Here is a 57,671-nt window from a genome sequence, read left to right as displayed (position 1 = left end):
ACTCATCAAACCCTAGCCGGATGCGGGCTTGCTCCACCTCCTGTATGGAATTTGGAAAGTGGATCTGGGCAATCGCCTGATTCAATGGGAGCACTTTGGCCGATTCCTGCAACGCTGCGGGGAGATGATCCTGGAGATGAGGTACACTCACATCCACCAGATATTTGACGATCTTCCGTACACTGTGGTCAGGTAATCCCTTGGTGAGCCAGTGTACCGGCACCAAGCGCCCGGTGTGGATGAGCGCATCATGATCGGGGCGGTAATACTCCCAGGATGGCCCACTCATCTGGCGTACCCCGCCGTAGATACCCACCTTACCGCTCAACACGATCTGATCCCCTACCCTGATCTTCTTGGTCAACCAGCGCTGGTTAAAGAAGACCGCCTTGATGATGCCGCTCTCGTCACCCAGAGTAATCTCAACCCGCACCCGTGGTTGCTCTACCAGGCGGCTCTCCTCGACTATGCCCATCACGGTCTCGTTCGCGCCGACGACGAGATCGGCGATAGATTTTTGTGAGCTATAGTCATCATAACGGTGCGGAAAGTGGTAGAGGAGATCCTCAACCGTAAGCAGTTTCAGCCGCTTAAAGGCCAGTAGGTTTTTGCGCTCTATCCCCGGAACAGCACTGAGTTTTTCGTGTGGGCTAATCTGGTATTGCGCTTCCACCACCGGCGCACTCGGTTCTGGTGGAGTCTCTATTTCGGGTTCAGGCCGAAATAACCGCCGCAGCATCTTGAGCGCCTCCTCCATGCGTTTCTTACGCTTAGGAATCGGCATGTCCCGGTAGCCATTGAGCTGTGCGAGGCTCATCTTGACAAACGGGTGTTCTAGATCTTCACCTGCACCGGCTTGCCATTGCGTGAGGTAGGCATCAAGCCCCTCAGGCAGGCTGCGATCCCCGCAACCTGCCCTCTCCTCGGCGGCTAAGGTCTTCCCCAATGCGATGATGTGCTCAGGATGCTGCATGACTCGTTATCTACTCGTCAAACCCCTCAAATACCACGACCCCCATCGCCCCCGATCCGAGGTGTGCGGCGATGCTGGGGCCAAAACGGGCGATCTGTACCTTCTCACGCGGGAAGATTGGCTCGACCTTCTCCAACAACTTCTCGACATCTTCGGGGGTGGTCGCAAAGAGCACGATCACCTCCTGCACCCGTGGGAAGTCCTCGATAAAGGTAAAGAGCCCTTCAATTGCCTTGGCCCGTGTGCGTGTGCGCTCGTAGGGCACAATCTCACCCTCGTCGAGGATCATCAGCGGCTTGATGCGCTGCATCGAACCCAAGACTGACCCGGTAATAGTTAACCGTCCAGCGGCCTCCAAATGTTCCATCGTATCCACAAAGAAGCAGGCATGGGTGTGGCGTACCATCGCCCCGATCAGATTTCCTACCTCCTCTGGGGATGCACCATCATGTGTTGCCTGCGCCGCCGCCAAGACGACCGAGCCTAGTCCGGCTGAGGCCGACTTACTATCAACCAGTTCGATGCGGGTGTTGGATGCCGGGAGCTTACTGCGCGCCTGGAGCGCATTGCCGTAGATGTTGCCCAGGTGGTTGCTGAGATGGATTGAGTAGACATAATCATATTCGCCCACCATGCGCCGGTAGAGTTGCTCAAAGACCGCCATCGAGGGCGAGGCAACCTTAAAGCGCGGATGGTTCGACATCAGCATATCGTAGAGGTGATCATCGGAGATATCTACCCCAACCCGATAGATCTTATCTTCGGTGTGGATGAGCAGCGGTACAACCTCAATGCCGAGGTCGCGGGCGAGCTCGGGTGGAATGTCAGCGGTTCCATCGGTTACGATCTTGATCTTCGCCATGTGTTACTACCTATATATGATTGTATATATTATGATGGGCGGGCGGGGGCGGCGAAGTAGAGGCGGAGCATCGCCCGCCAACCTCGTTCGGGTTCCCCTGCTCCATGGAGGACGCTGCTTTGTCCTACTTCGTAACTGTTCACAGTTCTCCTAGCATTCCGGTTTTGACGCAAAGACGCCAAGGCGCAAAGCCTTCAACAAAACCTTTGCGTCTTTGCGCCTTTGCGTCAATCAGAAGCTTCCTTTATCCCAAGTGTGAACAGTTACCCTACTTCCAACGTTTGCCAAAGCTGATACGGTATGGTATATTCTCGCAGATACGCGAAAAATTCAGCGTTTATTGCGATACCATCTGGAGTACCACCGAAATGGCCAAGTGTAAGATGTGCGGCAAGTCTCCCTCGTTCGGCCACAACGTCAGCTTCTCCAAGCGCCGCACCAACCGTATGTGGCGCCCAAACTTGCAGAAGACGACGGTGTTGGATGCTGAGGGGAAGTCGCAGCAGATCCGGGTATGCACCCAGTGTATGCGGACGATGTACAAAGCCCGCTAGTCTCTGCCGCAACCCACGCATTAGATGAAGCCAGTCTCCTTTCAGGGAGGCTGGCTTTGTCATATAACCTGCCTCTATCGGGGAGGATTGTAGCCTCCCCGGTATGGATTATATCATGCAGCATCATTCGGCATACTCAAGCCAGCCGTGGGTATCGGCCTGCTCGCCTCCGACAATGCGGAAGAAGGTGGATTGTACCTGCTCGGTGATTGGGCCGCGTCGCCCCGCGCCCACCGTAATGCGATCCACCGAACGGATCGGGGTGATCTCGGCTGCCGTGCCGGTGAAGAAGAGTTCGTCGGCGATGTAGAGCATTTCGCGTGGGATGACCTGCTCACGCACCTCGATGCCTAGATCTCTCAACAAGGTGATCACGCTCTCACGGGTGATCCCGGTCAGGATGGATGATCCAGCCGGTGGGGTGTAGACGATCCCATGGCGTACCACAAACAGGTTCTCGCCACTGCCCTCGCTCACGTGGCCGTTGGTGTCCAGGGCAATTCCCTCGGAGTAGCCGTTGGCCAGCGCTTCCATTTTGATCAACTGCGAGTTCATGTAGTTGCCGCCCGCCTTCGACATGGACGGCATGGTGTTCGGGGCAAAGCGGTTCCACGACGAGACGCAGACATCTACCCCCTGCTCCATCGCCTCGGCCCCCAGGTACTTACCCCACTCAATCGTGGCAATCGCCACCTCAACCGGGTTGCCCAATGGGTTGACGCCAATTTCACTGTAGCCCCGGTAGACTACCGGGCGAATGTAGCCTGCCCGCAGCCGGTTGGCGCTCACCGTCGCCTTCACCGCGCTGATTAACTCCTCAAGCGAATAGGGGATCTTGGTGCGGTAGATGTGCGCCGAGTCGATCAGCCGCTGCATATGCGGGGTGAGCCGGAAGATCGCTGGCCCTTGTGGGGTCTCGTAGCAGCGTAATCCCTCAAAGAAGCTCGATCCATAGTGAACCACATGCGACATCACATGGATCGTTGCTTTGTCCCATTCGACTAGTTCGCCATTAAACCAGATGTAATCCATTTTTGCAATCGGCATTGATGTTTGGCTCCTGTGCAATCGCTACCACCATTGTTCGAGGATCGTCCGTGCCGCCCGCGCTGCTTCGGCGCGGTGGCTGATCTGGTTCTTGCGCTCGGCTGTGACCTCCGCCAGCGTCTTGTCGTCATCAAGCAAGTAGAAGAGCGGATCGTACCCGAAGCCGCCACTTCCGCGTGGTTCCATCTCGATTACCCCGGCTAGGCTGCCCTCGACAAACGCGGTTGGCGCTCCAGGGCGTGCTAACGCGATCACACATACGAAGCGTGCTAACCGTTGGTGCCAGGGAATATCGCGCATCTGCTCCAGCAGATACGCTAGTTGCGCCGCTCCCTGTACCCCACCGTAGCGCGCCGAATAGACCCCCGGCGCTCCATGGAGTGCCGCAACCTCCAGCCCACTATCATCGGCCAAGGTCGGTAGGCCACTGAGTGCCAGATAGCCCTCGGCCTTTAGCTGTGCATTCTCGGCAAAGGTCGTCCCCGTCTCCTCAATCTCCGTACTGATCCCCAGGTCGTCCAATGTGCGCAGCGTGATCCCGAGTCCGTCGAAGATCGCGGCAAATTCGCGCCGTTTACCGGGGTTGTGGGTGGCAATTAGCAATTCATGCATAGTGCTAGAATCTACGTCCCTCCGCCCGCCCTGTCAAGAGGCAATTTGCATCGCCGTGATGCCTCAGGTACAATCACTCGGTATGACACTGCCGATCTCCAAACAGGTCAAGGACTCATGAGCCATTTTTCTACCACGGCGGCCCAGGCCGCCAACCCACCCAATATGTTTGCTGAACTCCTACGCGCCATGCGCCCGCGCCAGTGGGTCAAGAATGTCTTTGTCTTTGCTGCGCTGGCCTTCTCCGAAGAGCGCCTCTGGCAGTTCTGGAATGATCCTTGGCCTCTCCTCAAGACGATTGGGGCCTTTGTGATCTTCTGTATGGCCGCCAGTGGTATCTATCTGGTCAATGATCTAGTTGATATCGAGAAGGATCGCGCCCACCCTAAGAAGCGTAACCGCCCCTTCGCCTCCGGGCGCCTCAGCCCGATGGTTGGGGTGATCGCGTCGGTTGTGTTGTTTCTCGTTGCACTGCCGATGGCCTTTCTGCTCGACCGATCCTTCAATTTTCTGATCGTTATCGGTCTCTATATCTTCATCCAGGGCTTTCTCTATAGTTACTGGTTGAAGCATGTTGTCCTGCTCGATATTCTGATCTTGGCGGCGGGGTTTGTCCTGCGCGCTATCGGTGGTGCAGCGGTGCTGAATATTCTCATCACTCCCTGGCTGCTGCTCTGTATGTTGCTCCTCGCCCTCTTCCTCGGTATCGGCAAGCGTCGCCACGAACTGATGCTGCTCGATGCTCATGCCGGTGAACATCGCCGTATCCTTGAGGAGTATTCCTTACCTATGCTCGACCAGATGATGTCTATTGTCACCGCGAGCATCATTATGGCCTATAGTGTGACGGCGTTTCTGGCCCCGGCTGCACCTCAGGAACCCTATCCGATGTTGATGGCGACGATCCCCTTTGTTATCTATGCGATCTTTCGCTACCTTTATCTGATCTATATTCGTAACGAGGGTGGTTCGCCCGATGAGTTGCTGCTCAAGGATATTCCTCTGGCGGGGAGTGTGTTGCTCTGGGGGATTTCGGTGCTGACTGTGCTCTTGCTCTTCCCCAACTAGTCATATGTAGGTGGTGTCATGTATACCTTTATCAAATTGGGTGGCTCGGTGATTACCGATAAGACGGGCCGCGAGGCGGCTGATCTGCCGCTGATTACCCGTCTGGCTACCGAGATTGCCCAAGCCCGCGCCGCTAATCCCGCCCTGCGTCTGATTATTAGCCATGGCAGTGGCTCTTTCGGCCACCACTACGCTGCGAAGTATGGGGTTCATCGTGGCCTTACTCCCACCGATGACTGGATGGGCTTTGCGCTCACCGCCGGGGCTGCACTGCGCCTCAACCGCATCGTGGTGGATGCCTTGCTTGAGGCAGGGCTGCCTGCACTCCAACTCCAGCCCTCTGCTGCCCTCGTGAGTGCTGCTGGCCAGATCTCCGCCTGGGATACCCGCAACTTAGCACTGGCGCTCTCCTATGGTCTCTGCCCGGTCATTCATGGCGATGTGGCCTTCGATACCACCCAGGCGAGCGCGATCATTTCGACTGAGCAACTCTTGGTCTATCTGGCTACCGCCAGTGATCTGCGCCCCTCACGGATCATTTTGGTCGGTGAGGATGCGGTCTATACCGCTGATCCATGTATCGATCTGAATGCTGAGCGTATCCCTCGGATTGATGCCACGAATATCGCGGAGGTGCTCGATAGCGCCGCCGGTTCGCACGCGATTGATGTTACTGGTGGTATGCGCAGTAAGCTCGATCTGATGTGGCGGCTCATCCAAACCGTGCCCGGTCTCCAGGTGCGCCTGATTGGCCCCCAACCGGGGGTGCTGGCGGCTGCTTTTGCTGATGCTTCCTTGGATGTTGGTACGCTGATGCTCGATTCTTAAACCTATGCGCGCCGAGGATTTTATTCAGCATAAGCGCCCGCAATGGGAGCGGCTCGATGCCCTGCTCACCCGTAGTGCTGCGGGCCTCTTCACCCTCTCCGCTGATGAAATCCACGAGCTTGGTCGCCTCTACCGTCAGGCCAGTTCCGATCTGGCGCTGGCCCGCCGCGACTTCCCGCGCCACCCGGTGAGTACCTACCTCAATACGCTGGTGGCACGTGGTTACGCCGCAATCTACCGCGAGGATGTGGGTGGCTTATCTACGTTTTTGGCCTTCTTTAGCCATACTTTCCCGCGTACATTTCGTGAGACTTGGCGCTTTAGTCTTGCCTCGTTCCTGATGTTCTTTCTGCCCGCGCTGATGGCCTTTGTGCTCACTTTCCGCGATCCTAGTATTGGCCCTGCGCTCATGCCGGGGGCTGAGTATGTGATCGCACAGATCCAGGCCGGAACTGAGTGGTGGCAGACGATCAATACCGATGGCCGTAGCCTGAGTTCTGCCGAGATTATGACCAATAATATCGGGGTGGCTTTCCGCGCCTTCGCCGGTGGGGTCACCTTCGGGATCTACACCCTGATGGTGCTGGTCAGTAACGGACTGATGCTCGGTGTGGTGGCTGGGGCCGCTCAGCGTTTCGATTTTGCCGCGAACTTGTGGGGCTTTATTGCGGCTCACGGTGTGATCGAACTGAGTGTGATCTTTATCGCCGGTGGTGCCGGGCTCCAGTTGGGCTGGGCGCTCATTCGTCCCGGCCTCTTCACCCGCCGCGCTGCGCTGGTGCTCGCCGCCCGTCGTGCGCTGCGCCTCATTCTTGGTTGTGTGCCGCTCCTCATTATCGCCGGGCTGATCGAGGCGTTTATCTCGCCCTCGTTCTTGCCGCTCGTCTTCAAGTTGCTGGTCGCGCTGGGTTCAGGGGTGGCGCTAGGGGTCTACCTCGTGGGGATCGGGCGTGATGCTCACCCCCTCCACCCAGATCACGCCGCCGTCCCCCACCTCAACCGGATCGAGCCGTAGCCCGCCGATCATCCCCGACCAACCCGGCAGTTTGCCGACCTCCAGGCGGTAGGTGTGGAGTGCCTCATCGTCGGCGAGGCGCCAGCGGATGGATCGCTCTTCGCTGGCCTGCCCCTGCGCATCGAGCAAGAAGAGTTGTGCCTCACGGTTGGCGGTGCTGGCCGCCATTCGCACTTCGATCATGCTGATCCGCTGCGGATCAAGCTGCATCGGGGGGCTGCGCAACCCCGCATCTATGCCGGGGTGGAGTTGCCATCCCTGGCCCACTACATGCTGCCCCGCCCCCTGACTGAAGCGCCAGCCCCAGCCACCCTGCCGGAAGTCCCAGCCGTTCGCGTCGGCTAGTTCTTGTACGGCAGCGATGCGCTGGTATCTCGGCAATCCCGCCCCCAGATCCACCTCCGCCAGCATTGCCCGGAGTGGCGCATAACATGCATCCACCTGATCTGAGGTCAGCCCGAAGCGCTCCATCATACTGGGTGGCTCGCCGGGTGGTGCCGGTCGCGGCTGGATTGCCTCTTCAGCCAGCAGCACCGCATAGCCACTCGCCAGCGTCAATTCCACCCGCGCCTGGATCTGTTGGCACGCCAACGCCCAATCACCACCGCTCTGGTTCATCGCCTGGGTCAACCCACTCAGGTTCTCGCGCTGGGCGTAGTAGGGCAGATAGAGTTCCAGCAGCCCATCCGGCACTACCAACAGGTCGCCTGGCCCTGTGTGGGACTCTAACGCCGTCGTAATTTGCCGCTGCAAGTCGTTGCGCGAATCGCCCCGCGCTTCAATCGCGGCCCAGTTCAGCCCCAACATCGTCAGTGCCAGGGCTATGCCCATGCCCAGGCGCACCCGATCCTTCAGGCTTAGCACCAGCAACAGGTAGAAGACCGGCAGGCTGGCGATCCAGAACTCGATATTCTCTGGCTCCCACCAGAGGAAGAAGGCTCCATAACTGGTGAGCCATAGCAGTGCCAGCGTTATCAGCCCCGCATGCGATTGGCGCAGCCCGCGCAGGTTGCTCAGCAGTAACCCACCCAGCCCGATCCCCAGCAATACCCCGCTGGGTGGCTCGGCGAGAGTGGCACTCAAGCCACGCCCCAAGCCCACCAACTTGTTGCTATCAACCGCCCCGCCCCACCACCCCGTGTGCGCATAGTCGGTCATCCAGGTGTAGAGTTGCGTCCAACTGCGGAAGCCACTTACCCCCACGCCGACCCCTAGGTAGGCTCCGGCCACGATCAGCCCCAATGGAATTGTGTAGGCGAGGAGCAGCGTTGGCTTCGACACACTCAGCCAACGCTGGCCTGCCTCATCCCTACTGCGCCACACCACCCACAGTGCCGGAATACTCAGCAACACGTTGGTCTGGTGGAAGAGCACCGCCAGCCCCTGCACCAGCCCCAACCCCAGCGCCAAGCCGATGCTGGGCTGCTCAAGCAGGCGCAACAAGATCCACAGCGCCAGAATCAGGAACAGCGCCGCGATGGTATAGACCTCTACCTCGACCGCATAGTACCAGAAGGCGTAGCTCGAACCGAGCAACACGGCGGCGAGCGCCGCATGGCGGTTGCTTCCACTCGTTTGGCGCACTAGCGCAAAGAAGAGTGTAACTCCAGCCGCCCCGGCAAGCGCATTCGCTGCCTGAATCAGCCACGCCGCGCTGCCCTGCCACCCCAACGCGAGGGCGAGGCGGCGTATACTCGCACCGAGCGGCCCATAGGCGAGGTGGTGCGGGTGGAAGAGCTCGGCCCAAGGCTTGCGGTCAACATCGAGAACATAGGAGATCGCATCGTAGGTGTGGACATCGGTGAGCGTCAGCAGGTAGAGACCGAGACAAGCGCCGAAGACCAAGAGCAGCGCTCCAGCCGTTTGCCAGCGTAACTGTTCACACTTCTCCTCGCATCCCGATTTTGACGCCAAGACGCCAAGGCGCAAAGTCTTCAAGATAGCCCCCAATCAAACCCTTTGCGTCTTGGTGCCTTGGCGTCAACATGAGGCTTCTGTTTACCCCAAGTGTGAACAGTTACGCATCGTCTAGTTCTAACTGATCGCCCACGGCGGTATGCGAGGCTGCAATGATCCCGGCGGGTAGTTCGATCACTGCCCGTGCGCCACGTGCCCCCGCATACGGGCGACCGGGCGGCATGGCATGGTGCAACCCCACTACTTGGCGTGCCCGATTGATAAAGACCACATCAATCGGAAAGCGCATAAAGAAGGTATGGATGCTGGAACACGGCTCGATCAACATCCCACCTCTCGGTGCAAGCTCGGTGCGCCCCATCAGCCCGCGCCCACGTGCCACAAAGTTGCGCGCCTGCTCACACTCCTCGGCCAGCGTGGTATGCCGCGTGCGGTTTGTAATTCGTAGCTTCGTCATGTGCCGCCAAAACTCTCCATGATACGTGGCACTGCTGGCCCCAGAATCACCACAAAGAGCGCCGGGAAGATCAAAAAGACCATCGGAAAGAGCATCTTGATCGGTGCTTGTTGGGCCGACTCTTCTGCCCGTTGCCGCCGTCGTTGACGCATCTGATCGGACTGCAAGCGCAGAATCTTGGACATCGAAACACCAAGTTGGTCGGCCTGAATCACTGCTGCGGTGAAGGTCTGCACATCTTCAACCCCACTACGTACCGCAAGATCCTTGAGTGCCTCACGCCGCGTTCGCCCAAGCCGAATGTCCGAGAGCACCTTCTTAAACTCGCGTGATAGTTCATCGTCCCATTTTTGGGTCACCCGTTGCAGCGCGAGGTCGAAGGCCAACCCGGCTTCGACACTAATACACAGCAGATCGAGCGCATCCGGAAGAGCCTTTGTAATGGACTTCTTGCGCTTTTTGATCTGTTGGCCAAGCCAAGTAACCGGCAGCATATAGCCCAACACAAAGCCGATCATACTATAGATCAGAGCTTGAGCTAACTCCATCGAGCGCAGGGTGATGATCGTGATCAGTCCCCCAAGCACCAGGGCTAAGCCCACGCGCAGACCAACAAACATCGCTGGGGTAATACCACCCGGATTTCCCGCTTGTTGCAGATTGGTACGTAGGCGCTCGGCGCTCTGTTTGGCCCCATACTTACCGAGTTTGGCTAGAATGTCTTTAGCAACCGGAATGAAGATGCGATCCATGATCGGCTGCTGCAATTCCAGTTCTTCCAGGGTCAATTCACGTTCAGTGAACGTGTTGAGCCGCTCGCTGATCTCATCTGGCTTGCGCATGCGCAACACCAAAAAGACCAACACACCGATCAAGAAGATGCCGACGATGCCCATGATTAACATGGTAGGCATAGTACGACCTCCGATTCCATTCGTCCCGTGTACTGTAGAAAGCCCACGGTCATACCTCGATATCCATGATCTTCATAATTGCGAAGTAGCCGATAGCGATCATTGCCAATGAGGTGAGAGGTAGACAGCACCAGTGCTTAGGTGGCATACCGAACGAGAAGATCGGCATCATATACTCAGGATTGATCATCGTGATCAGAATTGCCAAACCAATCGGGAGGCCGGTGATTACCCAGCCAGAGATACGTCCCTGCGCCGTTAATGTCTGAATCTCACCCTTAATGCGCACCCGTTCGCGGATGGTATGCCCGATGGTATCTAGGATCTGGGCCAGATTACCACCGACCTCCATTTGGATATTCACTGCGGTAATCAAGAGATCTAGGTCTTCGGAGGGCATGCGCCGCAAGAGGCTCTGCAATGCCTCTTCCGTCGTGCGGCCCAGACCAACCTCTTGCACCACGCGGCGGAACTCAGCCGACATGGGGGCTGGTGCATCACGCGCCACCATGTCCAATGTTTGGAGGAAGCTAAAGCCACCTCGGAGTGCGTTCGCCATCATCGTAATCGTATCGCCTAGTTGGTCATTGAATGACTTGATGCGCTTCTTGGCCCGCATGTTGAGGTAGATGTTGGGCGCAAACGAAAGGATGACTGCACCGACCAGACCAGCGGCAAACATCGCGGACTGGTTCGCACGTCCGACATACATCCCAACGAGCAACCCCACAAATGCCGCAATCAGCTTGATCCCCATGAACTCAGCCACGGTCAGTTTCAGGTCGGCACGAGCGAGGTCACGGGTAATATCACCACCTTGTTTACTCTTCGAGACGACCTTATCAATCTGCTCGACCATTTGACGTGCGACGGGGCCGCTATTTTCATTGATCTGATCGGGTCGTTTGGAGAGATCCGAAAGGCGCTTCGAGACATCAGGCTCATCCGATTGGCGCATTACGATGAAGACCACCGCAATGAGCAAAATGAGCAACAGGCCCAAACCGGCCAGTGTGATCGGCATCATACCAGGTGAGAGCAGCCTATCCATAGCCCCCCGCAGCTATCATGCGACCTTCCGGGGCGGTTCACACCGCCCCAGCCCGCGATGATGATTACATCCCAAAGCGATCACCACCTGCCCCGAAGATGTGCGAGGGCAGGAAGATATTCAACGACTCGAACTTCTCGATAAACTTTGGCCGTACCCCGGTTGCCCGGAGCTGGCCGACGATCTTGCCCCGCTCGTCCAGTCCTGTCTGTTCAAAGACGAAGATGTCCTGAAGCACCACTACATCACCCTCCATCCCGCTCACCTCGGTGATCTGGGTCACACGGCGCGAACCATCTTGGAGGCGCGACTGCTGGACAAAGATCTGCACCGCCGACACGACTTGTTCACGAATAGCGCGTGCCGGTAGATCCATACCGGCCATCAGACACATCGTCTCGATACGTCCGATGCCGTCACGCGGCGTATTGGCGTGGATGGTGGTCATTGATCCGTCGTGGCCGGTATTCATGGCCTGGAGCATGTCGAGAGTCTCACCGCCGCGACACTCACCGACCACAATGCGCTCCGGGCGCATACGCAGGCAGTTGATCACCAGATCGCGGATGCTTACTTCACCACGGCCCTCCACATTGGGCGGGCGCGACTCGAGCGTCACCACATGATCCTGAATGAGCTGCAACTCGGCGGCATTCTCCACCGTGATGATGCGCTCATCTTCAGGAATAAACGACGAGAGCACATTCAGCAGCGTCGTCTTGCCTGAACCCGTACCTCCCGCCACCACAATATTCAACCGGGCCTTCACACACGCTTCGAGAAAGTCGGCCATTTCGCGGCTCATCGAACCGAAACGAACCAGGTCATCAATCGAGAGCGGGTTCTTGCGGAACTTACGAATGGTCAGGGTTGGCCCATTAAGGGCTAGTGGCCGAATAACCGCATTCACACGCGATCCATCTTGCAGACGAGCATCCACCATTGGCGACGACTCATCAATACGTCGCCCTAGCGGGGCAACGATACGGTCAATGATGCGCAAGACATGGTCATCGTTCACAAAGGTAATATCAGTACGGATCAACTTGCCCTTTCGCTCGATATAGATGCGCTTGGGGCCATTGACCATAATCTCACTAATATCATCATCACTCAGGAGTTGTTCGAGCGGCCCAAGGCCAATAATATCAGCCTCAATACTCTCGAAGAGCTTGGCCCGTTCAGCGCGCGACATCACGATGCTCTCACTATCGAGGATGGAGTTAAACGCCTCCTCAACCTGTTTGCGCACCTTGGCCTTATCGCGCAGGTCAACCTTTGGATCAAGTTCGCCAATCAAGCGGTTCTGTACCCGCGCCTTAATCTCATTAAAGGTCTCTTCATCGCGGCCCGCTGTTGATCGCATCGGTGCATCAGGGCGGCTCGCACTGCTGCTGTTCGGTATTTCAGCCGGTGCCGTTCCGCCAATTCGTTTCAGCAGAGACATAGATCTTTACCTCCGCTCCCTAAAGGTAGCACCGGCTAAAAACCGGTGAGGCTTTCCTCATAGAGCTTCCGGGTGGCTTCAAGCTTCCCGGAAGCTGCTTGGAGGCTACCGTTTTGTGATCAGTCGTGAGAAGAGCCCGCCACTCTTCTGTTCAGGCGGTGCGGCCGTACTTGCCGAGGAACCCGCTTCGGCTGGTTTGGTGCCACCCGCGAGATCCTTGGCCAAGGCGATGATGTCGCGTGCGACCTGATGAGTGGGTTTGCCGATCACCAAGGGCACTCCCTGATTGATCGCGTAGGTAATCTCGGCTCCAGCATCCCCGATTTGATGGACTAATTTACGCTGGATGTTCTTCTCTACATCTTCAGCCTTGATTCCGGTACGGTTCGAGGCTTTGTTTAGTACCAGCATCACTTTTTCGTGGGGGTACTCTAAGAGATCCGCAACCTCTAAGAAGAGCCGAATGTTACGGATGCAGTGCATCTCCAATGTCATCAGGGTGACGATACGGTTGGCCATGTCGAGCATCGCTAATGTGCGATCCTGGAATGATGCCGGTGTATCCACGACGATAAAATCGAACTCTTGGCGCATTAGATCCAGAATCGCCCGAATGTGATCGGCTGTTACCAACTCGCCTCGCTGTGGGTCGGAGGGTGCGAGCAGTACCTTCACCTGCGAGGTGTGGGTCGCCATGACATCATTGAGCAAATCGCCATCTATGTCATCAATTCGGGAGGCAATGTCAATGATCGTCTTGTCTGAGCGCAGGTTGAGGATGACGCTCAGATCGCCAAAGATCACATTGCCATCAAGCAGCGCCACTTTTTTATTCGTGAGTTGGCGTAGCGCCACCGCGAGGTTAGCGGCAATCGAAGAACTGCCTACACCTCCTTTGGGGCTAAAGACGGCGATGATCTGGCCTTGGGTGCCACTCGACTTGGTATCACTCTTCGTATCATTGGACTGCATCGTCACCTTGGGGCGCGAGGCCGCCAGACGATGGACATGCCGGATTGACTTGTAGAGATCGTCGGCACTGATTGGTTTGGTGAGAAATTCGCGCGCTCCGGCCAACATCGCCCGCCGTAGGTAGTCCGTCTCACCCTGGACGCTCATGATGATCACCTGGATCGTGGGATCCTGGCTCATGATCGCTTCAGTCGCGGCGATACCGTCCATATCGGGCATGTTGATGTCCATCAGGACGACATCGGGATGATACTCCTTGGCCATCACAACCGCCTCACGGCCATTACTGGCCTTGGCGATGACCTCAATATCCTTCTCAAAGAAGAGTAATTTTTCCAACTGATCGCGTGTATCGACAATGTCGTCCACGATCATGACGCGAATCTTTTCGCCTTCACTCATGGCTCGGCTCCTCAGGGCGATCTGCTGGTCGCATATCAACACACTGACTATAAGTAGATGCTCTCTTCATTATCGTACCACTATTTTACCCAATCTGCCGCTTGGGGGTTTGGGGGATGCGGGTAGGGGCGAAGCATCGCTCGCCAATTCAGTTGGTATTCTCCATACCACATGGCAGGCGATGCTTCGCCCCTACAAGATCTGGTTACGGTATCCGTGTTGTGGCCGGGGTGCGGGTCGGGTCGGCGGTGAAGACATCGTCAGGATCGAGTACATGTGGCGGTAGTTGTTGCGGCATGGGTACGCCAAACTCCGCCGTCAGCAGATCGTAGGTGACGCCAATCGTCTCCTCAAATTCGGTGTCGCCCGCTCCGCGCAGCACCAGCACGATGCGTGAATTGGTTCTGAGTGCAAATTCGATCAGTTCGACCTCCTGTGCATTCACCGACAGGATGAGCGTCCATGCGCCCTGGGAGATCGAGCCGGTTGTATCGCCTGGGCTCTCCGGGGTAATCGGTTGGCCTGATGCATCCACTTGCGGCAGGCTGCTTGAGTTGACGGGGGCATCCGATCCGGGTACTGGGGTCTCATCGGGGAGTGCCACCTGCGGACGCATGATCTTCAATACCTGCGCACGCTGCACGATGGTCTTGGTTGTGTAGTAGATCTCATCCTTCAGCTCGCGCTCGATCATCGGTATCATCTGTCCCCCAACCTCCTGGTAGGTCAGCCCGGTGGGGTAAGATTGACGCCGTGGAATCTGGAAGGTGACCACCACATCCACAAAATCGCCCGGTTTGATCTGATCCGAGACCCCCGAAAGGTTGTTGACGACCAAGGGGTAGGCTTTGTTCGATGCTCGTTCTGCCTCGGCAGTTGGAATCTGCTGCGACAATCCCGGCTCGATCAAGTTCTTGGTGTTGATCGGCTGCTCTGCGGTGATCTTGCTCGTGGTGAGTTTGCCCACCACATCCATTAGGTTCGAACTTTGGGTGTCGGGATTGAAGTCGGTCTGCTTCACCTTGATCAGTTCGACATCGGTATCTTTGATGACGGTGTTGGCTTCGATGTCAATCTTCGACTGGACGACATCAACCAATGGGATCGCCGTTGGTTCGCTGGTGATCGCGGCTTCCGGTCCGCTACCAATGATCGGATTGCTGGGATCTTGGAGGAAGAAGAAAGCCAAGACACCACCAACGACGAGGATGAGAACGATCAAGATTATGAGTACACCACCACGCCTCATAGGGGGCTTCCTTCCTTATCAGGCAGCGCACAGGTACCACGAGTTTCTGAGAGTACAGTATAGCATACGCCGCTAGGGCAGTGGAGACGACCCACCGGGCCGTCTAGGGCATGGGTAAAGTTACCTCCGGTGGGGGTTCGGGGGCGGCTTCGCCGCCCCCGAAGATCTTTTTTGTTGTTTTTTGGCGGTGTAGCCGCCAAAAAACAACAAAAATTGGGGTTTGGGGCTTCAGCCCCAAGGACTTTGCCCATGCCCTACCGGGCCGTCTCTACCGAACCACCACCGGTAAATAGACCTTGTTGAGGTTCCTGACGGTGAATTGGATCAGGGGCGTAAATCGGGTGCTCTGGTTGTCGGTACTTTCGCCTAACGCCGGTTGGCTCGCATCCTCCTCTGGAATGAGGTTGCTCGTGTCTAACAGTAGCCCTATTGTGTAGTATCCATCTTCCTTGAAGGCGCTCTTGATGAGATCAGGTACATTTGGGTAGTTGACGCCATCATTCGCGTACCAGTAGGATTTCCCACTGAAGGGATCGGTGGACATCAGATTGAGAGGCTCTGCTTCCATTGCGGTTGCGGTCTGGATGTCGGCATAGTAGGGACAGAGATCTCTGAAGTTCGCCGGTACCAGCGGATCAAAACTGACCTCATTCGGGTTAGGTAGAGTGAGAGTTGGGTAGACGGGATCGCCCTCGACCAGATCGTTACGCGCAATACACAGGTGGACATAGAAGGAGCCGGTGCCAACCCCACTGATCGCTTCCAGGGCTTGGTTGAGGGTGATGGTTTCCGAGGTTTGGCCGTTGACGAGATTCTGAATCTTGATCGCCATGGAGGCAACCTGATTATCATTGGTGGTCACCGCGAAGCCATTCTCTGGGACGATCAGGTTCACCCCACCGACGATCTCGCGAGTCACATAGACGCTCAACAGTTTGGGGCTGGTACTCCGACTACCACTACCCTGGATCAGTTTGGCGCGGTACTGCACGCAGTTACCGACGAGGTAGGCATCCGTAAAGTTGGCTTCGAGGTTGTATTCGTTATATACCTTGAGATTGACTGGATGTTGTGAGTAAAGCGCATTGCCTGCATAACCATCGAGCGGTCCTTGCCATGCATCACTGCTGGTGAAGGTATCCGTCCCACACTGACCACTGGCGGTCTGTTTGGCGCGGAAGTAGATCTGGATGTCGGCATTTTCGTTGCTGCCGCGCTCAAAGTACGAGGCCCAGTGGAACTTGAGCAGCCGTGCCTGGATGTACTTGATCCACTGCCCCTCGCCAAAGACGTAGGAGGTCTGGAAGACGGGTGAGTAGTACCAGCCATCACGGGCACGGATATCATTAAGGGCGTCGTCGCCACCCACTTGGCCCCGGAAGATGGTGCCTGTTACGTCACCTTGATTATCTTGGCCACCAATCACATAAATCCAACCCGGAATCTCGTTGGTGCCATCCAAGAGCCCTTCGATCATCGCCACGCCACTATTGTAGCGCCCATCGGTATCGCCAACCGCCAGCACTTTGTCATCGGTACCGATGATGAAGTTAGTGTCATCCACCTTGATCAGATCGCCATTTTCATCGTAGAAGGCGGTCGGGACGCTGTTTTCGATGCCTGAGGGGGGATTGGTAGTGTTCCCGGCGATGAAGTAGAGCTTGCCGTTGGAGGCTACTAGTCCCATACCTCGCCGCCCAACCATACCAACCTCATCGGGGCCAACCGTCTGGGTGCGATCTGTACCGCCCCAGTTGAGGGTACCATTCGTACCCAGATCAGCGCGGTAGACGAAGTTGTTGAAGGTGGGGGATGCCGCGATGTTTAACTGGCCCCCCGCCAAGTAGATCATAGACTTCATCAGGGTGCCATCCAGAATCGTGGTACCGCTGATCCCCGCGCCCCAGAGTCCTTGGTTCTGGGTTGGTGCATTACGCAGTTGGATGTCGCTGTCGCGCACCCAAACGCTGCTCGTGCTGCCACTCACCGGGTGCTTGAAGTTGCCAGTGTCCAGATCAATCTCGGTGTAGTAGACGCTGGCCAGGGCGCGATCCTTGGGTTCACCCCGTAAAACTATATAGGGTACTGCATATTCACCTTCAATAAACCGACTCTTGCCTCCCACCACATAGAGGAAGTAGCGCATGGTATTGCCATCGCGGTAGGGCACCACCGTGGTGGAGATTGAGTCGGCACCTAGCAGGCGTGAGGCTGTGCTGCTTCCATTATCAGGAAATTCTGGGCTAGGCAGCGATACCGAACTGCTGAAGGTTGTCCATGTTAACGCACCCGTCGTCTTATTGACCGTGGCGCGCTGGATGACGGCGGTTGAGTACTCGGTACTACAATCAGCGCCTTTGAAGACCCCGCCGATAACATAGATATAACCAGTGGTGCTATCTTTGTCCAAACTGGCTACACCCACATCGCTACGGGCGGCGAGATTGGCGGTGCTGGCCCTACACTCTGCAAGACTAATAACCTCATTAAAGGTAGGTGATGAATCGATAATCAACTGGGTTGCTGGCATAGGCGTTGCTTGCCAATCGCCGACGAGATTCCCATTGGTAGGATCTGCTTTGGCCCAATAGACCTGATCGCTGCGTCCGCCTTCACCGGCATAGATACCGCCGATGACATAAATGTAGTTGCCCATGGCGGTGACACCGGCATTGGTCAGTGCATACGGCAAGGGTGGGTTAAACTCTGTCCATGGCTTGAGCACCCCGGCGGGAGCGAGTTGCACCATACCAGGGGCATCATTGATCTCATTTTGGCCGTAGGCGAAACTGACGAGATCAGCTAGATCCTGCGGGCCAAGTGCAGTCCGTTGGAAGACACCCGTAGCGAAGTTGCCCTGGGTATTATCGAGTGGTACCGATTTCGAGGCATTCGCGGCAAGGCTGGGTCGCCCGGCCATGATCGTTGTCAGGGTGAGAACAATCAGTAACAGACCCGTATTGCGCATCAAACGACGATCCAAAACCTTGGGTACCATGGGGCACCTCCTAAAGAGTGCGATTGCCAGACTATTGTGTGTGGGTTGGATGAGCGCACGCTACGCCGATTGAGGTGTTCCCGCATGCCGCATTCCTATAGGCGAAACGTCCAGGGAGGATTGGGGAGCGAGCGCGTGCCGAGAAGAGTGTTGCAAGATGCCTCATACCAACGGGTTGGTTAGTGGCAGTGTATCATGGGGGTTGTACCAGAGCGATAGGGGGGCGGGGGCGGTTTCACCGCCCCCGAAGATCTTTTTTGGGTGGTGTTGGGCGGCGAAGCCGCCCAACACCACCCAATACAGCTAATTTGCCGGACAGACATTGCCGGTCAGTTTGAGCGTTAGTGGCAACTCGATGCGGTTCGAGGTCGTGACTGCGTCTGGCGTGACATAGACCGTCATATCCTGCGCACTTGCGCCACCGCTGAAGAGGTTGCCATACATACGTGCCGAGACCCCTTCGGGATCGAGCGGGTGGCGGTAGTACATGAATGCCTGCAAGCGATAGGTTCCCTGCGGGATGGCCGTGAAGTGGTAGCGCAGCGCACCATTATCACCGGCCAGAATGGGTGACGTGTAGCTGTTGGTCTCGTTCGAGATCGTCACCAGACCCACCTGCGGGTAGCTGAAGCCACTCGGATTGCTGCCAAACTCAGATTCCGTAATGATGCTACTGGTGCTTCCGCTTGCGCCAACCACACACTCGTTAGTCTCGACCTTGGTGTTGATCGTATCAATGATCTGATCAACATTGGTCGTTCCATCCGCAGCCACCTGGAGGCTGGGTGCGGGGAAGAAGTAGTCCGACTGTGAAGGAATACCAGTACTCAACCCGGTTGCTGGGATGTTCGAGAGCGCGATGACAAAGACCTCGGCATTGATCGTGCTGTTGCGCAGATTATTCTGACTGGTCAGGATCATCTGGGTGATTGGGCGATCATAGGTCTTGCTGTCCTTCTTGTAGGTACCACCCACCTCGGTGGTCTGGCAGGAGGCACTCTCGATTGCCTTACTGCCCAGGTTATAGCAGGTGCTATTCTTCTTGAAGGTGTTATACGAGCTCAACGGGCCTTTCAGATCGCTCGCGCTCGTATTGAGGAAGTAGTTGGAGACACCGTCGGTCAGGAAGAGCACCACACGCTTGTACTCAACGTTACTCCCGTTGAAGCTGACTGTCTTGGGTGCGTTCTGGTAGAGCAGACTGGCGCGGTAGAGGCCACCGGCACCGTTGGTACCACCAGCACTGCGGTAATTACCATTTACATTGTTGAGTTTCTTGATGAAGTTCTTGAGCGTGGTCGGGTTATTGGAGAAGGCTTGGACATTGCTGGAAGAAACAGCTTCGTTGAACCAAACCACCGCCATCTGGTCGGAGGGGCGAGTATTGGTATAGCCCGGATTCCCCGGCATGTTGGTCAGCGTCACCAAGCGCTCCAGCGCCTTCTTGGCCACATAGATGCGCCGCTGGCTCTCGGTTGTCCACCAATAATCGTAGCCAGTATTGCTCACATTCACAGCAGGGAAGCCTGCCGGGCCGTTGGCGCACTGCTTGACCCCGCCACTATTGTTGCACTGGCCATCAAAGTTGGCACTCATCGAACCGGAGGCATCGAGCACCACCACATACTGGATTGGCTTCTGCATGGTGGGGATGATCTGATACTCTGGATAGAAGGAGACATTCCCGGCCAGGTCGAGCAGGTTGATCTCTTCCGGCGGTGGTGGCATCTGCGAGCAGACATTGTACTGGCGCGAAGGCGGCCCCAGGTAGATCATGTCGAAGTAGGGGCGGTTTCTATCACGCCCACGACCCACGATGATGAAGCTACCAAAGTTGACCACACGCACGCTGGCATTGTCACCCTGGCCAACCATACGATCATAGATCGGCAGGATCATAATCGTGCTGTTATCAATGTGCTGCTGGATGGCAGTATCGAGCGCATTGCTATTGCTCCACCCCGAACTCCCCCAGACCCAGTCACCGGCATTGAGCGAATGCGGATTAGTGGGATAGCCTTCGGGAACGGTCTCATTGCTTGGCCAGGGAGCCTCATCGAAGCCCCAGTCAAGGTTGCCGTCGCCTTTGATGCTCTGCGCCAACTCACCGGCGCTCCCAGCATTTTGGCCCAACTCGCCTTTATCTTCTGGCCAGCGCAGCCAGCCGAACTGGCCAGGGGTGTTGTCACCGTCACGCACATAGACGCGGCGCTGCACCAAGCCATTGCTCAGCACCTTGTACTCTGTGGCACGGTCAGTGACGCCTACATCATTGAAGACGCCATTGCCGATATAGGCGTTTTCAATGCCGATAGGATAGACACCCGAATTGACCTGGCAGAGCCCAGCGTGAGACTCAGCATTGATCGGTAGATCTTCGCGACCGACCACACGGGCGAAGGAGGTATTGACCGTTCCATTGAGTTGGACGTGGATGTAGGTGGCTCCGTTGGGAGCCGTACCACCCGACCCAACCACCGGGTGACCGGCGAGCAACTCGCCCTGGGCATCAAGGTAGTTGGCGGTCACTTCAACCGTATTGTTGCTGCCATCACCAACAATGATACCGTTGGATTCGAGCGATTTTACAATTGCCTGATAGATCGCGGTATCGAGCGTACTCGAACTGCGCTCCATATAGGCCGACATCCCGGCCAAGGCGGCGGCGTTAGATGCCGAGACCGCTTGACGCTCCTTGGAGAAGGTGTTGCCAACGTCAACCGAGAGGCCGACCATGGCCACCAGAATGAGAATCATCAGTGCGATGATCGGAATGCTCTGGCCGGGCTTGCGTTGGCGGGCAAGCCGACGCAGCAATTGTCGTCGAGGTGTGTTCATGACCGTCCTCCCTGTTTGTGTTGGTTGATCTGTGCGAGAAGAGTTGGATTGCATAGGTTTGGTCTCTGGGTTCCTCTAGCCAATAAAGGTACTACGGATTTGCATCATATGGGTTGCCCGCAAGCGGATGGTATCGCTAAAGACCGGCGCTAACGGGAAGAAGAAGCGGTAGTTGTAGCTCACCGTGACCCGCACATAGCAATACTGACCGGCGTTGCGCATGCCCTGATGCGGTGTGGTCGTTGGGCATGCGGTGGGTGTGTTGCTCAGATTACCATTGGCGAAGCGTGGGTTTTCGATATAAATGAAGGCATTTGAGTTGTTATAGTTCAAAACGCCGGAATCGGATTCATCATCGTTATTATTATTATTCAGATCATACATATCAACAAAGCCCGTCGAGGGATCGCCAGCAGACGCACGCACGCGATTGACGATGTTATCATAGTCGAGTCTGACCTCGGTAATTGCGCCATCATTGTTGGTCACAATTCGTGGGTAACTACCAAAGTTGGCTCCCTCTTGGGCGGCGGTGCGTAGTGATTGCATGGTAAAGAAGATCAGGCCCAGATCAACCGCTGCCGCGAGCAGGGTAAAGATGAGGGTGGCAGCCAGCGCAAACTCGACTAGCGCTTGGCCAGAACTTCGCTTGGAACAATTGCGGCGAAACATAGCAGTTCCCCTTACCATATCACATCTAATCTTCTTCGTTGATTGTGCGCCACTCGGCCACATCGCGGGCACAAGCGATTCCACTCGTCTTGGTTGGGTCGCGGCCCAGGCTCTCGATTGAGCGACGCTGCGTTACTGCCAGCGTGATGGTGCCATTATTGCCAAAATCGAAGAGGTTGAAGAGTGGTGTGATCCCGCGCACTTGGTAGGTGATCGAGACCTCAACCGGCCCCCGGTCGGTCAGGTTGCGGGTATTGCGGTCAATCTCACCATCACCATCTGGATCATCCATCGGGTAACTGATGATGAGTCCATTGGAGATCCCCGGAAAGATCGTGTCATCACTCTCGGCGGCCTGATAGACAGCGCGCACACAGGCATCACCACGAAAACCAGGATAGTTGACGGGTGGGCTAGGATCATTCCGATAGGCCAACCAACTCTGCTGGGGCGGCAACTGTGCGGCGGCCTCGGCTGCATTGCGGGCGGCCTGGGATACCGTAGAGTAGGCAAAGATGATGTACCCAAACTCCATGATGCCAAAGAGCACCACCAAGAGAATCGGTAATACGAATGCCATCTCGACGATTGATTGTCCATTTGCTCTGCGCCACATAGCGAACCTCCGCTGCTGATTGCTGTACTTTGATTATAGAACCTGGGGCGCTTGAGCAACAATAGGCTAAAGGTACCGAATACCCAGACCGGGTTCATGGGTGGCCGGGTTCCGCGATCATCCCGTAGGGGCGAAGCATCGCCCGCCACGCCAGACCGTGTTCCCGATGCTCCATGGAGGGCGATGCTTCGCCCCTACATCACGCATGGCCTTCGGGCACCAGCCAGAAGCAGAGCAGCACCCCGATGATCGCCCCGGCGGCGGCCAACAGCCCATTGCCCCAGATGCCAATTGTCAGGAAGAGCGCCGGGCCAGCCAGCGAGCCAACCACACGGCCTAGGCCCATCATGGCGACCATGAGCGCCAGGACGGTTCCGCGTCCATGTTCGGTCAGCCCACTCATAAGCGGGAAGGCCGAGACGATGGCGAACTCGAAGCAGAGATCGAAGAGCAGGAAGAGGGCTAGGAAGAGCAGCCAATGGCCACTACTGAGTGGGAGCAGCGCTTGGAAGATCGCCACCCCGGCAAAACCGATCAGTACGGCGCGGCGCTTACCGATGCGGTCGGTAAAGAGCGTTGCGGTGAGTGCGCCACCCAACTCAACGATACCGAGCAGGCCAAAGATCAGGCCGATCTGTTCGGTGCTGGCGGCAAAATCGCGTTCGAGCCAGGTGGCATAGATCACAAAGATCAGCTCAGCGGCGAGGAGTTGGAAGAACATCATACCAAGGGCGGCCAGGATGTCGCTACGGCGCAGTAATGTAAGCCCGCCGGTGGTGGTGGTGGTGCGGGTATGCGGCTGGAGCGTACCGGGGCTGAGTAGGATGATCGTTAGGCCAAAGGTGAGTAGCGCGGCAATCCCCAGCACCACAAAGGCGGGAGTCCAACTGGCTTGCCACGCAATCAGTTGGGTAAGTGCGGCGACCCCTAGCAGGGCCGAGGCGGCCCAACTGAGTTCGAGCAACCCCAGGATGCGGGCGCGTTCGGTATAGGCGCTGCGGGCACTCGCGTAGGCTTGCGCGGGCGACATATAGAGCGCGGTGGCGATGCCGATTAGGGTATAGCCGAGCATAAAGGGCATAAAACTGCTCGCCAGCGCACAGATCGCCGCACCGAAGATAAAGATCCCCAACCCGATCAACATACTCCGCCGCTCCCCAAAGCGGTCGGCCAACATCCCACCAAGCGGGCTGAGCATTGTCGCCCCAACCTGCACCGTCACCAAGAGACTGACCATACTGAGGCTCACCTGCAAGCCATTGGCGAGCAGTGGGAGCAGCGGGTAGATCACGCGGAAGCCGGTATTAAAGGTGAACCGACCGAGTAAGAGCACCAAGATCTGGAGCAGGCTGAGGTTGGGGGTAGTTTTGAGGGTTGAGGTGGCCATTTAGTAGAAGAAGAAATCGGCGGGGAGCGGGGTTGTATTACGCAACGAAACGGCTACGCGGTCATTACTGCGCTCCACACTGGCAATAATCGCCTCAAGGATCTGCTCACCACTGCGCCAGCGCACAATATCGCCTACGCGCAGATCATAGTGGTTGGGGCGGGTATAGGCTCCGGTGCAATCAATGATGAAACCATCAATATCCAGATGATCCACCGGCAGGTCGCTATAGCGGCGACCATAGCTCCGCCGCTCGATGGTAATCGTGGTGAGGTTGGGGAGAATCATGGTGGCGATTATAGCATGGTTGGTGGGGTGTGAGGGTGGGGGACGTAGGGGCGAAGCATTGCCTGTGGTTCATCGGTTGGGTAGGGTTGCTGATGGTGGGCGATGTTTCGCCTCTACAATGTGGTTATTTGCCTGCGAGTGTAAAAAGTACTACCACCGATCAAACATCACAAAATGGTGAGAAAGCGCCGTGTAGGGTTGAAATCGAATGTCGGGTGGTATATAATGAGCGAAATTGTGGGGAAAAGTGGGGTGAAGTGGGGAATTAGAACGAATTTTCGTCAGTATATAATTTAACACTGAGGCGCACACGTGTTTCTTGGCGAGTTTGAACACAGCATTGATGACAAGGGGCGAGTGGCCATTCCGGCGCGGTTCCGTGAGGATCTCAGCGAAGGGATGGTACTGACGCGGGGCTTCGATGCGTGTTTACAAGCCTTTCCGCGTTCAATCTGGCAACAGTTGGCGCAGAAGGTGAGTAGCCTCTCGCTAGGCAGCCCGGAGGCGCGCACCCTGCGGCGCATGCTCTTCTCGAATGCGGCTGAGGTGGAGATTGATCGTCAGGGGCGCATTCTGGTGCCGCAGAACCTACGCGAGTATGCCGGATTGGCCGAGCAGGTGGTCATCAGTGGGATGGATACCTATTTTGAGATCTGGGCGACGGATCGCTGGCGGAGTGTGATGGAGCAACTCGACACGAGTGGGGCCGGGATTGCGGCGCAGTTGGCGGCGGTGGGAATTTAGGAGCGATATTTACTTGATGATGATCACGACTTCAACACAATCCTCCGCCCCCACCTTCCAGCACATCTCAGTCTTAGCGGAGCCAGTCCAGACGGCACTCAACCCGCGACCGGGTGGGGTCTACCTGGATGGGACGCTGGGCGGCGGCGGGCATGCGTTGGCGCTCTTGCAGGCGGCGCAACCGGGCGGGTTCCTGCTAGGGATAGATGCTGATCCGGCGGCGTTGGCGGCGGCCCAGGCACGTATGGTGGCGGCCAACATACCTGCCACGAACTACCAGTTCTTTCATGCCCGTTTTGGCGCGATGGCCCAGATCGCCCAGCAAGCCGGGGTCGCTGCCTTCGATGGCATTCTGCTCGATCTGGGCGTCTCCTCGCCGCAGTTGGATCGTGCCGAGCGCGGCTTCAGCTTTAGTAACGATGGCCCATTAGACATGCGGCTTGATCCGACCCAGGGGATCACCGCAGCGGATCTGGTCAATACGCTTGATGAGGCCCAGATTGCCGAGATCATCTTTCGTTATGGTGAGGAGCGTGCCTCGCGGCGGGTAGCACGCCTGATCGTGGAGCGACGCAAGCAGACACCGTTCGTGCGTACCGCAGATTTAGCCGCACTGGTGGCACGGGCGGTCGGGCGGGGTGGGCGTGAGCGCATCCATCCGGCAACGCGCACCTTTCAGGGGTTGCGGATTGCGGTCAATGCCGAATTGGAACAGCTTGAGTCGGCGCTGCCGCAAGCGGTGGATCTCTTACACCGTGGCGGACGTTTGGCGGTGATTAGCTTTCATTCGTTAGAAGATCGCATCGTCAAACACTTCTTGCGGGCAGAGTCGGGGTATGGCGGCAATGCTAATCCGCGCCCGCCGCGTTTGCGGATTATCACCAAGAAGCCGCTGGAGGCCGATGCTGAGGAGTTAGCGCATAATCCACGCTCCCGTAGCGCCAAGCTGCGGGTGGCGGAGAAGCTATGATACTGAAGCTTTCGGGAAGCTCCAACTTCCCAGAAGCTCAATAGGGAGGCCCCTATGGCAGTCAATACTGAGCGTCTCTCTTCCATCCTGCGCGCCCGTGAACGGCGTTTGAATATTCCCCACTATCTGCGCCTTGATGGTAGCCGTTACCTACTGGCATTGGTGCTCTTTCTTGCATTGATGAGTCTGGTTGTGCTGCTTCAGACCGGGGCAGTGGCGACACAAGGTTATGCGATCTCGGATCTTCAGTCCGAGAAGACCGTGCTGATGCGCGAACGTGCCCAGTTGCAGGTACGCGAGGCACGGGCGCAGTCGTTGACGCTGATTCGGCAGCGCGCCGAGGCGATAGGGCTGCGTCCGCTTCAGCCTGAGCAACTGCGCTACCTGGAAATTGCGTCGGACGGACACTAAATGGCATCACGCACTACCAAGCCACTACGCACCCAACCCGGCGTGGTCAATCCGCCGGTGCGGGTGCGTTTACCGCGTTGGCGGATCAATATTATTCTGCTGGTCTGCATGTTGCTGATCGGGCGGGTGGTGTTGCGTCTGGGTGAGTTGCAGATCGTTCAGCATGAGTCGTTGTCAGGGTTGGCGCGGGCCGAAATTGATCGCCAAGTGCCGATTCAGGCCCAACGGGGGCTGATTACCGATCGCTTGGGCAATGTGTTGGCCATGGATGTGGATCGCGAGAGTCTGTGGGTGGTGCCGGCGCAGATCGATCCGGAGCATGCACCCGTATTGGCGCTGACCTTAGCGACTATTCTGAATAAAGATGCCGAGACGATTCTGGCGACGCTGACCAACCGCGACTACTACTGGTTGCCGGTGGCGCGTTGGTTGGAGCCAGAAGTTGCGGCCCAGATTGATGCGCTCGATGAGCCGGGGTTGCACTGGCAGTACGAACCACGGCGGGTCTATCCACAGGGCACCTTCGCGGCGCAGATCTTGGGGGCGGCGAATTTTAATGGCGACGGCATCAGCGGGGTGGAGGGCTTCTACAACCAAGCTCTCCAAGGGGTTGATGGCAGTGTGCAGGCGGAGTTTGATCCCAACCAGAACCCGATTGCGATTGCGCCCTCGCGCACCTTACCGCCGCGTGATGGAACCGATCTGACTCTGACGATTGATCCGCTGGTGCAGTATGTGATCGAGCGCGAGTTGCAGCAGGCGGTACAGCAGCACAATGCCGATGGCGGCACGATCATTGTGCTCGATCCGAAGACGGGTGCAATTCGCGGGATGGCGAGTTGGCCTACTTTCGACCCCAATAGCTACGGCGATTATCCGGCGGAGGTGTATGGGCGCAACCCGGCGATCAGCAACTTGTACGAGCCGGGGAGTACCTTCAAGATGATCACGGTGGCGGCGGGCTTGCAGAGCCGTAGTTTCGATGCCAATGTGCAGGTGAATGATACTGGATCGATCTACCGTTACGGTTATTGGCTGAAGAACTGGAATGCTAGTGGCAACGGCATGATCGATCCGGCTCATGTGATCTACTTCTCCAGTAATGTAGGCGCACTCCTGCTGAACGAGATCACCGGGCCAGAGAACTTCTACCATGTTGTGAAGGCATTTGGCTTTGGCGAGCCAACCGGGGTGGATATGGCGGGTGAGGAGGTCGGGATTGTCAATAGTTGGGGTACCCCGGCATATAACGATCTGGGCCTGCTGACCAACGCCTATGGCCAGAGCATTTCGGTAACCCCGTTACAAATGGTTCAGGCGGCGGCGGCAATCGCGAATGATGGTGTTCGGATGCGCCCCTACATTGTTGAGCGGCGCTGTCAGGCTGGGCGTTGTACCGACACCGAACCAATGCAGATGGGCCAGCCGATTGACAAGGAGGTGGCATGGACGATCCGGCGCATGTTGGTCAATTCGGCCAATCACTATGCCCCAGTGGTGTGGGGCACGCGCACGGGGAGCTATGCCGATCAGTGGTTGGTGCCGGGCTACCAGGTAGCGGCGAAGACAGGTACCTCATCAATTCCGTTGCCCACTGGTGGCTATGATCAGAGCTATACGATTGGTTCGGTGTTGGGGTTTGCGCCCGCTGAGGATGCGCGCTATGTCATTCTGGTCAAGATTGATCGCCCCAAGGATGATATTTGGGGCGTCACCACCGCCATCCCGGTCTACTACAACATTGTGGATCAACTATTGCGCTATGACAAAGTGCCACCCGACCCGACCTTGGTGAGTCCTGGGCAGTATATTCCGGGTATGGTGGTGGCGGAGTAGGGGCGAAGCATCGCCCGCAAGTTGGTTGGGGAGTATATTCCGGGTATGGTGGTGGCGGAGTAGGGGCGAAGCATCGCCCGCAAGTATGGTGGTGGTCGAGTAGGGGCGATGCATCGCCCGCAAGTATGGTGGTGGTCGAGTAGGGGCGAAGCATCGCCCGTAAGTATGGTGGTGGTCGAGTAGGGGCGAAGCATCGCCCGTAAGTATGGTGGTGGTCGAGTAGGGGCGAAGCATCGCCCGTAAGTTGGTTGGGGAGCTTCAGGATGGCTGGTGGGCGATGCTTCGCCCCTACTGGTGGGCGATGCTTCGCCCCTACTGGTGGGCGATGCTTCGCCCCTACTGGTGGGCGATGCTTCGCCCCTACGCCCGCCGGGTGGTGGGAAAGGAGATGCTATAATTGCCCTCGGCACTCTTGGGTAAGAGGCCAGCAACCCCAGCGCGGGATGTGAGGAGGGCGGAGTGATCGGATTAGGAAGCATCCTATACGGGGTACAGCCAGCATGGTCGCGTCAGATGCCCTATATTCCGCCCCAGTGGCAGGAATTGGTATTTGGTGAGACGGTAATCGACTCCCGCGAGGTTGAGCCGGGAACCCTCTTTGTGGCTTTGGCTGGTGAACGTACCGATGGACATATCTTTCTCCCCGATGTGATTGCACGCGGTGCGTTAGGCGCACTTGTCTCGCGCACCGAAATCGAGGCGCGTGCTACTATACTAGCTCGTACAGCACGCCGTTGGGCGCTGGTGGACCCGGTTACGGGGGCGGGCTTGGATGCAGCAACGCCGGGGGCGTGCCTTCTCATCGCCGTAGACGACCCGCTGATGGCACTTCAGCGTTTGTCGGCCTACCATCGGCGTCAGTTCACACCGACCGTTGTTGGTATCACCGGCAGTGTGGGGAAGACCTCAACCAAGGAAGCGGTGGCGGCCCTGCTGCGTCAGCGCTTCAGCACCTTAAAAAGTAAACGCAGTTTTAATAGCGAGGCCACCGTGCCCACAACACTGCTTCAACTTGCGCCCACCCATGAGGTGGCGGTGCTGGAGATGGGCATGTGGGCACCGGGTGAGATCCGCTTTTTGGCGGATCTTGCTCGGCCACAGATCGGTTTGGTCACCAATGTGGGGCCAACCCACTTGGAGCGGCTGAAGAGCCAGGAGGCGATCTGGTACGCGAAGGCCGAGTTGGTCGAGTGGCTGCCGCGTGATGGCTGGGCGGTACTGAATGCGGATGATCCGTTGGTGTTGGCGATGCGCGATATGACCAATGCGCGCGTTTTTACCTATGGGCTATCGCCGCAGGCGACGTTGTGGGCGGATCAAATCGAGAGTTACGGGCTAAACGGGATTGCGATGCGTGTCCATTATCAGGATCAACAGATCGCGTTGCGTTTGCCGCTGATCGGGCGGCACAGTGTCTATCTGGCGCTGGCGGCGTTGAGTGTGGGGTTGATCATGGAGATGGAGTGGCCCGCGATGCTTGCCGGGTTGTCTGATCCGGCGGCGCAGATGCGCTTACGAGTGGTGGCGGGGCAGAGTGGTACGCATCTGATAGATGATACCTACAATGCGGCTCCGATTTCAACCTTGGCGGCGCTCGATCTACTGGCCGACACCCAAGGCCGTCGGGTGGCGATCCTGGGGGATATGCTTGAACTCGGCAGTGCTGAAGAGGAGGGCCATCGCCAGGTGGGGCTTCGGGTGGCCGAAGTGGCCGACCTGCTGGTGACAGTGGGGCAGCGCGCTGGCTGGATCGCTGAGGCGGCCCGGCAGGCCGGGATGGCTGCGGAGCAGATTGTCGTCTGTATGACCAATGCTGAGGCGATTGCATCCGTCCGACCACGGCTTATGCCAGGTGACTACATTCTACTCAAGGCGTCACGCGGTATGGCTCTGGAGGAGATCGTCGTGGCCCTGCAACCCCAACAGGAGGCTTAGTTGGACGTTCTACGTGCGGTGCTGGTGCAGGATATGGCGCGAGCCCTGTTACTAGCCGCAGCAGCCTTTGTATTGACGCTCTTTGTGGGGGCGTGGTGGGTGCGCTTTGCGCGCCAGCATAAACTCGGCAAGCAGATTCGGCTCGATGGCCCGCAAAGCCACCTGACCAAAATGGGCACCCCGACCATGGGCGGGGTGATGATCGTGAGTACTGTGTTGGTGCTTACGATGTTCTTCAATCTGGTGGATCGTTGGTCTATGCTCTTGCCGCTGGCGGTGATGGTCAGTTTTGCCGTTTTGGGCGGCTTGGATGACTGGTTGACTCTTACGAAGTCGCAGTCGAAGACCTACGGCTTTACAGTGCGCTATAAATTCTTTTTGATGTTGGTGATTGCCTTTATCGCCAGTTTAGCGCTCTACTTGCCCAAACCCTTCGGGTTGGAACATGATGGCTTGGTGCAGATTCCATTTCTGGGCGAGCGCAACATTGGGGTCTGGTTCATTCCGATAGCCACGCTGATCATCGTCTTTATCTCGAACGCGGTGAATATCACCGATGGGCTGGACAGTCTGGCGGGCTGGAATCTGACCATGGCCTTCGGGGCGTATGGGGTGATGACCTTCCTGGCTGAACCGCGCCTGACCAATCTGATGGCGCTCTGCTTCACCTTGGTGGGGGCGTGTGCGGCCTTCCTCTGGTACAACGCGCATCCGGCGCAGGTCTTTATGGGTGATCTTGGTTCGTTGGCGCTGGGCGCGGTCTTGGCCGTAGTGGCGTTACAGTCACAGCAATGGTTATTATTGCCGGTAGTAGGGATTATCTTCATTGTGGAAGCCTTCTCGACATTGATTCAGACCGGCTACTTCAAATGGACGAAGCGGCGCTATGGCGAGGGGCGACGGATCTTCAAGATGGCTCCGTTACACCACCACTTTGAGCTACTGGGTTGGAGCCAAGTGCAGGTGACGCAACGCTTCGTACTGATTGGCACAGTGGCGGCGATGGTGGGGATTTCACTGGCGATCACCTTTGCCCGACCAAGCCCCGGCTCGGAGCGGGCGGGCAACCAGCCAACGGTGATGGTGGAGCAGGTGGGGGAGTAGGGGCGAAGCAGCGCCTACCATGGAGTATGGGGAATATGGGGAAGTAGGGGCGAAGCATCGCCTACCATGGAGCATGGGGAATACTGATTTGACTGGTGGGCGATGCTTCGCCCCTACTATGTGGAATACCATGATCAATCTCACTGGTCAATCGGTCTTAGTCATGGGGTTGGGGGTTCACGGCGGTGGGCTAGGGGTGGCCCGTTGGTTGCTGGCCCAAGGCGCACGGGTGACGGTGACGGACATGGCCACGCCGGAGGCTTTGGCGGTGCCCGTGGCGCATCTGAATGCGGCTGCGGCCCAATTAGGCACCGAGGTTCACTACACCTTGGGTGAACACCACGCTGAGGACTTCATCAACAGCGATATGGTGGTGGTTAACCCGGCGGTACGGCCCACCTCGCCGTGGCTCAAGCTATGCCAGGATCTAGGGGTGCCGATTGAGACCGAGATGACGCTCTTCTTTCGGGCCTGCCCTGGCCCGATTTTGGGAGTGACGGGCACCAAGGGCAAGACGACCACGTCACTGATGCTGGCGGCGATGCTGCGCGAAGCCTACCCGGACACGTTGGCAGCGGGGAATTTGCGGGTTTCGGCGTTGGAGGCGCTGCCCAACCTGACACCGGAGACGCCGGTGGTGTTGGAGTTGAGTAGTTTTCAGTTGGAACGGATCGGGGCGGTGGGCTTGAGTCCACGGTTTAGCCTGATCACCAACCTCTCCGGCGATCATATCAACTGGCACGGCTCATTTGGAGCCTACGCGCAGGCCAAGCGCCAGATCTTTGCGCATCAGCATAGCGATGGGGTGGTGGTCTTACCCGCTACTGATGTGGGGCCAGAGAGCCTGATCTGGCCATTGGCGGAGGGCTACGCGGGGCGGATGATCGTCTATGATGCGCACCCCGGCGCGCCCACCGAGGCGCATATTGATGCGGCGGGGAATCTGCGATTAGGCGCGCTCACCCTGGCTCACTGTGATGATATTCACCTTGCGGGGATGCACAACCGCTCGAATGCGCTGGCCGCAGCGGCATTAGCCTACAGCTTTGGCGTCTCGGCGGCGCAGATTGCGCGGGCGCTGTGTGGATTTATGGGGGTCGAACACCGCCTGGAACGGGTACGCGAGTTGGATGGGGTGATCTACGTGAACGACACCACCGCCACCAACCCCGCAGCGACTTTAGCGGCGCTAGAGGCGATCACCACGCCGATCATCCTGATTGCGGGCGGGGCCGACAAGGAGTTGGCGTTTGCCGACTTGGGCGCGGCGATTGCGCGCCGGGTGAAGGCGCTGGTATTGCTAGAGGGTAGCGCAACCCCCCGATTGCACGCGGCGATTGCGCACGCGGCACTGCTCAATCCGCACGACATACACGGCCCCTATGCCGACTTTCAGCAGGCGATTGCGGTGGCGCGTGGGCTGGCCGAGGTGGGTGATACTGTGCTCCTCTCGCCGGGGTGTGCGAGTTTTGGCATGTTTCGGAACGAATTCCACCGGGGGGAAGAGTTTCGGCGGATTGTTCAGGCGTTGGAATGAGCAGTGCCACAAAATATTGCGGCGCTCCCCATCCCGAATCTCAATTTTTCGTGGTGTTTGGCGGCGTAGCCGCCAAACACCACGAAAAAAGATCTTCGGGGGCGGCGAAGTCGCCCCCGAACCCCCACCAGCGATGGAGAGGAGACCCACCCACTTGACTGAACCCAACCCAACGCCCCCGCGCCTTCCACCCGCCCCGGCGGCCATGTCGCTACTCTGGGCTATCGGGATCATCTACCTCCTGACTGCCGTACTGAGTGGTGGTATGCAACCCAGTTTACAGATTCTGGTGTTTCTGGGAGCCAAGGTTAATGAACTGATCGCCGCTGGTGCCTATTGGCGGCTGCTGAGTGCTACCTTTCTCCATGGCAGCCTCATTCACATCTTCTTCAATGCCTACGCGCTCTATGCACTCGGCCCGGAGAGCGAGCGGATCTATGGAACTCGGCGCTTTTTGGCGCTCTACTTCCTGGCGGGGTTAGGGGGCAGCCTCGCCTCCTACCTGCTTTCACCCGCCATTTCAGTAGGGGCAAGTGGCTCGATCTTTGGGCTGATCGGCGGGCTAGGAATCTTCTACTACCTGAACCGGGGGGTGTTGGGCAACTTCGGCAAGGCGCAGGTGCAGAATATGGCCACGATTGCCATCATTAACCTCTTCATCGGCTTTTCGGCTCCGAGCATCATTGACAATTGGGGCCATTTGGGTGGCTTGTTGGGTGGCATTGTGGCCGGTTGGGCGCTTGCGCCGCGCTTTCAGGTTGATCCGGGCCTCTACCCGCCACTGATTCGGCGCACCTACCTCGCCCAGGGGTGGATGTGGGCGGTCGCACTGCTCTTGGTGATGTTGGTGTTGGTGGGGGTGCTGCCGCATGCGTAGATAGAGGAAATTCTTGGGGCTGCACCCCAAACCTTCATGTTTGTTGGTGTTTGGCGGCTGTGCCGCCAAACACCAACAAAAAAGATCTTCGGGGGCGGCACAGCCGCCCCCGAACCCCCACCGAGGTTAGGAGGCCGAACGATGATGACCGAACGCGCCAATAAGCCCGACTATGTCTTACTGGCAACGGTAGGGGTGTTAGTGGCTGTGGGCTTGGTGATGGTCTATAGTGCCAGTTTTGTCGAAGCCTTCACCTTGCAAGGCAACCAGTACTACTACCTGTTACGCCAAATGGTCGGGGCGGGGTTGGGGATGGTGGGATTGTTGGTGGTGCAGCGCATCCACTACAGCTTTTGGCGCAGATATTCGGTGCATCTAATGGCAATTGCGTTGGTGCTGCTCTTTCTGGTATTGATCCTGCCCGCCTCGATGACCGAAGTGAACAACTCGCGCTCGTGGATCAGATTTGGTCAGGGCGGGGTCTTCGGTTTGATCAGTATCCAGCCGACCGAGTTCACCAAATTGGCGATCATCGTCTACTTTGCTGATTGGCTTTCGCGGCGCAGTGACAAACTCGGCAACGTCACCTATGGTCTCATCCCATTTGCGGTGATGTTGGGGTTGGTGTGTGGTCTGGTGATGTTAGAGCCAGATCTGGGCACCACAGTGGTATTGGTCGTCATCGCCGGGGTGGTCTACTTTGCTGCCGGAGCGAACGTCTGGCACGTTATTGGGGCGGCGGGACTGGGTGGGATTGCCTTCTGGTTGTTGATCAATGTGGCGGGTTTTCGTAACTATCGGATTGAAGCCTTCAAAGATCCCTGGAAATACTACGATACATTTGGATTTCAACCGATTCATGCACTTTACGCACTCGGAAGTGGTGGTATCTTTGGTATGGGGCTTGGTCATGGGCGGCAGAAGTTTCAGTGGTTGCCACAAGCCTACACCGATACGATCTTTGCGATAGTGGGCGAGGAGTTGGGGCTATTCGGAACCTTAGCAGTATTGGGGGCATTTGGCCTGATTGCCTATCGTGGCTATAAGATCGCTGGGCGGGCACCTAGCCCCTTTGCGGCGTTGGTTGCGGTGGGGATCACCACCTGGATCTGTTTTCAGGCGTTGATCAATATTGCAGTGACGACATCGCTCATTCCGTTTACCGGCTTAACATTGCCCTTTCTTTCGTATGGGAGTAGTTCGTTGATGGCCTCCATGGTTGGTATTGGCATCCTGTTGAACATCTCGCGGCACATCACGTCGCGTCAGGTCGAGGAGACACCGAATGGCCCGATCATCCGTCGTCGTCCCAACTCCAACCTCCTCGACACTCTTGCTCTCTGGCGGAGGAACTGGCGGGCACGTCTATCCAGCGTTGGCGGTAGCCGCCGCGCTCGTCGCCGCTGGTGAAGAGCGCCCACTGCTCTATGTGGGGAGTGTGGGAGGTATGGAGGAGGGCATTGTGGCGCGTGAGAGTCGGCTCTCCTTTCGGGGGCTTCCAGCGGCGGCGCTGCGTGGGCGTGGGCCAGTGCAGATGCTACGGGGCGTGTCCACGATGGTGACGGGTAGTTTGGTGGCGCGGCGGCTCATCCGCGAGGTGCGACCGGCGGCAATTTTGGGGACGGGTGGGTATGTGTGTGTACCGCTCTTTGTGGCGGCGCGGTTGTTGGGTGTCCCGACGATGATCTATCTTCCCGATGTGGTACCAGGGTTGGCGGTACGTCTCTTGAGCCGGATTGCCACCCTGACGGCGGTGAATGTTGAGGACTCGCTGCCCCATCTTTATGGCCAGCCTACCATGCCACGTGGGCGGCGGGTGGTGGTGACGGGTTACCCGGTACGGGCGGAGCTCTTTGTACAGGATCGGGCGGCATGTCGGCGGGCGTTCGGGTTGGATGATCGGCTTCCGGTGGTGTTGGTGTATGGGGGCAGCCGTGGAGCGCGTAGCCTAAATCAGGCGATCAAGGAACTGTTACCCGTTCTGTTGGAACGCTGCCAGATCATCCACGTCTGTGGGCGCGAGGGCGATGCAGGTTGGTTGGAGCAGACGGCGGTCGGGTTGAGTCCTGAATTACGGGGGAGGTATCACTTGTACCCCTATTTGGAGGCGGGATCGGCGGAGGCTGGGGGGGGCACTCCGGCGATGACGAGCGCACTTGGAGCGGCAGATCTGGCGATCTGTCGTAGTGGAGCCTCGACCCTCGCCGAACTGCCAGCGGCAGGACTCCCGGCGGTGTTGGTGCCTTACCCCTATGTCCATCAGGACGAGAATGCCGATTATCTGGTGCGGCGCGGGGCAGCGGTGAAGGTGGCGGATGCCGCGATGCTCGGTGACGGGCACCCGCAGGCGGGGCCACTGGCCCAGGCGGTGGTGCGGTTGTTGGAAGATCCCGTTGCGCGCCAAGAGATGGCCACCCAAAGCCGTGCTTTGGCTCGTCCGCATGCCGCGAATGACCTAGCAACAGTGTTCCGTAGTCTGGCAACAAGGAGTGCTGGGAGATGAACGACGAATGGCTCACGTTGATACCTCTGGCCCAGACCACGCTTACCTTAGACATTAGTGGTACGACCATCCTGCTGATTCTGATGGCGCTCGGTGCCTATATTGGGCATATGCGTGGGGTGCGAGCCATCCTGACGGTGGCGTTGGGCACCATTGCCGCTTATCTGGTCTGTGTGCAGGGCGGGGATCTGATAGTGCAGGTGATCAACCGTTTTTGGCAGAATAGCCCTAAGCTGGTTGCCTTTGCGGCAGGCCAAGATCCAGGGGCGGTTGCGGCGTTTGATCCGCTGTTGACGACCGATCTGCAAGTGCCGCTCTTTTTCCGCTTTATCTTCTTCATCGCCTTAGTGGCGATCAGTTGGTTTTTCAACAAGCGCTCGAAGTGGTATGGTGGTAGTCCGGCCAAACACGAACCATTGGCTCCTGTCTTGGGTGTCTTTAGTGGAGCCTTGACGGCCCTCTTGTGGGCAAATGCGGCGGGGCTCTTCTATGATGAGTATGTGAGTATTATGGGGCCGCTGGGGTATCCGGTGGGGACGGTGCTTTCGTCGCTGCCCGATTTGAGCCAGTTTGTGCCTTCGCTGATTGTAGTCTTTATCTTGGTGTTGGTGTTGATCCTGGTCTTCTATATGCCACGTATTCTGACTGTTCCTGAGCCACCAAAGAAGAGTTAATCGCCTATGCACTACCACATTATCGGAATTGCAGGCGCGGGAATGAGCGCGATTGCGCATCTGCTTTTGGATCAGGGCCACACGGTGAGTGGTTCGGATTTGGGGTGTAACCGACTGACCGAGGGGTTAGTAGCGCGAGGAGCGCGGGTTGCGCTCGGCCATGATCCTGCGCATGTGGCGGGGGCTGAGGCGGTGCTGGCGACCGCCGCCGTGCGGCCCGATCATCCCGAACTGGTGGCGGCGCGTGGTTTGGGGTTGCCGATCCTCAAGCGTGATGACCTGTGGCGCGAGTGGTCGCAGCAGCGCCAGGTGGTGGCGGTGGCGGGCAGCCACGGTAAGACGACGACCAGTGCGATGGTGGCGGTGGCCCTCCGTGGGGCGGGGTTGAATCCGGGGTTCCTGATCGGTGCCGAGGTTCCCGATCTGGGTGGCAACGCCACCTGGGGTGATCCAGCGGCCCCACTGGTGATCGAGGCCGATGAGTATGATCGCGCCTTTTTGAGTCTCAGCCCGGCATTGGCGGTGATCACCAATGTGGAGTGGGATCACCCCGACATCTATCCGAGTGCCGAGGAGTATGAAGCGGCCTTCAGCGCATTTGGGCGTGGTGTGGGCGGCCCACGTCGGTTGGTGTTGGGGAGTGATGGCCCGCACCTGACGGGTTTGGGCGATCTGGAGCCGGTGCTGTATGGGATCGAAGAGCGGCTCGCCACCGATCCGATCTCGTGCCGCTTGGCTCCGTTCGACTGGACGGCGAGTGGGGTGACGGGTGTGCCGGGCGGGGGAGTGAGTTTTGACCTGTGGCGGTTTGATCGCCAGCGCATGGGGCAGCGGCGGATGGGGCTGTTAGAATTGGCGCTGCCGGGTGCTCACAACGTGCGTAACGCGCTGGCGGCACTGGCGGTGGCGGCACTCTTGGGGGTGGATTTGCGCGGTGCTGTGGCTGCCTTGAGCACGTTTCGGGGCAGTGCGCGGCGCTTTGAGGTCAAGGGCGAGGCGGGTGGCGTGGTGGTGATAGACGACTATGGCCACCATCCCAGTGAGGTGGGTGCCACCCTCGCGGCGGCGCGGATGCGCTACCCAGAGCGGCGCATCGTGGCCTACCTGCAACCGCACACCTTCAGCCGGACAGAGAGCTTGCTTGCGCAGTGGCCAGAGGCATGCCGCACCGCCGATCTGGTCTTGGTGGGGGATGTCTATGCGGCCCGCGAGACGGGGGACGCAGCGGGGGTTGCGCAGCGTTTGGCCGCACAGATAGCGGCGGCTGGGGTCGCAGCGTGTTACAGTGGGGATATCGCGGCGAGTAGTGCCGCGCTAATCGCATTGGTTCAAGCGGGTGATCTGGTGATCACTCTAGGAGCCGGTGATGGGGATCGGGTTGGGATGAACGTCTTGGCGCATGTGCAGCAGGTTGGTCGCGAGGCAGAGTAACGAACGAACTATGAATCATTCCAAGCCACCCATTTTATTACGTGAATACGAACCAATGGCGCGCCACACCTCATGGCGGATCGGCGGGTCAGTCCGCTACTATGGCGAGGTGAGCCGGCTTGAGGATGCGTTGGCTCTTGTGGCTTGGGCCAAAGCGCAGGATCTCGATCTGATCTGGATGGGCGGTGGCACCAACATCCTCATACAAGATGCAGGCTTTCCGGGCATCATTGTGCGCTATGTAGCGCAAGAGTGGCAGATCGAAGAGCAGGATGATGTAGGGGTGTTGCGGGTCGATTCGGGAGCCATCGTCGCTAGTCTGGCGCGGCGCATGGGCAACCTAGGTTGGGCGGGATTGGAGTGGGCAGAGGGCATTCCTGGTACGATAGGTGGGGCAATCTTTGGCAATGCAGGCTCGTATGGGAGCGACATCTCAGCCATTCTGCTAGGGGTGCGCGTACTGATTGGGGATCAGGTAGAAGAGTGGCCTGCGAGCCGGATGGAGTTTGGCTACCGGCGTAGTGTACTGAAAGATGGTGCGCACATGATCGCGGGGCCACCGCCGTTGATTGTGGGGGCCAGCCTGCGGATGCGGCGCGGTGATCCCAAGGTGCTGGCTTCAACCATGGCGCGGATTGCAGCCGAGCGCAAAAACAACGCTCCCTTTGGCCGCACGTGTGGTAGTGTCTTCAAGAACCCGATAGGCTATAGTGCGGGCCAGTTGATAGATCGGGCAGGCTTGAAGGGAACGCGCTTGGGTGATGCCGAGATCAGTCAGCGCCATGCCAACTACATCATCAACCTAGGCGGGGCCACAAGTAGTGATGTGTTAGGTCTGATCGAGATCGCCCGCGAGGCGGTGCGCAACAAATTTGGGATCGAACTAGAACTTGAAGTGAGGGTGATATGAGCATCACGGTAGCCGTCCTCTTTGGTGGGCAGAGCGGAGAGCATGAGGTCTCGCTGGTTTCGGCGCAGGCGGTACTTGCCGCGCTCGACCCGACGCGCTACCGGGTGGTGCCGGTGGGAATCAGCAAGGATGGGCGCTGGCTGGCGGGGCCGGGAGCGATGGCGACGTTAGTGGCGGCGGCAGATCCGACCCGGCTCCCGGCGGGGGCGCACTACCCACAGGAAGATCTCGAATCTGACGAGGTTGAGGTGGCGCACACCGGCGGCGCGGGGCAGTTGAGCGTAGCGCGGCTCCTGCCGCCGGGGGTGGAGGTCGTCTTTCCGGTATTGCACGGCCCGCAGGGCGAAGATGGCACCGTGCAAGGCTTATTGGAGTTGGCGGGGGTGCCCTACGTTGGCTGTGGGGTGGCGGCAAGCGCGGTGGGGATGGACAAAGCACTGATGAAGGCCGCGTTCGCAGCGGCGGGGCTACCGCTCTTACCCTGGTTGCTGGTGCGGCGCCACGAGTGGCAGCAGAATCCCGAAGCGACCTACGATCAGATTGAGGCCGCGCTCACCTACCCGGTGTTTGTGAAACCGGCCAATATGGGCAGCAGTGTTGGTGTCAGCAAAGCCAAAGATCGGGCCGGGTTAGCGGCGGCATTGGCCGAAGCCGCCCGTTATGATCGGCGGATCGTGGTGGAGCAGGGGATCGCCGCTCGTGAGATCGAGATCAGTGTTTTAGGGAATGATGAGCCAGAAGTGAGTGTTCCGGGAGAAGTCGTTCCATCTGGCGAGTGGTATGATTATCATGCAAAATATATTGGTGGACAGTCAATGATTCACATCCCCGCCCCGATTGATGCGGAAGTGACCGAGCAGGTGCGTACTTTTGCACTACGGGCCTTTCAGGCGCTTGACGGTGCGGGTTTAGCGCGGGTTGATTTTCTCTTCGACAAAGAGAACGGACAACTCTGGCTCAACGAAGTCAACACCATGCCCGGTTTTACTCCTATCAGCATGTATGCGAAGATGTGGGCAGCGAGTGGGTTGGATTATGCAACCCTGCTTGATCGGCTGATTGGTCTGGCGTTGGAACGGAAGTAGGGGCGAAGTATCGCCCTCTATGGTTTCTGGGGAATACAAACTGGTATGGAGGGCGATGCTTTGCCCCTACTGGTGCCCACTTGGTAGCCACGAAGATATGGAATATAACTCACCCAATACACGTCAGCGGATCGCAGCACGACGGATGGCTCGTCAGGGTCGTTTGGCGGGGCCAGGCGGCTCACAGGTGCGCCCCAACGTATGGCGGGCGCTGCTGAGTGGCATGCGCAATGGTCGGGTAGTCAGTTTGCTGATCTTTCTGGGTTGTATAGGGGCGTTAGCATATCTACTTAGTAGCCCACGTTTAAGTGTGTTACAGGTTGAGGTGATCGGGAACAACGCGCTACATATCGAGGATGTGGTTGCTGAGTCGGGGTTGTTGGGGCGACGGATCTGGTTTGTCAGCCAGAGTGAGAGCGAGGCGCGTTTACGCGCCAATCCATACGTTGAGTCGGTACAGGTAGAGATCGGCTTACCCAATCTTGCGCGCATCCATGTGGTGGAGCGGCGACCTGAGGTTCGCTGGCAGGCGGGGGGGGTGGAGTATTTGGTAGATGGACGCGGGCAAGTGTTAGCGGTTGCGCAAGAGGACGCGACAGATGACGTTCTTGTGGTTATTGATAGAAGTACACCCGATTTGAAGCCGGGCGATCAGATTGATACTGATGCGCTCAGCCTGACCCGCGCCTTAGCATTGCGCCTACCTGCCGAACTTGGGTTTACACCAGCGCAGATCGGTTGGGATTTTGGCGTAGGGGTCTATGTGCGTTCGGAAATTGGGCAGACGATTATCTTTGGACAGAACCGCAACTTGGATCGCAAATTGGCTATTTTGGCCACGCTCTTAAAGGATCAGACCGCATTCACCTATCTGGATCTGCGATCAGGCAACCCGTTCTACCAGAACAGCCCGCAGAATTAGCATACGCGCAGGATCTTGCCGTATGAGCTTTCAAGAAGCTTGAAGCTTGCCGGAAGCTAGGGATGCAGGAACATTTCTCAGCGGTATCAGGACGAGAGTAGGATTGGGAGCACTGTATAGGCATGTGGAGGCAGAGACCTGCGACCTGCCACCTGCCGCCTTACTGGAAGAGAAGCCAATGCAGCGTACTATTGTCGGTATTGATGTCGGGACGACCAAAGTCTGTACGATTGTCGCCCAGGTCTCCGACGCGGGTAGTATGAACATTCTCGGAGTTGGCCTAACGCCCAGCAAAGGGCTCGATAAGGGCGTGGTGGTCAATATTGATGATGCAGTGAATGCGATTGCGACCAGTATTGAGAAGGCCGAGCGACTGAGTGGCTACCGCATTGGCACCGCGTTTGTGGGGGTTGCCGGGCGGCATATTGCCTCGCTCAACAGCCGAGGGGTTGTGGCGGTACAGCGTCCCGACCACGAGATCACCCGCAATGATGTAGCGCGGGCGGTTGAGTCGGCGCAGGCGGTGGCGATTCCTACCCAGCGCGAGATCATTCATGTCATTCCGCGTGCCTACGTGGTTGATGGGCACGAGGGCATCCGCGATCCGATAGGGATGAGTGGATTTCGGCTTGAGGTCGAGACACACATTGTCACCGGCGAGGTGATGGCCATCCAGAACCTGATCAAGAGCGTGCAGAAAGCCGGAGTCGAGATTGATGATCTGGTGTTGCAACCCTTAGCTTCGGGTGAAGCGGTACTAACCGCTGAGGATAAGGATCGTGGGGTGATGCTAGTGGATATGGGTGGCGGCACCACCGACATGGCGATCTTTGTTCAGGGTGGGGTCTGGCACACCAGCGTTCTACCAGTGGGGGGCACCCACTTTACGAATGATATTGTGTATGTGCTGCATACACCGCATAATACGGCTGAATACCTCAAACTCAAGTATGGTTCAGCGATAGCGGGCGAACCACCCGCACCTGATGACACCTCAGACCTGATTGATGCCGAGACCCTGACGGTGGGGGAGAAGCAGCAGATTAGTCGGCACCTGCTCAACGAGATCATTCAAGCGCGGGCCGAGCAGGTGGTAGAGTTAATCTATAATGAAATCAAGCGCAGCGGCTACGAAGGGATGTTACCGGCGGGGATCGTACTTACCGGCGGGGCAGCCCAACTAAGCGGCTTTGACGAATTGGTGCGCGAGATGCTAGGGATGCCAGTGCGGATCGGTATACCGAGTGACCTCACGGGGTTAGCCGATTCGCTCGACAGTCCATCCTATGCTACGGGAGTAGGGTTGTTGCGCTGGGGAGCGCGCCATGGCCTCTCGATGCTAGGCCCGACTCACCGCTCGGAAGAGCGTCAAGGTTGGGGGAATGTCTATGAACGGTTCAAGGGCTGGATGCGGGAGTTCTTACCCTGACCTTGACTGACGGCGGGCGACCAACGGTCGCGGGTACGTCGTATGTCGTTCGTCGTTTATCGTTTGTCATCACGCAGGAGGACGGATATGGTGGAGCGCAACAATAATTTCAGCTACGAGGACTTCGCCCAGATCAAGGTGGTTGGTGTCGGGGGCGGTGGGAGCAACGCAGTTGATCGTATGATCGCTGACGGTGTGCAGGGCGTGGAGTTCATCACCGTGAACACCGATGTCCAGGCGCTGATGCACTCGCTCGCCCCGGTTCGTATCCGCATTGGTGACAAACTGACACGTGGGTTGGGGAGTGGCGGCAACCCGGTGATCGGGCAGAAGGCGGCTGAGGAGAACCAGGAGGACGTGTACGAGCAGCTCAAGGGTGCGGACATGGTCTTCGTGGCGGCGGGCATGGGTGGTGGTACGGGCACGGGTGCCTCGCCGATCATTGCCGGGGTGGCGCACGATCTGGGCGCACTGACGGTGGGTGTGGTGACGCGGCCCTTCACCTTTGAGGGCAACCATCGCCGCAAGATGGCCGAGCAGGGCATTGAGCAGTTGCGTCCGGTGGTAGACACCCTGATCGTCATTCCCAACGACCGCCTGCTCCAGACAGCCAGCAAAAATACAACCTTTACCCAAGCTTTCCAGATGGCTGATAACGTATTGCGCCAGGGTATTCAGGGCATCTCCGACCTGATCACTCAGCGCGGTCTGATCAATGTAGACTTTGCAGACGTAAAGACGATTATGGCCCAGCAGGGCTCGGCGCTGATGGCGATTGGTATGGGCAGCGGCGATAGCCGCATGGTAGATGCGGTGAACCAGGCGATTGCCAGCCCCTTGCTGGAGGTGAGTATTGACGGAGCGCGAGGCGTCCTCTTCAATGTCACCGGCGGCGAGGATCTGGGTATTTTGGAGGTGTACGAGGCTGCCGATATTGTGGCCAAGCAGGTTGATCCGGATGCTAACATCATCGTGGGGGCGGTGATTGACCCGACCTACCCGCCCGGCGAGGTGAAGGTAACACTGATCGCCACCGGGTTCGACATCTCGCGCCCCGGTGATAACGTGAATATCAAGCGGATGCGCTCGTACCCGACCCAGGCGACGAGCACGGGCCATGCGACAGGGCTGACCGCGCAGCCGACGCGCCCGGCGCAGCCAGCGGCACCGCAGCCACCTGCGCAGTCAACGCCCCCTCCGGCGCGTCCGGCGTCCAACTACAGCAGCAGCGATGATCTGGACATTCCGCCCTTCCTGCGCAATCGGAATCGGGGGAAGTAGGAATTAGGTCACCTCCGGTGGGGGTTCGGGGAGGTTTCGCTGCCCCCGAAGAACTTTTTTCTCTGATGTTGGCGGCGAAGCCGCCAACATCAGAGAAAAAGAGGGTCTGAAGCATCGTTTTTAGGGCGGTAGCCCTAACGTTCATGTGAATGAGCGGCTGTGCCACACTCGTCTCCCCACCGGAGGTGACTTTGCACATGCCCTGATTAAGCTATTCAACCCTATTGACATTGACTAATAGCAAAGCTATAATAGTGCTCCTTTATAATAGGCAGGGGGAATAGTCCCCCTGCCTATTGTCGCCTTGATAAGAGAATACGACGGTGATACGTAGTGTTTTCCCCATATAAGTGTTGATCGAGTACCACCGTTGTGTTGTGGAGTTGTCGCATGAAACCGCGTCGCTGGTATAGCAGCCCAGAGATGAACCCTATGCGTGGGTCGTATGAAGCCCCATTTGCTTCGCATAAACAGCTTAAGTATGCGGCACGTACCTTCCCCCAACAAGGTTCAGTTATCAGATGGATGATGGTCGGGCGACAACCGCAAGAGAAACGGTATCCATCAGAGCCGCTGGTGCCATCCGCCAATGTGGTTGTGAGACGTATTGAAGCTGCCTAGGAACCCAAAAAAGTGAAGGCTGCCTGTGAGGGGCAGCCTTCACTTTTTTTGTTTTGTATTTCTTGTGAAAAAAAACATCTTTAGGTGAGATATTTTTCATTCTCAGATAACAATTTTTGTCTATTGACAATGATATTTCTTGGTACTATGATAGTGTACCTTCAGTGAATTAAATTTCATATTTTCACCATTATTAACCACAACAAAGCCAACACCGATGAACACTGCCGACTACCTGCTGGAGCATAGGGATGATCAGCGCACCGCGCTGATTGATGGGGATCGGACGTATACCTATGCTCAACTACATATACTAGTAGATGTAATGGCAAATGTGTTACAGATGCATGGAATAGGGGTGCAAGATCGGGTGGGAATTTTTGGGGCCAACTCGTGGTTTTGGGTGGTTGCGTATTTGGCAACGCTCAAACTGGGGGCAGTTGCGGTGCCTTTTTCGCCTGCGGTGCGCCCGCCCCAACTGCGGGTGATGCAGCAACGGGTGCAGTGTCGGGTGGTATGTGGCCTTGAGGCGCACCTCAGCCCGCCGGTACGGGCGGTCTTTGCGGATCTCCCGGTGCTCACCCCAACTCTGATCGATGCTGCGGTGCATGCGGGGCCACCCTGGCCCGCGAGTGTCGCCTGTGCTCCTCACGATCTGGCGGCGCTCATGTTGACATCGGGGACAACCGCACAAGCGCGTGCGGTTTGTGTCACTCACGGTAACATACAAGCGAATACAAATTCGATTATTGCATCATTAAACATTGTTTATGATGATCGCATAATGGTGGTCTTACCCTTTCACTACTGCTTTGGTACGTCGCTCTTGCATACCCATTTGCGGATGGGTGCGAGCCTTGTGTTAGCGAGTAACACCATCTTGATCGAAGTGGTGCTGAATGAGATTGAATTCCATCAGTGTACGAGCTTTGCGGGGGTGCCTTCGATCTACCAAATGTTGTTACGCAACTCTACTTTTCCACGGCGCAGCTTAGCGAGTTTACGCACCTTTCAGCAAGCGGGCGGCAAACTTCAGCCGGTTCTGGTCGCCGAATTGGCCAGCCTTCGCCCAGCGGCGCGCATCTTTGTGATGTACGGACAGACCGAGGCTACCGCACGGCTCTCGTGTCTGCCCGCCGATCTGTTGCACAGTAAACTCGGCTCGATTGGGCGCGGCTTGCCAGGGGTGGAATTACGGGTGCTGAACGCGGCGGGCGAGGATGTGCGTCCGGGTGAGGTGGGGCAGATCGTGGCGCGGGGGGCCAACATCACGGCGGGGTACCTAGATGAGCCGGAGGCGACCGCGCTCAGTTTTATTGATGGGGCGCTCCACACCGGTGATATGGCCACGGTGGATGCAGAAGGCTTCATTTTCATCGTTGATCGTCAGAAGGATTTCATCAAGTCGCTCGGTCATCGGGTGAGTAGTTATGAGATCGAGGCGTGTGCGATGGCCTTGCCGCAGGTGGTCGCGGCGGCAGCGATTGGGGTGCCCGATCCGCTGTTGGGCGAGTTGATCCGGCTCTTTGTCACCCTCCAGCCGGGGGCAGATTTGCCTACTGAGGCCATCTTGGATCAGTGTCGGCGCAATCTGCCGCGCTACATGGTGCCGCGTGAGGTGCGGGTACTCGATCAGATGCCGATGAATCAGCAGGGTAAGATCTTGAAGACGGCGTTGCGCGAGATGGAGTGAGCATGTAAGGGTGACTGGTCATACTTGGAGGAAACAGCAGCCGCATGTTGACGCTAAGGTGCAAGGACGCAAAGGTGATAGGGCTCAATAAGACTTTGCGCCTTGGCGTCTTTGCGTCAAAGCCGGTATGAAGGAGGTTGCGGATGTGTGGGATCGCGGGAGCCTTGAACCTCACTGCGGCACGGGGAACGCCACTGCCCGATCTGCATGCTATGCTCACGATGCTCACCCACCGTGGCCCGGAGGAGGCGGGGTTCTATGCTGATGATCGGGTGGGGTTGGCGCACGCACGCCTGAGTATTGTGGGCGTGGGTAATGGACTCCAGCCTATTCCTAACGAAGATGGTACGATCTGGGCGATCTGTAATGGCGAGTTCTTTAACTATGTTGAACTGCGCGACGGCCTGCGCGAGCGGGGCCACCAGTTTCGTACCGATTCGGATACCGAGGTGCTGGTGCATCTGTACGAGGAGCAGGGCTGGCAGGCGATTGAGGCGCTGAATGGCCAGTTTGCGGTGGCCCTCTGGGATGCGCGTCAGCAGCGGCTGATGCTGGGGCGGGATCGTCTGGGGGTACGCCCGCTCTTCTACACCACCTACCAGGGGCAGTTCCTGTTTGCCTCGGAGATCAAGGCGCTCTTTGCGGCGGGTGTACCGCGCCAGTTGGATGCCCACGGTATGGCCCAAGTCTTTACGCTCTGGTCGCCCTTACCGGGGGGCAGCATCATGGCGGGGGTGCGCGAGGTGCTACCGGGCCACGTGCTCTTTGCGCACCCCGGTAGCGCCGAATTACGCCAGCACGCCTACTGGCACCTGCGCTTTCCCGCCGCCGATGAGATCGAGTCGCGCACGCCTGAGGAGTATGTGGAGGAGATCCGCGCTACCTTGCAGCAGGCCACGCGGCTACGGCTGCGCGCCGATGTGCCGGTGGGGGCGTATCTGAGTGGTGGGCTTGATTCGACCCTGATTTCGAGCATTGCACAGGCGCAGTTGCCGCACCAACTGCATACCTTCTCGGTGGCCTTCCACGATGATGCCTATGATGAGCGCAGTTATCAGTTTCAGGTGGCCGAGCAGTTGGGGACGCTGCACCATGTGATCGAGTGTGATGCCGAGCGTATCCGTGCCACCCTGCCCGATGTGCTCTGGCATACCGAGGTGCCGTTGTTGCGGCTCACGCCGGTGGCGATGTACCTGCTCTCGCAACTCGTACATCAGCATGGGCTGAAGGTGATGCTCTCTGGGGAAGGGGCCGATGAGTTTTTTGGTGGCTACGACATCTTCAAGGAGACGCTGGTGCGCCGTTTTTGGGCGCGTCAGCCCGATTCACGTTTGCGCCCGCTGCTCTTGAGCCGCATCTATGAGCATATTCGCGATCTGCAATCGCTCTCGCCGGAGATGCTGCGGCCCTTCTTTGGCCAGCATCTGACTGAGACCGATCTGCCCTACTACAGCCACATGTTGCGTTGGCAGAACACGCGCCGTACCCACCGCCTCTTCGCGCCGGATCTGGTGGCGAGCTTGGCCGATTACCACGTTGTGGATACGATTGCGGTGCAGTTGCCACGCGAGATGATGCAGTGGGAACCACTGGCGCGGGCGCAGTATACCGAGATCACGACCTTCCTCTCGGCCTATCTGCTTGCTTCGCAGGGGGATCGGGTGGGCATGGCGCATGCGGTGGAGTGCCGACACCCCTTCCTTGATCAACATATGGTGGCATTGAGCAACCGTATCCCGGCGCGTTGGAAGCTGCGCGGCTTGCGGGGCGAGAAGTACATTCTGCGCCGGGCGGCGCAGGGCATTGCGCCGGACGAGATCGTCGGGCGGCTCAAACAGCCCTACCGCGCCCCCATCCGCAGCGTCTTTAACGGGCGTGCGCTGCCCGACTATGCCCAGGAGTTGTTGAGTGACCCACAGATCCGCGCCAGTGGTATCTTCGCGCCCCAAGCGGTACGCCTGTTGGTCGCGAAGGCCCAGAAATCGCCCGCTTTCAGTGAGGTGGATCAAATGGCCTTCATTGGGGTACTAACAACACAACTGATCCACCACATGTTCATTGCTGATTGGGATCACCAGATGGCGACGCGGCGGCGCGATCTGCGGATGACCCGTTTGGGGTAAACGCTCTTGAGCGAAGCCCCTTTTTGACGCAAAGGCGCGAAGTCGCAAAGGTTGTGATTGGTCATGTTGTTGAACACTTTGCGTCTTTGCGTCTTTGCGTCAACATAATAACTTCCAGGCGCAGTGTGAACATTTTATTCGGTATAAAGGAGTAGTAACCATGCAGTTTGGAACCCACGTCCTACAACTCGATGTTGAGGCCGAGACCAACCATATTGTAACGGTGATGCGTCAAGTGATTCAGCAGGATTTCCGCCGCCGTGGGGCGGTGGTGGGTTTGAGTGGCGGGATTGACTCGGCGACGGTGTTGGGCTTGGCGGTGCGGGCGTTTGGGGCCGAGCGGGTGTTGGCGGTGATGATGCCGGAGAAGGCGTCCAGCCCGGTGAGTGAGCAGTATGCGCTGCAACTGGCGGAGAAGTATGGGGTGACGGCGATCAAGGAGGATCTGACGGCGGGCTTGGCGGGGCTGAGTTGCTATGCGCGTCAAGATGAGGCGGTGCGTTCGGTCTTCTCGGACTACAACCCCGCAGTGGACAAGATCAAATTGGTATTGCCGGGCGATCTGTTGGAGCGTGGGAGCCTGAACGTCTACTCGCTCAGCCTGACCGGGGCTGATGGGGTTGAGCGACGGCGGGTGCTACCGGTAGCGGCCTACCTCCAGATTGTGGCCGCCTCGAACATGAAGCAGCGTTCGCGGATGCTGATGCTCTACTACCACGCCGAGCAGCGTAACTACGCGGTGATCGGTACCGCCAACCGCAACGAACATGCCCAGGGCTTCTTCGTCAAGTATGGCGATGGTGGGGCCGATATTCAGCCCATCCAGCACCTCTACAAGACCCAGATCTACCAATTGGCCGACTATCTAGGGGTGACGCAGGAGATTATTGATCGCACCCCCACGACCGATACGTATAGTGCCGAGTGCAGCCAGGAAGAATTCTATTTTCGGCTGCCCTTTGAGCAGATGGATCTGATTTGGTATGGCCTGGATCATGACATTCCGGCGGTGGATGTAGCGGTGGCGCTTCAGATCAGCCCGCAGCAGGTGGAGCATGTGTATCGAGATTTGGCCCAGAAGAATCGTTCAACCGAGTATCTGCGTGCCAAGCCGATCATGGTGCGGTAGAGACGCAAAATCTTGCGTCTCTACCGCTTGCGTCTCTACCGCTTGCGTCTCTACCGCACCCGTTGCGACCTCATCATCAATAAAGGAGGACTATTGTGGAGATCAATGAGCGCATCCGCGAATTTGTGGTTGAGAACTGTCTGTTTGGTGACACCAGTGTTGATCTGACCGATGATACCGCGTTGTTGGATAGTGGAATTATCGACTCGACCGGTGTAATCGAGATGGTCTTTTTCATCTCCGAGACCTTTGGCTTGGAGGTTCCGGCGGAGGATATGTTGCCAGAGAACTTCAATTCGATTGCGCGTCTGAGTGCCTATATTGAGCAGCGGATACCAGTAGGCTAGATGACGGGAGATGGGCTGATGTGGCGAATGATGGTGTTGATCGGGCTGGCGTTGCTCATTCTGGCTGGATGTGGTGGGCAGCCGCTGGTGCCGCAAGAGGTAGCAGTGATGGATCTCCAGCGTGTGGCGGGGCAGCGGATCTTCTTTGGCCATCAGTCGGTGGGCTGGAACATCATAACGGGGGTCGAGGCGATCTTGCAACAGCACCCCGATGTGACCATGGCGATCACGACGCCGACGGAGCGCACGGACGATCAGGCGGCAGCCTTCGTGCATACCGAGGTGGGCCAGAACTATGATCCGCTCGCCAAACTGACCGACTTTGACCGTCTCATCCGTGAGGGGCTAGGGGATCAGGTTGAGATCGCCTTCTTCAAGTTCTGCTACGTTGATTTTGATCAGCAGACCGATGTTGAGCAACTCTTCAAGACCTACCAGGCGACGATGGATGCTTTGCAACGTGACTACCCCGACACGACGTTTGTCTATGTCACGACGCCGCTGATGGCTCCTGATCAGGGCGCAAAGGGGTTCCTCAAGGGCATGTTGGGGCGTAATCAGGAGGTGAACGCCAACACCAAGCGTCACCAGTTCAATGAATTGCTGCGGGCGAGCTATGCCGAGAGCGGGGCGCTCTTTGATCTGGCTGCCGTTGAGGCCACGGCGGCTGATGGTACGACATGCACGATGAAGGTGAGTGGCGAGACCGTACCGTGTCTGGTGCGTGCCTATACGGATGATGGGGGCCATCTGAATGACGTGGGGCAGCGGGTGGTGGCGGGCAAGCTGATCGCCTTTTTGGCGACACTTAACTGATGGTAAGGATACTGTTGGCACTACGTTAAAAGGGGGCATGCCGTGGAAAGCTCACTGAATGTGCTTACTGAGCAGGAGCGTGGTAACAAGGTTGCTGATCCCTCGTGGGCGCAGCGAATGGCGCACTATCTGCATGATCAATTCTCGCAGATCCAGCCCAGAGTGATCCTGGCCCGTATGGTATTAGCACCGATCCCGCGCTTCACTTTTGGCCAAGTGCGCGCTGCGGTTCTGCGCGGACTTGGCTTTAAGATCGGACATACAGCGGGCTTCTATGGCATGCCCCGTATCTATGGGCGCGGCAAGATCACGCAGCGGCTCACGATTGGTGAACACTCGTGGATCAATATCAACTGCCACCTGGATCTTAGCCAGAGCATCACGATTGGAAACGGGGTCGGGATTGGCCCAGAGGTTATGATCATGACCGGCACCCACGCGGTTGGCCCGGAGACGGGGCGCGCCGGGGAGTATGACTCCTTCCCGGTGGTGATCGAGGATGGGGCATGGATCGGGGCGCGGGCGACGATCATGCCGGGAGTGCGGATTGGCAAGGGCGCAGTGATCTCGGCGGGCGAGGTGGTCTACCGGGATATTCCGGCCAACACGATTCAGGTTCGGGGCCAGGGGATGGCGATTGAGAAGTGGCAGGCGTTAGCGAAGCAGTCGGGTAGGTAGAGACGCAAAATCTAGTAGAGACGCAAGATTTTGCGTCTCTACGTTACGTCCACCCCATCCTATATCACGAATTGGTCGGAATGTGGGTGCGGCGGGCCACCCCCTCATCAATCGCGGTCTGGGCCACAGCGTGGGCAATCATGGGGACGACGTGGCGGTTGAAGACACTGGGGATGATATACTCCTCGTTCACCTCATCGGGAGGGATGACGGAGGCGAGGGCTTCGGCGGCAGCTAGGCGCATGCCGGAGGTCATCTTGGTGGCGTGGACATCGAGGGCACCCCGGAAGATACCGGGGAAGCAGAGCACGTTATTGATCTGGTTGGGCTGATCGGAGCGACCGGTAGCGACGACGCGCGCATAGTGGCGCAACATATCGGGATCACCTTCGGGGGTGGGGTTGGCTAACGCGAAGATGATCGGGTCGTGATCCATACTTTGCACCATCTCAGGGGTGAGGATATTGCCCTGGGAGACCCCGATAAAGACATCGGCCCCAGCCATTGCGGTAGCCAGATCGCCGCTGCGGCGGTCGCGGTTGGTCTGCGAGGCGATGATGCGCTGCATGGGTGTCTGGCGGGCGTCATCGCCACTAAGGATGATCCCATAGCGATCAACCGGGGTGACATCACCGATTCCGGCTTCGAGTAGGGCGCGGATGATCGCGGTACCGGCAGCGCCGACCCCATTGACGACCGCACGTACATCTTTGATTGGCTTGCCGACAATCCGTAGCGCGTTGCGCAGGGCGGCCAGCACCACTACCGCCGTCCCGTGCTGATCGTCGTGCATGACTGGAATATCGAGGCTCTCGTGCAGGCGACCCTCGACGATGAAGCAGCTTGGAGAGGCAATATCTTCCAGGTTAATCCCGCCGAAACTGGGGGTGAGCTGTTCGACCGTCTGAATAATAATGTCAGGGTTCTGTGAACGTAGACAGATCGGGACGGCATCAATATCGGCCAGTTCCTTGAAGAGAATGGCCTTGCCCTCCATCACTGGCATTGCGGCTTCGGGGCCAAGATTGCCGAGGCCCAAGATGGCGCTGCCATCGCTCACCACCGCCACGCTATTGCGCTTCCAGGTATAGGTGAACGCTTTGCTGAGATCATCACCGATAGCCTTACAGACACGTGCGACACCGGGGGTATAGGCAATCGAGAGATCATCACGGGTCTTCAGCGGCACCCGACTCTGCACCGCCAGTTTCCCGCCGATATGGGCGAGCAGAACACGGTCGCTCACCCGAATGACACGCACCCCAGGGGTGGTGTTGATCGCGCCCACCAGGCGTTCGCCATGGTTTTCATCCTGAACCCGCACAGTAATATCGCGCACCACGCAATTGCGTTCAGCGCGAACAATATCAACGGCCCCAATATCGCCGCCGTGGTCACCAATAATGGTGGTGATACGACCGAGCATTCCGGGCTGGTTCTGGATTTCGCAGCGCAGAGTGAGAGTATAGGCCACTCCGGCGGACATGGGAATCCCTTTCATCAGATTGAGAGGCCACAGCGTGGCCCTTGCCCATGCATGGTACCACAGGTTTTGCGGCGGGTGGTATGGTATAATTGGCGTTGAGAAGCGAAAGCCAGCGGGTAGGTGGCAGGATTCTGGTTCCTCATATGAATGCTACGGGTTCTGATACCCCTTGCTTGTGGCTTCCTACTTCCTTGTGGAGATATGCGTGACATATATTTTGTCGCTTGAACCGGCTGTAGCGGCATGGCGTGGCCCGCAACGGCTCGTATTGAAGGTGGTGGCTGAGCAGATTACCGATGTTGAATATCGGCTCGATCTGCCCCTCCGTTCACGTTCCGTGAGCAAGCTCTCTCCGATTCAGGAGGTGGCCCAGAGTTGCCCCACCTGTAGCCAAGCCCACAGTCTTGCTTTTGCGCTGGCTGTCGAGTCGCTCTTGGGAGTCAGTCTGCCCTTACGCGCCTCACGGGTACGCCTCGTGGCTGCCGAATGTGAGCGTGCCATCTCACACCTGACGACTCTGGAAGCGATCTTCGCACTCATGGGCATTGCCACCACCGCCGCAACCCTGGCCGAGTTACGAACACGCCTGAGCCAGGGCTTAGCGCAGTTGGTAGGCAACGTCGCCGAGGGGGTTCTGGTGGTACCGGGGGGCATCCGGCGCGACCCGACGGCGGCCGATTGTGCTGATCTGCGCAGCCTGATGGCTGGATTGAGTGACGCGATCTTCCGGCTGACGGATCGGGTGATTGATCAGCGCCTGATTCTGGCGCGCACGGTGGCGGTGGGTAGCCTGAGTGAGACCGCAGCGGCGCAATTTCGCCTGAGTGGCCCGTTGGCGCGGGCTTCGGGGCTGAAGACCGATGTGCGTCTGGATGCGCCCTATGGGGCGTATGCGGCGCTTGCGCCCCAGATGATTGTGCAGGCGAGTGGCGATGTCTACTCGCGCTTGGTGCTCTTGTTGCTCGAAGTGTTGGAGAGCCTGAAACTGAGTGACCGAGCGCTCGACAATCTGCCTGATGGGGCGGTGATGGTTGAACTTCCCAACAGCCTGCCGGTGGCGCAGGCCGAGGCGACAGTCGAAGCCCCACGCGGGGCGTTGCGCTACCGGGTGGAGGGAGATGCCAAGGGCGAACTGAACTACTGGGTCGAAGTGGCTCCGCAGTTTGATCGCCTCTTGGCGCGCACCCTTCTGCTCCAGGCGGCTCCCGATGATGCGCTGCTGATTGCGCTTTCCACTGACCCGTGCAGTGCGTGTCAGGCGTTACGTGATGCGTAGCGCAAGAGATCTGAAAGACCTATGCTAGTTATCGTCGTCATTCTATTACTGATCGTCGCGGCGGCCTGTGTCGGGCTGAGCCGTTTGGTGCCCACCCGCCAACTCGGCTTGGGGGTAGCGGCACTCTTGGGTCTGAGCGGCCTCTTGATGTTCCTCTTCCCGACCGCCTTACCCGATCTGGTCTTCCCGACCTATCAGGTTGGTTCGGCCACCTTCGAGGTAGCGGGGCAGGTGCCAGCCGGATACGTCGCGTTGGTCGTGGCGCTGCTATGGGGGGCGGGGTTGGCATTGGCGGCATTAGCGGCGGCGATTGCGCCCAAGGTGCGCGACTTTGGCGGCATCTTTGGCTGGGCCAGTTTGGCAACGGCGGCGACCCTGTTGGTGCAAGCGGCTCCGCCCTTCTCGATGTTTACCCCCTTGGCCTGGGCGGTGGTGGTGATGTCTAGCTATGCTGCGTTGCGTTCAACCGGGACAGTGGTGGAGCCGAATGGCTTGCCCCGTGGGTTGGCGCTGGGCTTGCTGGCGAGTGGGCTATTGCTGGGTGCGCTGCTGGGCGCACGGGCGGCACTGGCGGATGGTGAACTCCCGGCCCCTGGTCTGGCTTTAGCGATCCTCTTGGCGGTACTGGCGATCACTGGAGTGGCCCCGTTGGGCATGGCGCGTGACGAGGCGGTAACGGCCCCGGCTCCGCTGGGGGCGTTGATCTATGGCCTCCTGTTCCCCATGTTGGGCCTGGGCTATCTATTGCGCTTGGTTGATGCGCTGCCCAATCTGCCTACTAGTTGGGCGATGACGATGGTCGGTGTGGGGGCGTTGGGCAGCATCGCAAGCGCAGCGGCGGCATATGGTGAACGGCGCTTACACCCATTGCTGGGTTGGGTGAGTAGTACCCAAGCCAGCCTCGTGGTGATCGCGGCGGGCCTGAGTGGCCCATTCGCCACGTTGGCTGGCCCGGCGTTGCTGCTCAACCTGATGCTGGCCACGATTGCGGCGGCGGCGGCGGTGGTCGATCTCGAACGTAATACGGGCAGCGACACCTTTGCGGAGACGGAGCCGGGGCCGCGCTTAAAGTGGAGTGGCACGCTCTGGATCGGGGCTTCCTTGGCAGCGGTGGGCCTCCCTCCTCTGTGGGGGTTCTGGGGACGTTCGTGGCTCTTCGAGGCATTGTTGGCGCAGGCGGCGTGGGCGATGCCGCTGGTGGTGGTGGGGCATGCCTTGTTAGGTCTGGCCCTGCTGCTGCCCCTGGCGCGTTTCTGGCCCGCTCCTGGCCTGCGCAGCCGTCCGCCGGCCTCCGGGCGCTTTGATCCGCTGTCGGGGATGGTGGTGTTGCTCCCACTGCTGATCTTTGGCTTGGCCCCCCAAGTGGCGTGGCAAGCATGGTTACACCTGCTTCCCGCTGCCCCTGAGAGCTTGCCGATCAGTGTCACTGTTCAGGTGGCAACCTTGGTGATCGGCCTGTTGATCGCGGGCGGGGTATGGTTGTTCATGCGTTTACCTGTGGTACGTGACATTGTGTGTGATCCTGAAGAGGCACCGGTACAACTCGCGGCTGACGGGTTGGCGCAGAGTCTGCGTCCCTTCGCTTGGTTCGGGCGTACTGATGCGCTATTTGGATGGCTGTGGAATGGGATGCTGGCGGCAAGTCGCCTGCTCCAGATGGTCATGTCGGTCTTTGAACAGCGCTATTACCTGTTGGGGGTTCTGATGGCGTTGCTCACCGTCATGCTGTTGATGGCACAATAAGCTATGGATATAAACTGGTTCCTGATTGGGCTAGGGGTGACGGCAGCCGTGGTGCTGCTCTTTCGTGATTGGCGTCTGACGATCACTGCGCTGCTGCTCAACTATATCATCCGTGCGCTCTTTATGTTTGAACAACAGTCGGTGTTGGCCAACGCGAGCGTCTTGGCTCAAATCGGGACGTTGGTTGCCGTGAAGGTGATCACGGGGGTTGCGGTGACGGCGATCCTGGCGATTACGGCGCTCACCTTCTCGCGGGACTATGGTCTTGAGGCGCTGGATGAGTTTGGTTTATCGGAGTTGCGCCGTGCTGCTCGCGCTGCTCAGCGCCAACGCGCTACCGATCCGTTCCATCTGAGTGATTATGTGGTGCCGTTTTGGGCCGGGGTGTTGGCGCTCTTTGCGAGTGCCACGCTACCGTGGGTCTATGCGATTGCGCCTACCCCAGCCGCCGATTTTGCGTGGTACTGGCTGCTGCTCACGGGAGTCTTTACCATCGCCACAGCGAGTGATCTGCTCAAGATCGGCTTGGGGCTGTTGCTGTGTGCGAGTGGTGTGGATGTGCTCTATACGATTGTGGTCAGTACGCCTAACGCGAGTGGATTGAATATCTTCCCGATGGCCTTGCTGAGCCACCTGCACATTCTGTTGGCGTTGGCCATCGCCTATCTGAGTGGCCTGCTCTATGGGCGGCTCAAGACCCTTGATTTGAATGAACTCTACAAGCGCTAGCGTATAGATATGCTCTACCTTTTGCTCATCTTTTTTCCGATCACAATGGCACTAAGTACCTTTGTGTTACGGAAGAATAGTGGTCAGGTGATCTTTGTCGGCTTGGGCACGGTGATCACACTGATGCTGGTGGCGACCCAGATCCCGCTCGATGATCCGACGCGCTTTCTGGGGATCACTATGATGCTCAGTTCGCTCAACCGGATGTTCATGCTGCTCTTTTTGGCGATTAGTGGCTTTGCCTTTGTGGCGGCATGGCACTTACCCCATGGTGAAAACTTTATTCCCGCCGTCTTGCTGCTGCTGAGCGAGGTGTGTGCGGTACTGCTCTTGCAGAACACCTTCCTAACCACCCTACTGCTCGGCCTGACTGGGCTGAGTGCGGTGTTGGCGATTGTGGATCTCCCGGTGGATACGGGGAGTCTGGTGGGGACACGCACGATTGCGGCGGCGCTGAAGTATATGGTGTTGATGGTGCTTGCGGCCATCCTGATGTATATCGCGTTTGTGCTGACCGACATCTTCCGCCCCGGCGAGCTACCGGGGCGGATTTCGCTGGTGCGCTTCATTTTGGCGTTGCTAGCGGTGAGCTTTGCGCTGCGGATGGCGCTCATCCCCTTCCACGCCTGGTTGGTTGATCTGATGGAGCATGCCTCGCTGTTGGTGGTGGTGATCGTGGTAACGCTACTCAATACGAGCAGTATGCTGGTGTTGTTGCTGGTCTTTCAGAGCTTCCCAACGCTCCTGGTCGAGAATGAAGGCCCGCTGATGGTGTTGCGGATGGGGGCATTGTTCAGCGCCGTGCTGGGGGCGGGGATGGCATTGGGCGGCGACTCGCTGCGGCGCAGTATGGCCTATCTCATCCTCTACGATGGCGGGATGGTCTTTTATGGTTTGGCCTCGGTATCGAGCCTGGGGCTGGCCGGGGCGGTGTTTGGAGCCTTAAACCAGACCCTGGCGGTCGTGCTATTACTGGTCAGTTTGGCGTTGCTTGAGCGCCCCGATGGGCGTCCGCCGGGGGTGGTGCGGCGCGATCTGCTTCGGCGCTGGCCGGTGGCGGGGGCGGGGTTTCTGGCGGGTGGCTTGGCATTGATCGGGATGCCGCCCTTGGGTGGGGCGATGAGTCGGCTGCTGATCTATCAAGCCGCCGCCGAGCAGAGTTGGGTCGAATTGTTGGTCTTGTTGGGCGCGACACTGTTGGCGGGGTTGGCGTT

The 57,671-nt window shown here is 58.1% G+C and carries 49 protein-coding genes (2 of these 49 cut by a window edge); 31 read left to right on the top strand and 18 right to left on the bottom strand.

Annotation, left to right across the window (positions count from 1 at the left end):
* Positions 1–973, bottom strand: partial view of an ATP-dependent DNA helicase RecG gene (recG, locus tag EKD03_RS05040; protein ID WP_129628209.1) — the beginning only. The gene continues 1,529 nt to the left of window position 1, outside the view; only the first 973 of its 2,502 coding nucleotides appear in the window; the start codon lies at positions 971–973; the stop codon falls past the left edge of the window.
* A 10-nt stretch (positions 974–983) separates the two neighbouring features.
* On the bottom strand, positions 984–1,835 hold the full coding sequence (locus tag EKD03_RS05035; protein WP_129628207.1) for a DegV family protein: 852 nt from the start codon (positions 1,833–1,835) through the stop codon (positions 984–986).
* 104 nt (positions 1,836–1,939) lie between these two features.
* On the opposite strand from EKD03_RS05035, the gene rpmB reads away from it, so the two are divergent.
* The gene (rpmB, locus tag EKD03_RS19160; RefSeq protein WP_338030931.1) at positions 1,940–2,389 is read left to right on the top strand and encodes a 50S ribosomal protein L28; all 450 of its coding nucleotides are present in this window, start codon (positions 1,940–1,942) and stop codon (positions 2,387–2,389) included.
* Between the two features lie 123 nt (positions 2,390–2,512).
* Here rpmB and EKD03_RS05025 read toward each other — a convergent pair whose 3' ends face one another.
* Positions 2,513–3,436 (bottom strand): branched-chain amino acid transaminase, encoded by a 924-nt coding sequence (locus EKD03_RS05025; RefSeq protein ID WP_129628203.1) that lies wholly within the window; start codon positions 3,434–3,436, stop codon positions 2,513–2,515.
* A 24-nt stretch (positions 3,437–3,460) separates the two neighbouring features.
* Complete coding sequence (gene rdgB, locus EKD03_RS05020) at positions 3,461–4,048, bottom strand: RdgB/HAM1 family non-canonical purine NTP pyrophosphatase (protein ID WP_129628201.1); 588 nt, start codon at positions 4,046–4,048, stop codon at positions 3,461–3,463.
* Between the two features lie 117 nt (positions 4,049–4,165).
* On the opposite strand from rdgB, the gene EKD03_RS05015 reads away from it, so the two are divergent.
* Genes EKD03_RS05015 through EKD03_RS05005 form a run of 3 tightly spaced genes read left to right on the top strand, consistent with a single transcriptional unit; the run spans position 4,166 to position 6,959 of the window.
* Entirely contained in the window at positions 4,166–5,116 is a 951-nt protein-coding gene (locus tag EKD03_RS05015; protein ID WP_129628199.1) for a decaprenyl-phosphate phosphoribosyltransferase, read from the top strand.
* An 18-nt stretch (positions 5,117–5,134) separates the two neighbouring features.
* Positions 5,135–5,944 carry an isopentenyl phosphate kinase gene (locus tag EKD03_RS05010; protein ID WP_129628197.1) on the top strand — a complete coding sequence of 270 codons (810 nt, stop codon included), beginning with the start codon at positions 5,135–5,137 and terminating at the stop codon, positions 5,942–5,944.
* 4 nt (positions 5,945–5,948) lie between these two features.
* Complete coding sequence (locus EKD03_RS05005; protein WP_129628195.1) at positions 5,949–6,959, top strand: stage II sporulation protein M; 1,011 nt, start codon at positions 5,949–5,951, stop codon at positions 6,957–6,959.
* Here the strand turns inward: EKD03_RS05005 and EKD03_RS05000 are convergent.
* The 13 genes from EKD03_RS05000 to EKD03_RS04940 all read right to left on the bottom strand — a co-directional run bounded on the left by EKD03_RS05000 (position 6,867) and on the right by EKD03_RS04940 (position 24,167).
* Positions 6,867–8,897, bottom strand: a complete 2,031-nt coding sequence (locus tag EKD03_RS05000) for a glycosyltransferase family 39 protein (protein ID WP_238613397.1) — start codon at positions 8,895–8,897, stop codon at positions 6,867–6,869. The two genes, EKD03_RS05005 and EKD03_RS05000, sit on opposite strands and share 93 nt — an antisense overlap.
* A 79-nt stretch (positions 8,898–8,976) precedes the next feature.
* Positions 8,977–9,333 (bottom strand): DUF192 domain-containing protein, encoded by a 357-nt coding sequence (locus tag EKD03_RS04995; protein WP_129628193.1) that lies wholly within the window; start codon positions 9,331–9,333, stop codon positions 8,977–8,979.
* On the bottom strand, positions 9,330–10,247 hold the full coding sequence (locus EKD03_RS04990) for a type II secretion system F family protein (RefSeq protein ID WP_174842811.1): 918 nt from the start codon (positions 10,245–10,247) through the stop codon (positions 9,330–9,332). The genes EKD03_RS04995 and EKD03_RS04990 overlap by 4 nt, the downstream gene beginning before the upstream one ends.
* 49 nt (positions 10,248–10,296) lie before the next feature.
* Positions 10,297–11,298 (bottom strand): type II secretion system F family protein, encoded by a 1,002-nt coding sequence (locus EKD03_RS04985; protein WP_174842810.1) that lies wholly within the window; start codon positions 11,296–11,298, stop codon positions 10,297–10,299.
* A 64-nt stretch (positions 11,299–11,362) separates the two neighbouring features.
* The gene (locus EKD03_RS04980) at positions 11,363–12,745 is read right to left on the bottom strand and encodes a TadA family conjugal transfer-associated ATPase (RefSeq protein ID WP_129628189.1); all 1,383 of its coding nucleotides are present in this window, start codon (positions 12,743–12,745) and stop codon (positions 11,363–11,365) included.
* 105 nt (positions 12,746–12,850) lie between these two features.
* A complete protein-coding gene (locus EKD03_RS04975; RefSeq protein WP_129628187.1) occupies positions 12,851–14,119 on the bottom strand; it encodes a response regulator in 1,269 nt (422 codons plus the stop codon).
* 205 nt (positions 14,120–14,324) lie between these two features.
* Positions 14,325–15,368 carry a Flp pilus assembly protein CpaB gene (cpaB, locus tag EKD03_RS04970; RefSeq protein WP_129628185.1) on the bottom strand — a complete coding sequence of 348 codons (1,044 nt, stop codon included), beginning with the start codon at positions 15,366–15,368 and terminating at the stop codon, positions 14,325–14,327.
* A 268-nt stretch (positions 15,369–15,636) separates the two neighbouring features.
* A complete protein-coding gene (locus EKD03_RS04965) occupies positions 15,637–18,366 on the bottom strand; it encodes a Kelch repeat-containing protein (RefSeq protein WP_129628183.1) in 2,730 nt (909 codons plus the stop codon).
* A 303-nt stretch (positions 18,367–18,669) separates the two neighbouring features.
* Positions 18,670–21,204 (bottom strand): VWA domain-containing protein, encoded by a 2,535-nt coding sequence (locus EKD03_RS04960; RefSeq protein WP_161569182.1) that lies wholly within the window; start codon positions 21,202–21,204, stop codon positions 18,670–18,672.
* A 75-nt stretch (positions 21,205–21,279) separates the two neighbouring features.
* Positions 21,280–21,876 carry a TadE/TadG family type IV pilus assembly protein gene (locus tag EKD03_RS04955; RefSeq protein WP_129628180.1) on the bottom strand — a complete coding sequence of 199 codons (597 nt, stop codon included), beginning with the start codon at positions 21,874–21,876 and terminating at the stop codon, positions 21,280–21,282.
* 25 nt (positions 21,877–21,901) lie between these two features.
* Positions 21,902–22,492: a TadE family protein gene (locus tag EKD03_RS04950; RefSeq protein ID WP_129628179.1), complete on the bottom strand. Its 591-nt coding sequence runs from the start codon at positions 22,490–22,492 to the stop codon at positions 21,902–21,904.
* A 199-nt stretch (positions 22,493–22,691) separates the two neighbouring features.
* The gene (locus EKD03_RS04945) at positions 22,692–23,879 is read right to left on the bottom strand and encodes an MFS transporter (RefSeq protein ID WP_129628178.1); all 1,188 of its coding nucleotides are present in this window, start codon (positions 23,877–23,879) and stop codon (positions 22,692–22,694) included.
* Positions 23,880–24,167, bottom strand: coding sequence for a S1 domain-containing protein (locus EKD03_RS04940; RefSeq protein ID WP_129628176.1), 288 nt, complete (start codon positions 24,165–24,167; stop codon positions 23,880–23,882). It abuts the gene before it with no gap.
* A gap of 312 nt (positions 24,168–24,479) precedes the next feature.
* Between EKD03_RS04940 and mraZ the strand changes: the two genes are divergently transcribed.
* The 23 genes from mraZ (at position 24,480) to EKD03_RS04825 (ending at position 51,223) form a co-directional block, all read left to right on the top strand.
* The gene (mraZ, locus tag EKD03_RS04935; RefSeq protein ID WP_129628174.1) at positions 24,480–24,911 is read left to right on the top strand and encodes a division/cell wall cluster transcriptional repressor MraZ; all 432 of its coding nucleotides are present in this window, start codon (positions 24,480–24,482) and stop codon (positions 24,909–24,911) included.
* 16 nt (positions 24,912–24,927) lie between these two features.
* Positions 24,928–25,881, top strand: a complete 954-nt coding sequence (rsmH, locus tag EKD03_RS04930) for a 16S rRNA (cytosine(1402)-N(4))-methyltransferase RsmH (RefSeq protein WP_129628172.1) — start codon at positions 24,928–24,930, stop codon at positions 25,879–25,881.
* Positions 25,882–25,935: 54 nt separating this feature from the next.
* The gene (locus EKD03_RS04925; protein WP_129628170.1) at positions 25,936–26,292 is read left to right on the top strand and encodes a hypothetical protein; all 357 of its coding nucleotides are present in this window, start codon (positions 25,936–25,938) and stop codon (positions 26,290–26,292) included.
* Positions 26,293–28,128 (top strand): peptidoglycan D,D-transpeptidase FtsI family protein, encoded by a 1,836-nt coding sequence (locus EKD03_RS04920; RefSeq protein ID WP_129628168.1) that lies wholly within the window; start codon positions 26,293–26,295, stop codon positions 28,126–28,128.
* 459 nt (positions 28,129–28,587) lie between these two features.
* Positions 28,588–30,063, top strand: a complete 1,476-nt coding sequence (locus tag EKD03_RS04915) for a UDP-N-acetylmuramoyl-tripeptide--D-alanyl-D-alanine ligase (RefSeq protein WP_129628166.1) — start codon at positions 28,588–28,590, stop codon at positions 30,061–30,063.
* On the top strand, positions 30,064–31,167 hold the full coding sequence (gene mraY, locus EKD03_RS04910) for a phospho-N-acetylmuramoyl-pentapeptide-transferase (RefSeq protein ID WP_129628164.1): 1,104 nt from the start codon (positions 30,064–30,066) through the stop codon (positions 31,165–31,167).
* 130 nt (positions 31,168–31,297) lie between these two features.
* Positions 31,298–32,704, top strand: a complete 1,407-nt coding sequence (gene murD, locus EKD03_RS04905) for a UDP-N-acetylmuramoyl-L-alanine--D-glutamate ligase (protein ID WP_238613396.1) — start codon at positions 31,298–31,300, stop codon at positions 32,702–32,704.
* A 154-nt stretch (positions 32,705–32,858) separates the two neighbouring features.
* The gene (locus EKD03_RS04900; protein ID WP_129628162.1) at positions 32,859–33,581 is read left to right on the top strand and encodes a rhomboid family intramembrane serine protease; all 723 of its coding nucleotides are present in this window, start codon (positions 32,859–32,861) and stop codon (positions 33,579–33,581) included.
* A gap of 141 nt (positions 33,582–33,722) precedes the next feature.
* Complete coding sequence (ftsW, locus tag EKD03_RS04895; protein WP_129628160.1) at positions 33,723–34,991, top strand: putative lipid II flippase FtsW; 1,269 nt, start codon at positions 33,723–33,725, stop codon at positions 34,989–34,991.
* Positions 34,915–36,084 carry a UDP-N-acetylglucosamine--N-acetylmuramyl-(pentapeptide) pyrophosphoryl-undecaprenol N-acetylglucosamine transferase gene (locus EKD03_RS04890; protein ID WP_129628230.1) on the top strand — a complete coding sequence of 390 codons (1,170 nt, stop codon included), beginning with the start codon at positions 34,915–34,917 and terminating at the stop codon, positions 36,082–36,084. The genes ftsW and EKD03_RS04890 overlap by 77 nt, the downstream gene beginning before the upstream one ends.
* Positions 36,081–36,758: a hypothetical protein gene (locus tag EKD03_RS04885; RefSeq protein WP_238613395.1), complete on the top strand. Its 678-nt coding sequence runs from the start codon at positions 36,081–36,083 to the stop codon at positions 36,756–36,758. Before EKD03_RS04890 ends, EKD03_RS04885 begins: the two co-directional genes overlap by 4 nt.
* Before the next feature lie 6 nt (positions 36,759–36,764).
* The gene (gene murC, locus EKD03_RS04880; protein WP_129628158.1) at positions 36,765–38,189 is read left to right on the top strand and encodes a UDP-N-acetylmuramate--L-alanine ligase; all 1,425 of its coding nucleotides are present in this window, start codon (positions 36,765–36,767) and stop codon (positions 38,187–38,189) included.
* 10 nt (positions 38,190–38,199) lie between these two features.
* Positions 38,200–39,099 (top strand): UDP-N-acetylmuramate dehydrogenase, encoded by a 900-nt coding sequence (murB, locus tag EKD03_RS04875; RefSeq protein ID WP_129628156.1) that lies wholly within the window; start codon positions 38,200–38,202, stop codon positions 39,097–39,099.
* The gene (locus tag EKD03_RS04870) at positions 39,096–40,184 is read left to right on the top strand and encodes a D-alanine--D-alanine ligase family protein (protein WP_129628154.1); all 1,089 of its coding nucleotides are present in this window, start codon (positions 39,096–39,098) and stop codon (positions 40,182–40,184) included. Before murB ends, EKD03_RS04870 begins: the two co-directional genes overlap by 4 nt.
* A gap of 55 nt (positions 40,185–40,239) precedes the next feature.
* On the top strand, positions 40,240–41,106 hold the full coding sequence (locus EKD03_RS04865; RefSeq protein ID WP_161569181.1) for a cell division protein FtsQ/DivIB: 867 nt from the start codon (positions 40,240–40,242) through the stop codon (positions 41,104–41,106).
* A gap of 178 nt (positions 41,107–41,284) precedes the next feature.
* Positions 41,285–42,535 (top strand): cell division protein FtsA, encoded by a 1,251-nt coding sequence (gene ftsA, locus EKD03_RS04860; RefSeq protein WP_129628150.1) that lies wholly within the window; start codon positions 41,285–41,287, stop codon positions 42,533–42,535.
* An 87-nt stretch (positions 42,536–42,622) separates the two neighbouring features.
* Positions 42,623–43,816 carry a cell division protein FtsZ gene (gene ftsZ / locus EKD03_RS04855; RefSeq protein WP_129628148.1) on the top strand — a complete coding sequence of 398 codons (1,194 nt, stop codon included), beginning with the start codon at positions 42,623–42,625 and terminating at the stop codon, positions 43,814–43,816.
* Between the two features lie 838 nt (positions 43,817–44,654).
* Positions 44,655–46,130, top strand: coding sequence for a class I adenylate-forming enzyme family protein (locus tag EKD03_RS04850; RefSeq protein WP_129628146.1), 1,476 nt, complete (start codon positions 44,655–44,657; stop codon positions 46,128–46,130).
* A 143-nt stretch (positions 46,131–46,273) separates the two neighbouring features.
* Complete coding sequence (asnB, locus tag EKD03_RS04845; RefSeq protein WP_129628144.1) at positions 46,274–48,253, top strand: asparagine synthase (glutamine-hydrolyzing); 1,980 nt, start codon at positions 46,274–46,276, stop codon at positions 48,251–48,253.
* Between the two features lie 160 nt (positions 48,254–48,413).
* The gene (gene nadE / locus EKD03_RS04840) at positions 48,414–49,382 is read left to right on the top strand and encodes an NAD(+) synthase (protein WP_129628142.1); all 969 of its coding nucleotides are present in this window, start codon (positions 48,414–48,416) and stop codon (positions 49,380–49,382) included.
* Between the two features lie 95 nt (positions 49,383–49,477).
* The gene (locus EKD03_RS04835; RefSeq protein ID WP_161569180.1) at positions 49,478–49,729 is read left to right on the top strand and encodes an acyl carrier protein; all 252 of its coding nucleotides are present in this window, start codon (positions 49,478–49,480) and stop codon (positions 49,727–49,729) included.
* 18 nt (positions 49,730–49,747) lie between these two features.
* Complete coding sequence (locus EKD03_RS04830; protein WP_129628138.1) at positions 49,748–50,545, top strand: hypothetical protein; 798 nt, start codon at positions 49,748–49,750, stop codon at positions 50,543–50,545.
* 42 nt (positions 50,546–50,587) lie between these two features.
* On the top strand, positions 50,588–51,223 hold the full coding sequence (locus EKD03_RS04825; protein WP_129628136.1) for an acyltransferase: 636 nt from the start codon (positions 50,588–50,590) through the stop codon (positions 51,221–51,223).
* Between the two features lie 64 nt (positions 51,224–51,287).
* On the opposite strand, the gene EKD03_RS04820 is transcribed toward EKD03_RS04825, so the two are convergent.
* On the bottom strand, positions 51,288–52,709 hold the full coding sequence (locus EKD03_RS04820; RefSeq protein ID WP_129628134.1) for a malic enzyme-like NAD(P)-binding protein: 1,422 nt from the start codon (positions 52,707–52,709) through the stop codon (positions 51,288–51,290).
* A gap of 205 nt (positions 52,710–52,914) precedes the next feature.
* Here EKD03_RS04820 and EKD03_RS04815 point away from each other — a divergent pair, with 205 nt between their 5' ends.
* The 4 genes in view from EKD03_RS04815 to EKD03_RS04800 are tightly spaced (at most 21 nt apart) and all read left to right on the top strand, a layout consistent with a single transcriptional unit that may run on beyond the window.
* A complete protein-coding gene (locus tag EKD03_RS04815; RefSeq protein ID WP_129628132.1) occupies positions 52,915–53,985 on the top strand; it encodes an NADH-quinone oxidoreductase subunit D-related protein in 1,071 nt (356 codons plus the stop codon).
* A 21-nt stretch (positions 53,986–54,006) separates the two neighbouring features.
* Positions 54,007–55,728, top strand: coding sequence for a hypothetical protein (locus EKD03_RS04810; RefSeq protein ID WP_129628131.1), 1,722 nt, complete (start codon positions 54,007–54,009; stop codon positions 55,726–55,728).
* A gap of 3 nt (positions 55,729–55,731) precedes the next feature.
* Positions 55,732–56,457: a hypothetical protein gene (locus tag EKD03_RS04805; protein WP_129628128.1), complete on the top strand. Its 726-nt coding sequence runs from the start codon at positions 55,732–55,734 to the stop codon at positions 56,455–56,457.
* 9 nt (positions 56,458–56,466) lie between these two features.
* Positions 56,467–57,671, top strand: the 5' portion of a protein-coding gene (locus EKD03_RS04800; protein ID WP_129628126.1) for a proton-conducting transporter transmembrane domain-containing protein. It continues 247 nt past the right edge of the window; only the first 1,205 of its 1,452 coding nucleotides appear in the window; its start codon is at positions 56,467–56,469; its stop codon lies off the right edge, out of view.

Source organism: Candidatus Oscillochloris fontis (assembly GCF_004138135.1).
Taxonomy (GTDB): Bacteria; Chloroflexota; Chloroflexia; order Chloroflexales; family Chloroflexaceae; genus Oscillochloris; species Oscillochloris fontis.
This window is presented reverse-complemented; position numbering and strand designations above follow the sequence as displayed.

Bases quoted from the DNA above. Each gene is read 5' to 3' on its own strand.
- EKD03_RS04980 (WP_129628189.1), bottom strand. From the start codon at position 12,745: ATGTCTCTGCTGAAACGAATTGGCGGAACGGCACCGGCTGAAATACCG.
- EKD03_RS04950 (WP_129628179.1), bottom strand. From the start codon at position 22,492: ATGTGGCGCAGAGCAAATGGACAATCAATCGTCGAGATGGCATTCGTA.
- EKD03_RS04925 (WP_129628170.1), top strand. From the start codon at position 25,936: ATGGCAGTCAATACTGAGCGTCTCTCTTCCATCCTGCGCGCCCGTGAA.
- EKD03_RS05010 (WP_129628197.1), top strand. From the start codon at position 5,135: ATGTATACCTTTATCAAATTGGGTGGCTCGGTGATTACCGATAAGACG.
- EKD03_RS05025 (WP_129628203.1), bottom strand. From the start codon at position 3,436: ATGCCGATTGCAAAAATGGATTACATCTGGTTTAATGGCGAACTAGTC.
- EKD03_RS04945 (WP_129628178.1), bottom strand. From the start codon at position 23,879: ATGGCCACCTCAACCCTCAAAACTACCCCCAACCTCAGCCTGCTCCAG.
- ftsW (WP_129628160.1), top strand. From the start codon at position 33,723: ATGATGACCGAACGCGCCAATAAGCCCGACTATGTCTTACTGGCAACG.
- rdgB (WP_129628201.1), bottom strand. From the start codon at position 4,048: ATGCATGAATTGCTAATTGCCACCCACAACCCCGGTAAACGGCGCGAA.
- cpaB (WP_129628185.1), bottom strand. From the start codon at position 15,368: ATGAGGCGTGGTGGTGTACTCATAATCTTGATCGTTCTCATCCTCGTC.
- EKD03_RS05005 (WP_129628195.1), top strand. From the start codon at position 5,949: ATGCGCGCCGAGGATTTTATTCAGCATAAGCGCCCGCAATGGGAGCGG.
- EKD03_RS04885 (WP_238613395.1), top strand. From the start codon at position 36,081: ATGAACGACGAATGGCTCACGTTGATACCTCTGGCCCAGACCACGCTT.
- EKD03_RS04985 (WP_174842810.1), bottom strand. From the start codon at position 11,298: ATGGATAGGCTGCTCTCACCTGGTATGATGCCGATCACACTGGCCGGT.
- rsmH (WP_129628172.1), top strand. From the start codon at position 24,928: ATGATGATCACGACTTCAACACAATCCTCCGCCCCCACCTTCCAGCAC.
- EKD03_RS04940 (WP_129628176.1), bottom strand. From the start codon at position 24,167: ATGATTCTCCCCAACCTCACCACGATTACCATCGAGCGGCGGAGCTAT.
- EKD03_RS04990 (WP_174842811.1), bottom strand. From the start codon at position 10,247: ATGCCTACCATGTTAATCATGGGCATCGTCGGCATCTTCTTGATCGGT.
- EKD03_RS04805 (WP_129628128.1), top strand. From the start codon at position 55,732: ATGGATATAAACTGGTTCCTGATTGGGCTAGGGGTGACGGCAGCCGTG.
- ftsA (WP_129628150.1), top strand. From the start codon at position 41,285: ATGCAGCGTACTATTGTCGGTATTGATGTCGGGACGACCAAAGTCTGT.
- EKD03_RS05015 (WP_129628199.1), top strand. From the start codon at position 4,166: ATGAGCCATTTTTCTACCACGGCGGCCCAGGCCGCCAACCCACCCAAT.
- EKD03_RS04870 (WP_129628154.1), top strand. From the start codon at position 39,096: ATGAGCATCACGGTAGCCGTCCTCTTTGGTGGGCAGAGCGGAGAGCAT.
- rpmB (WP_338030931.1), top strand. From the start codon at position 1,940: ATGGAGGACGCTGCTTTGTCCTACTTCGTAACTGTTCACAGTTCTCCT.
- EKD03_RS04810 (WP_129628131.1), top strand. From the start codon at position 54,007: ATGCTAGTTATCGTCGTCATTCTATTACTGATCGTCGCGGCGGCCTGT.
- EKD03_RS04820 (WP_129628134.1), bottom strand. From the start codon at position 52,709: ATGTCCGCCGGAGTGGCCTATACTCTCACTCTGCGCTGCGAAATCCAG.
- EKD03_RS04830 (WP_129628138.1), top strand. From the start codon at position 49,748: ATGTGGCGAATGATGGTGTTGATCGGGCTGGCGTTGCTCATTCTGGCT.
- EKD03_RS04865 (WP_161569181.1), top strand. From the start codon at position 40,240: ATGCTTTGCCCCTACTGGTGCCCACTTGGTAGCCACGAAGATATGGAA.
- EKD03_RS05035 (WP_129628207.1), bottom strand. From the start codon at position 1,835: ATGGCGAAGATCAAGATCGTAACCGATGGAACCGCTGACATTCCACCC.
- nadE (WP_129628142.1), top strand. From the start codon at position 48,414: ATGCAGTTTGGAACCCACGTCCTACAACTCGATGTTGAGGCCGAGACC.
- EKD03_RS04955 (WP_129628180.1), bottom strand. From the start codon at position 21,876: ATGTTTCGCCGCAATTGTTCCAAGCGAAGTTCTGGCCAAGCGCTAGTC.
- ftsZ (WP_129628148.1), top strand. From the start codon at position 42,623: ATGGTGGAGCGCAACAATAATTTCAGCTACGAGGACTTCGCCCAGATC.
- EKD03_RS04965 (WP_129628183.1), bottom strand. From the start codon at position 18,366: ATGGTACCCAAGGTTTTGGATCGTCGTTTGATGCGCAATACGGGTCTG.
- EKD03_RS04960 (WP_161569182.1), bottom strand. From the start codon at position 21,204: ATGAACACACCTCGACGACAATTGCTGCGTCGGCTTGCCCGCCAACGC.
- murB (WP_129628156.1), top strand. From the start codon at position 38,200: ATGAATCATTCCAAGCCACCCATTTTATTACGTGAATACGAACCAATG.
- asnB (WP_129628144.1), top strand. From the start codon at position 46,274: ATGTGTGGGATCGCGGGAGCCTTGAACCTCACTGCGGCACGGGGAACG.
- murC (WP_129628158.1), top strand. From the start codon at position 36,765: ATGCACTACCACATTATCGGAATTGCAGGCGCGGGAATGAGCGCGATT.
- EKD03_RS04920 (WP_129628168.1), top strand. From the start codon at position 26,293: ATGGCATCACGCACTACCAAGCCACTACGCACCCAACCCGGCGTGGTC.
- EKD03_RS04975 (WP_129628187.1), bottom strand. From the start codon at position 14,119: ATGAGTGAAGGCGAAAAGATTCGCGTCATGATCGTGGACGACATTGTC.
- EKD03_RS04850 (WP_129628146.1), top strand. From the start codon at position 44,655: ATGAACACTGCCGACTACCTGCTGGAGCATAGGGATGATCAGCGCACC.
- EKD03_RS04995 (WP_129628193.1), bottom strand. From the start codon at position 9,333: ATGACGAAGCTACGAATTACAAACCGCACGCGGCATACCACGCTGGCC.
- murD (WP_238613396.1), top strand. From the start codon at position 31,298: ATGATCAATCTCACTGGTCAATCGGTCTTAGTCATGGGGTTGGGGGTT.